The sequence below is a fragment of the Legionella navarrensis genome (assembly GCF_052527415.1).
The window spans coordinates 1-57,671 of record NZ_JBNVZR010000017.1 but is presented as its reverse complement, the minus strand read 5'-3'; the positions used below and the strand labels follow the sequence as shown (position 1 = coordinate 57,671).

Sequence of the window (57,671 nt, the reverse complement as noted above, 5' to 3'; positions counted from 1 at the left end):
GTGCAGGCTGCTCACGAAAAAGAATCACTGCTGTATGATTATCTTGGCCGACTTGCTGCCGACAAGGAGGCCTATGAGCAACAGCGGCTGTTATACGTAGCGGTCACACGCGCCAAACGAAGCCTGTATCTGGTGGACTGCCATGAAAAAGCATTAAAAGGTACTTTTCGCGCGCTGTTACAGCAGCTGAGTTTTGACGGACAGGCCGGCACTGATGAGCGGGAAGAAATCCTCAGCACCCGGCTGCCCCTCATGGAACGCCTGCCCATACGTTTTTACATGCGGGAATCACAACATCAAACGCCTCCCGGTGAGCGGATTCCTCCAGAGCGGGTGTTGCCAGCGAACGATAACAGCCGGCAAAGCGGGATCGTGGCGCATGAGTTATTGCAGTGGATATGCGACAGGCATCCGGCATCCATCAACGATCTTCCCTGGAACATGGTTGCCAGTCGTTTTCGCAGCATGGGATTTACGGCGCAGGAACAAGAACAGGCCATGACGCTGCTGAACGAGCAGATTCAGGCTCTGTTCAACGATCCCATTGGACAGTGGCTGTGTCAGCATCACGATAAGGAGCAAAACGAATACGCCCTGCTGGTCAGAGAAAACAATCAGGTGCAGACACGGATCATCGATCGCACGTTCTACGATAACGGCCAGCGCTGGATCATTGATTTTAAAACCGGAACAGACCATCAGACCGCCCAGACAGAGCATCGTCAGCAGGTAGAGCAATACGCCAGATTACTGCAATCGCCAAACGAAGCCCCCATTCGCTGCGGTCTGTTTTATCTGAGTAACCAGCATTGGGTACACTGGACGCATGCTTACTCAGAACCGGGCGATTTAAACGGATAGGTTGCTTAAGCCACATCAATTCGCTAAAGTAAAGCGTCATCAACTACATAAGAGTCAGGTCAACCATGAGTACACTGATTATTTGCCTGTTTATCGCCACCCTGCTGCCTTACCTGGCCAGAGTGCCTGTGGCCTTGGCAATGAATAAAGCCCCTGGCGGTTATAACAACGACTGCCCCAGAGAACAACAAGCCTCCCTTAAGGGTTTTGGTGCGAGAGCCATCGCTGCTCATCAAAACAGCTTTGAAGCCTTACTGGTTTTCTCAACCGCCGCCCTTACGGCAATCGCCTCCAATCATGTCACGCCGATGGTCCAGTATCTGGCTATTGTTTTTATCATTTCACGGCTGGTTTACCACGCTCTGTATCTGATGAACATGGCCTCTCTGCGCTCCCTGGTATGGTTTATCGGGCTCGTCTGCAGCCTGACGATTCTGGGCTCCTGTATCTAAGATACACTCTGCTGCTCCTCGTGTACGCGGGGAGCACACAGTCTGACTGATCGCATATTGCTGTAACCTTCAACCTGGCTTTTACATGAATACAACTGAAGCACTCCTGGAATTGACAACCGATCCATTCATGGATCAAACCATTAAACAGATGGGCATGCAGACCCGAATCGAATCCACAGATAACACCTTAAATATTCACCTGCATGCCGGATTTCCCTGTCAGCCCTTAAACAACAGCCTGCTGCCGGCCATAGACGCCAGTCTGCAGACGGCTCATCCGGGCAAGACTGTCAGCACTCATCTGGATTTCTTTATTCGCGCCCACAAAACCCAGTTAAGCGGTAAAGGTCTGCGCGGCGTTAAAAACACTATTGCCATTGCCTCCGGCAAGGGTGGTGTCGGTAAATCCACGGTCACGGTCAACCTGGCCACGGCTCTGGCCCGTGCCGGCGCGAGAGTTGGGATTCTGGATGCAGATATCTACGGCCCCAGCATTCCACTGATGATGGGCGCTCACGAAGCGGTGCAGCTCAAAGACGATCGCTACATTCCGGTCATGGTTCACGGCGTTCAGGCCATGTCGATAGGGTATCTGACCGATCCTGATCAGGCTCTGATCTGGCGTGGCCCCATGCTGGCAAAATCACTGTTACAGATGCTGGACATCACACTATGGGATGATCTGGATTACCTTTTTATCGATCTGCCGCCCGGAACCGGCGATATCCAGCTCAGTCTGGTACAAAAAATTCCTCTGACGGCCGCAGTTGTCGTGACCACACCCCAGAACGTGGCCACACTGGACGCTCAAAAAGCCATCAAAATGTTTGAGAGAACGGGCATAGATGTGCTCGGCGTGGTAGAAAACATGTCGTCTCATATCTGCAGCCAGTGCGGCCATGAAGAGACCCTGTTTGGAACCGGCGGTGGCCAGGCACTGAGCGACGCCTTCAAAGTTCCCCTGCTGGGCCAGCTACCCCTGGACAGCCGTATCCGAAGCCAGTGCGACAGCGGAACACCAACGGCGGTTCTGGCAGAACCGGATCTCGGCGGTCATTTCATGAAAACGGCATTACGACTCGCGATCGCGCTGTCTAAAAAACCGCTGAATTACGCCAATAAATTCCCACCGGTTGTGGTGGAATAAATTACAGCGGCCCGTTTTTTCATGTTAGACTATAAACCATATCAACCTGCAACCCATAGTGAGCCATGTCAGAAAACTACACTGCTGAAGCGATTGAAGTACTTAACGGCCTGGAGCCGGTGCAGCGACGCCCCGGTATGTACACCGATACTACGCGCCCCAACCACCTGGTTCAGGAAGTGGTCGATAACAGTGTTGACGAGGTTATTGCCGGCCATGCCAGCAAAATCATCGTAACGCTGCACGAAGACGGTTCGGTAGAGGTAGAAGACAACGGTCGTGGCATGCCGGTTGATCTGCACCCACAACTGGGATTAAGCGGTGTTGAAGTCATCATGACCAAACTGCATGCCGGCGGTAAATTCTCGGATAAAAACTATAGCTTTTCCGGCGGTCTGCATGGCGTGGGCGTGTCGGTGGTGAATGCCCTGTCTGAACGCGTAGACGTTACCATTAAGCGAAACGGCATCATATATCACATGGCCTTTGCCAACGGCGATAAAATAGAGGAACTGAACGAAACAGGGCTCGTCAAAAAGCGCGATACCGGAACCATCATTCGCTTCTGGCCCAACAACAGATATTTCGACTCACCCAGGGTTTCGGTCAGGCAGTTAACTCACGTACTCCGTGCCAAGGCCGTGCTTTGCCCCGGTCTATCCATGACCTTTATTAACAGACAGACCCAGGAACAGACACACTGGTGTTTTGAAGAGGGTCTGAGCGACTACCTGCGTCAGTCGCTGCCAGCCGATTACCTGCCGGAAGAGCCCTTCTCCGGCGAATTCAGCAGCGAAGAGGCCACGGTGGACTGGGCTCTGGCCTGGACCGCCTCCATGCCTACAGCACTGAACGAGAGTTACGTTAACCTGATTCCAACCGCTCAGGGCGGTACGCACGTCAACGGACTGCGCGCGGGGCTTTTTGACGCGATGTCCGCTTTTTGCGATCTGAGAAATCTTCTGCCCCGGGGCGTTAAGCTCGTCGCTGATGATCTTTGGGAACCCTGCCGCTACGTGCTGTCGGTCAAAATGAAAGAGCCACAGTTTGCCGGTCAGACAAAAGAACGGCTCAGCTCAAGGCAAACCGCCTTGTTTGTCAGCAACGTGATCAAAGATGCGTTTGCCCTGTGGCTCAACCAGCACCGCAGCCAGGGTGAATTAATTGCAGCCTTTGCCATTGAACGCGCCCAGAAACGTCTGCGTCAGGCCAAACAGGTGGCACGTAAACGCGTCAGCCAGGGGCCGGCGCTGCCAGGAAAGCTGGCTGACTGTCTGCAACAGGATCTGAGCCAGGCTGAATTATTCCTGGTCGAGGGGGACTCTGCGGGCGGTTCGGCCAAACAGGCACGTAACAAGGATTATCAGGCTATTCTACCCTTGCGTGGAAAAATTCTTAACACCTGGGAGGTAGATTCCTCACAGGTGCTTGGCTCACAGGAAATACATGATATTTCCGTTGCCATCGGCGTGGATCCAGGCGTAGAAGATTTATCCGGCCTGCGCTACGGTAAAATATGTATCCTGGCGGACGCGGACTCTGACGGCGCACACATTGCGACCCTGATCTGCGCTCTGTTTCTGCGTCACTTCAAGCCATTGGTTGAAGCAGGTCACGTCTTCGTAGCCATGCCGCCTCTGTATCGAATTGACGCTGGCAAGGCCGTGCATTATGCGCTGGACGATGAAGAAAAACAGGACATCATTGCCCAGTTGACTAAATCGAACAAAGGTAAAATCAATGTTCAACGCTTCAAAGGTCTCGGCGAGATGAACCCGCTGCAGCTTCGGGAAACCACGATGGATCCGAATACGCGCCGTCTGATTCAGCTCACCCTGGGCTCCCTGCCGGAAACCATGGCCATGATGGACATGATGCTGGCTAAAAAGCGCGCCACAGACCGAAAATCATGGCTGGAAACCAAGGGAAATCTGGCTGACGTATGATGAAATAGTATGGAGAAACTCAAGTGCAGAATACAGGATGTTTGGGTTCAATTTTACTTGTTCTGACGCTCATGCCTTCAGCGTCCATCGCCTGCCAGGCAAGCCGGGACATGCCTTGTGTGGTCAAGGACAGCAGCAAAATCAAACCAGTCAGCAGTCTCAGAGACACCCGCATGATCGAAAGCGCCTATCAGGGCAATACCCGTGGCGTGAGCAGCCTGCGTGCTTCGGCCAGCTCCGAGCCCGGCGAAGCGGGATGGCAGGTGGTTGCAGACTATATTCAGGCTCGCACCAGCCATACCCCAGAGCAGGTGTTGGTCCTGGATTTACGGCAGGAAAATCACGGTTACCTGAATGGCAAGGCCATTACTCTATGCGATAAACATAACTGGTTAAATCTGGGTCTCAGTCTCAAGGAGATCATGCAGTCAGAACAAAACTGGCTGAATACGCTCTCTTCTCAGGAACAAATTGACAACGTGTTAAGCCCTCATCAGTTCCGGCTTGAAGATTTTAACAGCGGTAAATCCATCCCTGTAAAATCGGTCATAAGCGAAGCGGATCTGCTGCGCCAATGGCGCTTTCATTACCTGCGCCTGCCGGTCAGTGATCACCGGGCGGCTGAAGATTCGATCGTGGATCAATTCGTCACCCTCATCGACAGCCTGCCGGATAACATGTGGCTGCATATTCACTGTCGTGGCGGCAAGGGACGTACAACGGCCTTTCTGGCGATGTATGATATGCTGAAAAATGCCGACAAGGCATCGTTTGAAGACATTATTCAGAGGCAGGCTGCAATTTACCCCTGGTATGATTTGAGTCAGGTAGATCGTGGCGATCCGGAAGTCTCCTTCTGGTACCGCCAGCGATATCAGTTTCTGAGCCGGTTCTACACCTACGCCAGAGACCGTTTAGCCGGCTACCGCGGCCATTGGTCGGAGTGGACGTATGCTCACTAAGGGCGCGCAGGATTGTCTGTTGAATGAGAATGCGGCCCCCGGACCTCGACTGTGCCTATTTGCACTTTCTTTCCGTTGATAATCGTCATCAAAGGCGATTCTCCATACATGCATGGATCCGCGTCTATAACACGGCTGTTATCAGGATCTGAATTTGTCTCGTTTTTATCTCCATCCGCTAAGGCCCTCAAAGACTGGTTATACGAAGGTGAGTCTGTTCTTAAAGCGGGCTGATGATTGTTCTCATGAGTACTCGCGTCGGACGAAGTCTCCAGGCTACTGCCTTGCGGCGCCATGGCAGAACGCGGACCGCGGGAAAACTTTTTTTCGATCTGGTCGATTGCTACCACTGCAAGGCAGGTGCCCATGGTAATCAGGCCGCCAGTTAAGGCACCGACCACTGTTCCCACGCCAGGAACAACAGAGCCAATCACAGCTCCGGCAACTATCCCCAGGCCCCAGGAACTCAGTGTAATACCCATCACGGCTGGTAGTTTCGAACCTGATCCTGTCGGCTTGAAATATCGCCCAAAGCTAAACCCTAGTATCGATGAAAAGACGCCCAAAACAAAACCATAAGCCGCACCAATCCCTGTTCCTATGCCGGGAAGAATCACAGTCCCTATCATGGCCCCCACCACAGTGGTTGCTCCAGTACTCAGAAACATGGAGAGCATCTCAATTTTTTTCCGCCTTTTCAGGTTATCATTATGAAGGGTTTTAACTTCTCTATCGTTTGAATTACGTGGCATAGTTAGCTCCTGATTATCAACGTATTGAACTGCAATAATACAACAGTATTTTTTTCAATGTACTTATCATTGAAAGCTTATGGATTTAAGTCCTGGTGACGCAGAAAGCGGTGGTGCATCACCTCGTTTCATTCTAAAGCGGGTTAAAGTCCGTTTGGTCACTGCCAACCGGAAGTATCCCTCTGATATCGCCAGTGATATCAGTTCCCGGGCAGGCTCTACCACTTTGCCAGAGATCGTCTGTCTGGCATAGCGGCAGCTGATCAGAGTGGAAATACGCTCAATTAATACCCAAACGGCTGTCTTCTGAAGAAGAGTAGTCAACCGGGAAATGATCGGGCAGTTGCGCATCTCTTGAGCTGGTAAGAACCGGGCTATAACTGTAGCTGCTGGCAGGATCATTTCGCACGACCTGGTTTTTGTCGTTTACATCACGCTTCATCGGCTGAAGCTCAACGGCACTGTCACTGTATTGTGACGCCATGACATGAGCCGGAGCTGGAAAAAAACGTTTGCGGATGGCTGCAATCAATGCCGACGCGACCAGGGAGGCAGCGAACGATATCAGACCGCCAACAACAGCCCCGAGGACCATGCCAAAGCCTGGAATAACTGAGCCAATTAATCCCCCGACAAGCACACCCAGACCCCAGGAACCAAGCCAGGTGCCCGCTACAGCCATCTCTCGTGAACTCGATCCTTTCGGTGCAAAATAGCGCCCAAGGGAAACCCCCAGCAGCGACGCACTAAAACCAAAACCAGCGCCAACTCCAGCTCCAATCGCAGTTCCTATACCAGGAAAAACAAAAGTACCCAGCAAAGCGCCAATTCCAGCGCCAATTCCAGTACTCAGCAGCATGGAACTCAGCTCGATTTTACCCCGGTTTCGATTAAAAAAGGCCCGAATCCCTTTCTCGTTTGAATAACGTGGCATGTAAAACTCCATTGATGAACAGATTGGGCTGCAATAATACAGTAGAATGTTTTTTTTTACAATGTTTTGTTTATTGGCAAAAACAGGCCTGAAGCGGATATTAAGGAGTAGGCTGGGCCTTGGCCCAGCAAAGAATATCTCACCAGATCCATTGTTGGGCCAAGGCCCAGCCTACGGCATATCAGGATTGGTGCTCGTGCTCCCTACTGAGGCAATTGCTCCTGCGCCTTCGCTATCGCCTTACGTAACGCCTTTGCCTCATCTGACTGCGCGGGGACCAATGCTAATATCTGCCGCCAATACGTAATTGCCTGCTCATACTGTTTCTGCTCATACGCATCCATGGCCAGCATAGACAGGGCGTCTGGCTGGTCAGGATGTTTTTTTAAAATGGCGTTTAAACGATATCTGATGTCGTCGTTGTACTGCTGCGAATTCAATTGCCACAGGGTTTCAACATAGCCTAAGGCTGCTGCGACATTTTCCGCATCCAGCTGCAGAGATTTAGCATAAGCGTCGCGGGCAGGCTGCCATTGTTTCTGCCCACTGTACAATCGACCCAGTAAATACCAGCCCCGTGCGCTGGCCGGAGAATCATCAAGGCGCGCCCGAAGTCTGTCGATCAGCTCCTGCGGCGATGAAACCGTAGCCAGCATCGCTTTGGCCTCCTGCTGCCTTAACATCGCATGTTCGTGTTCAAGCCAGTCAGTCCAGCCGCCCCACATATAATAAGCAGGCAGAGTAAACACCACTAATGCGAGCAGACTGGCAGGCAATGAACGCCGAAGCCCATGCCGCAACGGATAGACCGCAATGGCCAGAGCCAGCAGAAGCAGCACAACAAAACACAGAATAAGGAGCCAGACCATCATGATGCACGCCGCCTGAAATTAACATGCCAAAAAAGGAGCAGTCCCAGCAATAAAAACAAGGCCGGGCCATACCACAATAAAGCGGTTATGCCCTTAACAGGGGGATTAAACAAAATGAAATCGCCATAACGAGTTGTCAGATAACGGATAATGTCGCTGTCGCTTTCACCGTCCCTGACCATTTGATACACCTGATCACGTAAATCCCTGGCCAGGCTGGCGTTTGAATCGGCCAAATCCTGGTTCTGACAGACCAGACAACGCAGTTCTTTCAGTAAATGCTGAAACTGAGCCTCCTTTTTGGCGTTTTCCAGCGGATAGAAACTGTTGGCCATCAGCGCCTGCGCCAGACCAAAACAAAGAAAAAACAGACAGATACGCTTCATGACTCACCTCGCAGCTGATGAATACGCGGCAGAAAATCACGCTTCCAGCTGGCTTCATCCAGCACCCCTACATGGCGGAAACGAATCACCCCCTGAGCATCCACCAAAAAGGTTTCCGGCGCACCATACACGCCCAGATCAATGGCCACTTTACCCGCTGTATCACTGCCGATACGTCGATAAGGATTGCCCCACTCGCGCAGCCACGCTTTGGCCTCTTCCGGCCTGTCTTTATAATTCAGACCATATAAAGGAACACCCTGCGCCGCCAGCTTCATTAAAAAAACCTGCTCGTCAACGCATGCCGCACACCAGCTGGCCCAGACATTCAACAGCGAGACCTGCCCACGCAGGCTGGCGGGAGTAAAGCTTTGATTGACATCTGCCAGTGAAGGCAGACGAAAATCCGGCAGGCTTTGTCCCAATTGTACCGAAGGCAGTTTTCTGGGATCCAGAGACAGCCCCCGCCAAAAGAAAAAAACCAGCGCACTGAATATCAAAAACGGTAAAAGCCGCCATAATCTGCCTGTTTTCACTCAAGTTCTCCGCGCGTAACGTCGATCAGTCAGGGCCAGAAAGCCACCCAGCAAAATCATAAACCCACCCGCCCAGATCCAGCGCACAAAAGGTTTATAATACAGGCGTACCGCCCAGGCCGACTGCTCCAGCGGCTCGCCGAGCGCGATATATATGTCGCGAAACGGGCTGACATCAATTGCCGAATCCGTCATGGCCATCTGTGCCACTTCGTACAGGCGCTTTTCAGGATAGATTCTATGCTCACTGGATCCGTTCGAAATCAGCATTTCAGCCTGAGTGCCATGATAATTGGGTCCCCGCAAAGGATTTTCACGAATAAACGTAACACGCCAGCCAGCCAGAGTCGTGCTTTCGCCCGGAGCCAGCCTGACGTCATCCTGTATCCCATAAGCCGTTGAAACAGCAACCCCGATAACCGTCACCGCCACACCACAATGAGCAATGATCATTCCCAGAAAGGCCTGCCCAAGCCCTGATAAACCCCGCTGTCTCAGACGTAAATACACCAGCAGCAGGGTACCCGCGATTACCCAGGTCGCCAGGATCATACCGAGCAGGGCCCAGAGCTTCACCTCGTGCGTGAATACCAGCAGGAGAAGCCAGGGTAAAAACAGGCTGACAAGCAGAACAGGCAGCAAGCGCAGAATGGTGGAATGCCCGTCACTGCGCTGCCAGTTTAAATTCACCCCTATTCCCATCAAAATCAGCAGAGGAATCATCAAGGGTACAAAAACCGCGTTAAAATATGGCGCGCCAACCGACAGCTTACCCAGCCCAAGACCATCGATAAGCAGGGGATACACCGTCCCCATCAACACCGTCAGCATCATCACCACAAGAAATACGTTATTCAGTAACAAGGCGTTTTCCCGTGAGAGAAAGGTCGGGCGTGGCGCCAGATCATCCGGCGAATTAAGATGCTGCGCGCGCAGGGCAAACTGCAGCAGCGAACCGCCAATCACCAGCAGAAGAAAGCATAAAATATAAATACCGCGCTGTGGATCGACCGCAAACGCATGCACTGAGGTCAACACACCGGAGCGCACAAGAAACGTACCGACCAGGCTCAGAGAAAAGGCGGTGATCGCGAGCAGCATCGTCCAGGCCATAAATTGCTTACGCTTTTCTGTAACAGCAAGGGAATGCAGTAAGGCCGTGCCCACCAGCCAGGGCATAAAAGACGCGTTCTCAACCGGATCCCAAAACCACCAGCCACCCCAGCCCAGCTCACGATAGGCCCACCAGCTCCCAAGGGTGATACCCGCGGTCAGGCAGCACCAGGCAGCCAGAGTCCAGGGACGGGTCCATTTCGTCCAGGCCGACTCAAGCTGCCCCATCCATAAAGCGGAAATCGCAAAGGCAAAGGCCACTGAAAATCCAACATAGCCCATGTAGAGCATGGGTGGATGAAATAAAAAACCAGGATCCTGCAACAGAGGATTCAAGTCCCGCCCCAACGTATCCAGCTGCTGGAACTGACGTAGAAAAGGATTGGACGTAGAGAGCAGAAACAACAAAAACCCAATGCTCAGCGCCCCCAGAACAATGAGAACGCGAACACGAAAGAGCGGATTAAGATTCCTGCTGAACAGGCTCACCGCCAGCATCCACAGACTCAGAATGGCAACCCAAAGCAACATCGAGCCTTCATGCCCACCCCACACCGCGCATAGCTTATAAAACCAGGGCAGGCTGACGCTGGAGTTGCTGAGTACGTAAATAACACTGAAATCATCAGTGAGAAAGCACAGAGTCAGACACAGCCATGCGATTGCCACGAAGACAAACTGCCCCAACACATAAACCGGTGCCGCGGCAATCCAGGCAGCCTTGTTCTTTTTCAGTCCGATACAAGGTACAACAACCAGCAGACAGGAAAAAAACAACGCCAGTATCAGCGCAAATAAGCCAGCCTCTGCGATCATGCCTTACCCCCATTACTGCTTTCTTTGCCTTTTTTTAAGGCATCACGCACTTCGGGCGGCATGTAACTGGCATCGTGTTTGGCCAGTACTTCTGTGGCATTAAAATGCTGATTGTCCACAACCTCACCCATGGCAACGATGCCCTGCCCCTCTCGAAACAAATCAGGCAGAATGCCGTGATACCGTACGATAACGGTTTTATTAAAATCGCCAAGGGCAAACTCCACCGTCAAGTCCTTGCCTGATCGTTTGACACTGCCCTTGACTACCATGCCACCAAGACGGATCTGACGTTTACCGGACACCTCGCCGGCAGCAATCTGAGTGGGGGTATAAAACAGGCTGATGTTTTGTCTGAGCGCATATAAGACAAGGCTGGTTGCAAGCGTCAGCACCGATGCAATAAATACAAGGAGCAGCAGTTTGCGTTTTCGTACTGGATTCATCTCTGGTCTGTCCCCCGGACTCGCTCATTCGCCTGTACCCATTGCCGTAACTGACGCAGGGTTTTTCTGCGTTGACGCCGTATGCCACACAAATTGAGCAGCAACACCACGCACACCAGGGCATAAGTCGGCCAGATATAGGCCGAATACCCCCCCATACTTAACCAGGCTGAAAACTGATTCATTTCATCATCCCCTTTGCGCCAATTCCTGCACCCAGCGCTGTTTTTTTTCACGCAGCAATAAGGTATTACCAGCCTTATGGAAAACCAGCCAGGCAGAGTAGCAGAGAAAACCACACAGGCTTATTAATAAGGGATAGAGCATGGATGCATCAATTTTTGGTTTTGACAGCAATGACAGGGTAGCCCCTTGATGCAAGGTGTTCCACCAGTAAACCGAATAATGGATGATGGGCAAATCGATAGCCCCCACCAGTGCAAGAATGGCAACCACTCTGTCACCATCAAGACGATGGCGGAAGGCCGCCCCTGTAGCCAGAATAGCTGCGTAGAGCAGCAGCAAAACCAGCTCAGAGGTTAAACGGGCATCCCAGACCCACCAGGTTCCCCACATCGGCTTGCCCCAGATACTGCCGGTTACAAGAGCCAGAAAAGCCATCCAGGCGCCGACTTCGGCCAGCGCCATGATCATCAGACCGGCCAGTTTAATACGCCAGACAATCAACAATACGGAACAAAACGCCATCAGAGCATAAAGGCTCATCGACAGGAATGCCGCAGGAACGTGCACGTAAATAATACGGAACGCATCCCCCTGCTGATAATCAGGCGGAGCGAAGGCAAGACCCCAGACAAAGCCTGTCACCAGGAGCAGCAGAGCGAGCCCCCCCAGCCAGGGCAGAAAAGACTGTGTCCAGCGATAAAACAGACGTGGCGAGGCCATTTGATATAAAAATTTCCACATAGGGAATTATTCAACCAATAAAAAACGGCAATTTTAGCACGCATTACTCAGCAAGGCTAATACGAATGAGTGCGGCGATGGCAAAGGGTAAAAAACAGATCGTCAGCAATGATACGGCGGAAATCAGAGCAAGATGACCTGATACGGGCTCCTGATTGATCGCCGCAACGACAGTGCCGCTGCCAAAAATCATCACGGGTACAGCCAGAGGCAGAAGAATCAAGGCCATGAACACGCCCTTCTGCTGCATGCCTGTGCCAAAGGCCGCGGCCAGAGCGCACAAACCGAGAAGACAGGGTGTGCCGGCTATAAGACTCAGTGCGAGGATACCAACCTGGTACATTGACAGGCCAAATAGCAAGGCCAGTAAAGGGCAAAACAACAGCAGCGGAATAATGGTCAACAGCCATTGAACAAGCAGCCTGGCTGCCAGCAAAACGGCCAGACTGTTGCCAGATACCAGCCATTGCTCAATCACCCCCGTGTCGTAATCCTGTTGAAACAGTCGTTCAGATGCCAGCAGCATCGACAGCAACGTGGCAATCCAGACCAATCCCGGCGCTATCTGCAGCAGAAGACGGGCATCCGGCGGCATGGTCAGCGGAAAAAAAACCATGATCATGATAAAGAACAGTGAAGAATTAATGATCATGCCCGGCTGACGAAACTGAATAAGTGCGTCACGACGCATCTGGCGGAGAAAATAATGCGAGGCTCTCATGACAGACTGAACTCCTCGTGCCTGGACAGGGCTTCTGGCAAAGCCTGGTGTGAAGTCATGACAATCAAGCCCTGGCGATCAAGATGGCTGCAGAGACAGCTCGTCAGAATCTGTATGGAAGCCTCATCCAATGCTACCAGAGGCTCATCAAGCAACCAGATTTGCGCGTCGGTCATGGCGAGGCGCAGCAGGGCCGCGCGGCGCAGCTGCCCGGCAGACAGGCTGGCACAGGGCTGATCCGCTACCTCGAGTAGAGAAAACTGCTGTAATAACAGCTCCAGCCTGTCCTGTTGCCCCTGCCAGTGCTGATCGTAACGCCCATTTTCACGGATACTCAAATGAGGGCTTAAACCCGGACGATGCCCGACAAAACATAACCGGCCCTGCCAGCTGCGCAGATCATCGTGCACAGATTGTCCGTTCCATGTGATGACTCCCCCCGATGGGGTCAACAGTCCGGCCAGCAGTTTGAGCAAGGTTGTTTTGCCCGAGCCGTTTTTGCCACGCAGATGCAGCAGGCAGCCGGCAGACAGAGAAAACTGCAGGCCATGCAGAAGAGGCCGATCATAATAGTCGAAGCTGAGAGAATGAGCCTGAAGCATGGCCGTTTACGTTGAAAAAAACGACAGACTATAATGTATTTGGAGATATGGCAAGCAGGTGAAATCCACCAAACTTATCTTTTCTCGCCTGGATCGCGTTGTGTCCATTGACAAAAATTATCTTATTGGGCATGATTAGCATCTTTTTGTTATACCTGAAACAAGTTGGAGATTTTTAAGTGGCAAATATTAAATCAGCAATCAAGCGAGCCCGTCAAAACGTAAAACTGCGTCAAAGAAACGCCAGTGCGCGTTCCATGTACCGCACTTACATTAAAAACGTTCTCAAGGCTGTTGAAGCTGGCAATGCTGAAGCCGCACGTGACGCATACGCCAAAGCGCAACCCGTCATTGATAAAGCGGCTGGTAAAGGTCTTATTCACAAAAACAAAGCTGCACGAATTAAAAGCCGTCTGGTCGCACGTCTCAAGGCCATGTCTGCTTAACCCTGCGTTTCCGTCGCTCTAAGTCCGCAAACACCCGAACCGGAACACTGGTTCGGGATGCTTCGGGCTTTATCTTATTAAACATATCATAGCGAGCGGGTGGGCAAGCTGCTATTGCTCCTTTTAGCCTTACGTTTTTCTTAACTCGCCAGGCCGTGTCGTCACGTATTATAAAATCTGATATTCCTGCTGTTTTTATTTCCCCTATCCCTACGTCCCGCGGACGAGCCGCGGGACGTAGGCTTTGAGGAGTTGACTCCTGACGACACAGCTTAGTGTGTCTGGAAAAACGTAAGGCTAATTGGACGCCCCCTGCGGTATCAACCCACCGTTTTACCCGTTTCTCGCTCCTGCTGATTCAATTGCTCAACAGCCTGTCGGGCTGGATCATAATTCGGGTAGGTTTTAACCAGCCGGTTTAAAATCAGGCGCGATAGAGTTTCATCGCCACGATTCCATTCGTTTATTGCCTCCATATACATCATGTCGGGTTGCTGGCCGGTACGAACGGCTACAGCCTGAGCAGGTATGGGTTCAATGAAACTGACTTTGGGCTGCTGCTGAGCATCCAGCCATTGCAGCATTTTTCCTGCTTCCGGATTACCATTGGCATCGGCTTTCACCAGCAGCTCGCGGCCCTGTTGCAGCTGACGCTGTCCCAGATGCCCTTCGATGTAAATCACCGCCAGCTGATACTGAGCGTAGGCGTTATTTCGGGAAGCCAGCTCTTTGTAAATATCAACCGCATGCTGATAATCCTTAGTTGTGCCATGTCCGTATTGGTACATGCGCGCCAGTGCCAGTTTGGCCTTATCGTTACCATGATCAGCCGATTGCTGGTAAAAACTCAGCGCATCAGGGAAGTTCAGCGGTATGATAACGCCCGTTTCTGAAAACAGACCCAGTTGATACAAGGCACCGCTTTCACCGAGGCTCGCTGCTTTCTTATACCAGTACAGGGCCTGCTGATCATCACGCTTGCCGTCCTGACCTTTGAAGTATAAACCAGCCAGCTGCGTCATTGACCTGGCATGCCCCTGCTGAGCAGACTTCTCAAACAGTATCATGGCCTTTTTATTATCGACAGGCACACCTTTGCCGTTCTCATAGATTAAGCCCAGGTTATACTGGGCAATGGCATCGCCTGTCTCCGCAGCACGCTGATAATTCTGCATGGCGCTGGCATAATCATTATCAACTGTTTCCTGAACAAAGCCCAGAGCAACGGATGCCTGAGGAAACTGTGCCTGCGCCGCTTTATACCATTTTTTGGTTTCAGCATAATCTGGCTCAGCTCCAACGCGACCCATTTGATACATCTGAGCGAGGAGGTATTGAGCAACTGGCTGACCTTGCTCTGCAGCAAGGGTATACCATTGGGCTGCCTGCTCATTATTAGCCACCCCACCCAGGCCGCGTTCCAGCAAAAATGCCAGCTTCAGTTGCGCGTCTCTGTTACCCTTCTGTGCCAGATATTGATAAATATCGCTGGCCTGCTTCATTTTTTCGGGATTATTGGCTTCCAGTAAGTAGTAATCAGCCAGCAGAAGACCGGCCTTGCTGTTTCCGGCCTGACGGGCTTTCTCCAATTCATCAAGGAAGGCCTGGCCGTTTTCATGATTCAAAACAGCCAGATTCAGGTTGGCGTAGGAAAAGCCGGCATTAGCAGCCTGCTGCAGCAAATCACGCCCCTTGTCGCTGTCCTTGGTCAAACCAATGCCTTCGCTGAAATACGTTCCCAGCACAAACTGACTGACGGGATTCTTTCCGGCCTGTTGATACCAGTAAATCGCCTCAACCTGATCAGCAGGTACCGAAATTCCCCGCTCGTACATCATCGCCAGCAAAAGTGCCGCCATCGGATCGCCGGCACGGGCTTCCTGCCTTGCCACATCAAAGGCATGGCTCTGTTTCACAGGATCACTGTCCATGGCATCGTAAAACGCCAGTGGCAGTACTGCTTCGGCAACGCCCTGATTGGCCGCGCTCTGATAGAGACGCTTGATTAATTTATTGCGATTCTCCTGAGCAACCACACTCAAACCGGCTGTTTTCTCTTTCACAAACAGATCTGCCAGTCGGTATTCTGCATCAGCAAAATGATTGGCAGACGCCAGATAGTACATGGACATGGCCTGTTGATGATCAGGAGCAATGACAACCGCTCCGGCCTGATCGGTCAGGCCGTTTTCGTAAATATTAGCCAGAACATACTGAGCGTAGGGATTGCCCTTAAAGGCGGCGTCCGTCATCCAGTCTATCCCTTTCTGGTAATCAACCGGTGTCGTCTGCCCTTCAAGATAAATCAGACCCAGATTATATTCAGCCTGCACGTCCTGCTGCTCGGCAGCCAGTTGGAAATAGGTAATGGCCTGCTCGGGGCTCTTGACCACGCCAATACCATACTGGTACAGCTGTCCAAGGTTGAACTGTGCCTCGGGATTACCCAGAATTGCCTGACCGTACAAACGGCTGAGTACGGCCTGATAATTGGCGGCGCGCTCCCAGCCTTCCGATTTTTCAGCAAAATAATCAAAGGGCTCTACTTTATATTCGCTGACATAGGTTGTCTCAGTGTCAACCATGGGTTTGCCTGTATCATGATTCAGCACCCGTGAGTCGTTGCGTTGCAGAGCCTCAATGTCGCTATCCATAGGGTAACGGGGATAATGCCATTTGGCCGGCTGAATTCCGGCAAGATTGGGCGCGAGGACATTAAAGTAATCGTTAATAGGCACTTCAGCAGGTTTTACTGTCACAAACTGGGGTTTGTACAGAGCCTTGCGGGTAATGACATCCATCTGCGGTGACTGATTGTATGTGTTTTGCTGCAGGGCAGAGGGATTATGCCAATCCGTATAAATACCGCCAAGACGATAGGCCCCCTGCGAAATATTATTGCTGGTGTCGTTACTGAGCCAGTTGGCAACCTGAACACTGACATCGGCTGATGGCGTTTTCGCAGACGAAGATTTGGCTGCCGCATCGGCCCACTTAGTGGCCAGTTCACTGTTCGCCTCAACGCCTTTACCTTCTTTGTAGAGTCTGGAAAGAGCCAGTTGCGCATCAGACGAGCCCTGTCTGGCCGCCTCTGTCAGTAATGAGACGCCGGTCTGACTGTTATAGAAGGGTCCCTTGTCATCAAGGTACAGGCTGGCAAGACTGCGTTGAGCGTCCGGATTTTTGGAGTCAGCTGCCCGGCTCAGCCAGTCTTTTGCTGTCTGAAAATCGCCTTCTTTGGCTGCCATATTCCCAAGAGACAGCATCGCGGGTATGTAATTTTTACTGGCAGCTCCTTCGAGCAGGGCTTTTGCCTTGACAGAATCCTGCGCTACAACGCCGCCGGTTGCGTACATTTGTCCGAGCTCATATTGAGCCTTGATGTTGCCTTTGTCTGCTGATTTGCTCAGCCAGATCACGCCCATTTTTTTGTTGCGGCTGTCACGGCTTTCAAGAAACTGCATGCCCAGCGCATACTGAGCTATGTCATTACCATTTTTTGCGGCATCAATGAAATACCGTCTTGCCGTGTCGGTATTTTTTTTGGCGCCATAACCAAACTGATAGGCTGCCGCGCAATACATCTGGGCGGCTATATCATTTTTCTCGGCGGCCTTTTTATACCATTGCAGAGCCAGTTCAGGATTTTTTGCCTCATCAAGGTAGTAGTTAGCCAGTAACTGCTGTGCCGGCAAAAATCCTTTGTTTGCTGACTCGGTAAAATAACGCAGCGCCATGGTGTTATTTTTTAATTCACCATAACCATACAGGCGCATCATCCCGAGGTAATAATTCGCCACGGGATCATTATCAACCCGAGGGGCAAGATTTTCCGCGGCCAGCGTATAGTTTCCCTGACGATAGGCATCAATCCCGTCCGCAGCAAGCGCCACCTGAGTACCGGCAGTCGCAACCAGACAAAACCATGGCAACAGTGATTTCATGGCAAGTTCCTTTTTATAGTTTAAGCAAAATGGCTCGGTCCTGACCGATTACGCCCCAGGGATAATGCCATAACGCACCACGTCCCCGATGGCACCATTTTTGGTATTGCTGTTGACCAACCAGTAATTACCCCGATTGTTCAATCCGTATTTCACTTTTGTGTATTCGCATACTCGCAGACTTTCTGCGCAATCCACTATTTTACCGTAACGTGAATTGGCTTCTGGTACCGTACAGATAAATTTCACCTGTTTTTCAGACGTAGACAAAACACCCCATTGTTCCGGATTAATCTGGTGATTCATATACATGCTGCGTGAATTATCCGATTCGCGCATTTGAAACAGCGTCACTTTCTGGCCAGTCTTGTTGAAGAGAAAATAGAGCGACTGAGAACGCCCTTGATCTTCAGGTAACAGACGCAGGGTATGCATATCGTATTGGTACCCTACATCGAGGCAGCCAATTGGATTTTTGTTATTGTTTTCCTGCTCGGCAGCATAAATCAGATTACAGGAAGTGCTGCACAGAAGTAACATCAACGCCAGATTACGGCTGTTTTTTGTTATTGTTTTCATTGTGTGCTCCTCACTGGCTCTTATTGGAAAGTGGACGTACAACAACCCTTGTGCCAACGTAATTGTTTCGTTCGCTGGCGGTCACGACGAAATCCTGGTTCAGCCAGATGGCATCCCGGGTAAACATCCGAACGCAGCCATGACTGGCACGATATCCGGGGATATCATCCGAACCGTGCAGGGCAAAGCCCTTGTGGAAATACATGCAGTACGGCATTTTGGCTCCCCCGCGACCGATGGGGAACACATTTGAACGACATTTGTCACCTTCTTTACTGAAAACATGGAAAATTCCGGTCATGGTGCGGCAGGAATTGTTACTGTCTGAGCACTTGTCGCGACCTGACGAGATTGGGCCCCATTTGACCAGGTGGCCAGACAGATCATAAGCACCCCAGGCGAGTTTGTCCTGATCCACGACGATCTGCGATTCCCCATCAGGTTTGATGCTTAAGGGAAACGGAGAAAAATCAAGCAGCGTCTTGTTGGTCATATCCCGCGGCACAACGATTTCCTTGCCGGGATACAACGTATTGTAGGTGCGGTTGATTCGCTGCACGATGTCACGCTGCTGCTCATCGGGAAACAGCGTTTCCCAGGACTGACCCTTCTCAATTTTTATACACTCATATTGAGGATAAGCGCAAAGTCCCAGCCCATAATACTGCGTAGCATGTGCGCTAACGGAAAGTATTAATAAAGCACTTAAACGTAGTAATGTCTTCATGCGCAATCCCCTGAAAGTGTTTCCATGTAATTTAATGCAAGAACTATGCTTAAATCACTGTTTTAATTATTTATTCTACCAGGTAAAGCATCCCGTCAATACTGTTTCGGTTAAATTATTAAAAAGTTTAGGGAAAAAATAATTTTTTTTGTAAAAAAACAGGGTATCTGTATAAATTGTATCTACTGACGGAGGCCAGCGTTCAAAAACTTGACCCTGTTTACCTGCTGCTATAGAATCGGCCTTCGATAAAAATCAGTGAAAAATGGAACCCTGCGTCTCCAACAGGCAGGAAATGGAAATGATTTATCGACGCAATATCCAAACAATAACCAACAATGGAAACCAAAAATAATGAATAAGGTTATCAAAATGGCGGTATTACCCGCCGCACTGTTTCTTCAGTCAGGATTAACACAGGCCGCCGTACCCGGCGCTTATCTGGGTCTTGGTGCAGGCTGGGGCACCCTGCAGGAGCAACAGGACTACAATAAAAAAGAAGACAGTCAGTTTGCAGGTCGCGCCTTTGCCGGATTCAATTTCAATCGTTATTTTGGTCTGGAAGTGAACTACGCCCGCTTTGGCACCACCCGATTTCTGTTAAACTTCAACCCCAACTTGGGGATTGACACCTCACTGAATGCCCTGAGCATGGTTGGAAAAATCTATCTTCCTCTGTCAGACAACAGCCCGTTCAATATCTATGCTATGGCTGGCGCGGCGCAAATGCATGCCCGGTACAGTTATTTACATGACAACCAGTCGTTCTATCGGGAATCAGCCAGTGGCCTGGTCGCTACCGGTGGTGCCGGCATAAGTTATGATATTAACCGTCACCTGAGCACCAGCTTCGAGTTTTCTGCCTATGATGAGCGAGAAGCCAGCTCCGATCACTTAGGTATCCCGGGAAGCGCTCTGGCTACTCTTGGCCTGACTTATAGATTTTAGTCCCTGTGGGTGGGCACGTCGCTACGCTCCTTTGCCCGCCCTATTCCGGATGAAAATGCTGGAATATTCGCAGCGCCAGATCGGCGCTGATTCCGTTTACCTTGCTTAACTCCTCAATTGTTGCCCTGGCTATATCCTGTATGCCGCCAAAGCGCTGCAACAATGCCTGCCGGCGTCTGGGGCCTACGCCTTCGATATCCTCCAGTTTTGAACCCAGAGACGATTTTTGCCGTCGGCTGCGATGCGCTGTAATGGCAAATCGATGCGATTCGTCGCGAATATGCTGCAGTAAATGCAGTGCCGGTGAATCGTCTGGCAGGGTTATTTCCCGTCCCTGTGCGGCAAGAATCAGCGTCTCCCAGCCCGCTTTTCTGGAGGGGCCCTTGGCAACGCCCAGAATATTAAGCTGCTCAATACCCAAAGACTGCAGCACACGGCGCGCCACCCCAACCTGGCCCAGTCCGCCGTCAATAATCAACAGATCAGGAAGATTGTTCTCCTGCAAAAGCCGCTTAAAGCGTCGTGTCAAAGCCTGCTCCATGGCAGCGTAATCGTCTCCGGGTGTGATACCTTCGATATTGAAGCGGCGATAATCACTTTTTTTTGGGCCGTCTTTATCGAAAACCACGCAGGAAGCCACCGTTGACGTCCCCTGGGTATGGCTGATGTCAAAACACTCCATACGCCGGATGGGCTCATCAAGCGACAGCAACTCATCGAGGGCCTGATATCGTTTAGCCAGCGTTGCCGAGGCTGATTCGTGTTCAGCAATAGCCAGGCGTAAATTATTGCGGGCAAAAGCCATCCAGCGCTCCTTAACCCCACGGGTCCGCGTCTGAATGCGACATGTTTTTCCACGCAGCTCCGTCAGCAGCGCCGCCACGACATCCAGATCAGGGATGCTTTCCTCGAGAATCAATAAGGCAGGTATGCGCTCGGCGGTATCGAGATAATAATACGCGACAAAGGCCTCAAACACCTGCTGCCGAATGTCGTCGGCATTATCCTCTGCCAGACTGGCTATGGGAACGTCTGGAAAGAAGGTCTGGCTGGCCAGGACCTGACCGTCGCGCACGGACACACACTGCAGACAGGCAAAGCCTGCCCGTGCTTCGAAACTGATCACATCGGCATCCCCACGCATATGCACGACACCCTGCTGCTCCTGAACCAGGCGCAGGCTTTTAATCTGGTCGCGCAGCACGGCCGCTTCTTCATAGGCCAGACGACTGACGGCCTCTTCCATGCGCTTGACCAGCTCGTCAATCACCACCTGACATTTACCCTGCAGAAAGCGCAGGGCATCGCGCACGGAGCGTTGATAATCCTGCTCTGAAATATAATTTACGCAAGGCGCCGTGCAGCGTTTTATCTGGTATTGCAGGCAGGGTCTGGAGCGCGCATTAAAATAGCTGTCGCGACAGTTTCGCAGCCTGAATACCTTCTGAATGATATTCAGAGTTTCCCGCACAGCCTGTGTACTGGGGTAGGGACCAAAACAGGTTCCTGTTTTCGGCTTTTTTTTACTGCGCATGATTTCCATGCGCGGAAAGCTATGATTCGTTGTCACAAAAATATACGGATAGGATTTATCATCACGCAGCAGGACGTTGTATTTAGGGCGCAGGGACTTAATCAGGGTGCTTTCGAGCAGTAATGCTTCCGTTTCGGTACGGGTTACACTGACATCGATGGATACGATCTGGCTGACCAGCGAGCGGGTCTTGGCGCCATCCTGTTGTTTATTAAAATAACTGCTGACCCGTTTTTTCAGATTGGATGCCTTGCCCACGTATAAAACGTTATTGTCCGCATCCAACATACGATACACGCCGGGTTCCGACGTGAGATTAGCCAGAAAGAGAGAAAGATCGGTGGCCATGATGTATTCCTGCGCTTAGCGCTTTGTTCGGGATGACGCGGGGGTCATCCCTCACCTTGAACGGCATCAGCCGGTTTTTCAATTACGCGATGCTTCATGGCCAGCCAGGTCAGTTCCACATCGTTTTTGATGTTCAGTTTTTCAAACATGCGATATCGGTAGCCGTTAACTGTTTTGGTGCTCAGAAACAGGCGCTCCGCAATGTCAGAGACTTCCATGCCCGTGGTAATCATAAACATGACCTGCATTTCACGTTCTGACAAGGCATCAAAGGGAGAGTCCTTAACCGACTCGAGGCTGTTGATAGCCATTTTCTGCGCCACTTCAGCACTCAGATAACGCTCCCCTTTAGCCACCTTGCGAATCGCTGCGGCCATTTCCTCAACGCCAGACTCTTTGGTTAAATAACCCATGGCACCCAATTGCAGAACGCGCGAAGGCAGGGGCTCGGCACAGACGGCGGTTACAGCAATAATTTTTATCAGTGGATTCGATTTTTTTAGGCGGCGCGTAACTTCCCAGCCGTCAATACCGGGCATTTTCATATCCAGCAAAATAACGTCCGGCTTATGTGTCTTGACCAGGATCAGAGCTTCTTCACCACTTTCTGCCTCAGCAACAACCTGCATATCGGATAAATCATCCAAAAGTCGGCGAATACCCATTCTAACCAAGGCATGATCGTCAACTATCAGTACTTTAATCAAATGCTGCTCCTTGATGATTAGGAACTGTAAAACAATAAGTTGAACACAAAGGGATATTGATATTAGCAAGACTGGGCTGTCATTACAATCAGAGCCCGTCTAGCACGCCAACATGTGTACGCTTGGGTTATGCAGATCGGCCGGAAAGAACGGAGGAAACTCACCCAGCTCACGGGCGCGGCTTAGATAATCTGTCGTACTATGCGTCACAAAATCATACAGCTCCTGATAGCTGTGAATAACAAAATAGACGCGTTGCAACATGTCGATTCGATAGGGCGTACGAAAAGCGACCACGGGCTCAAAGAGCACGCGCATGGGAATGTCACTTTCAACGCTGTAGGCTGTTTCGCTGATTGATGACAAAATACCGCCACCGTAAGCGCGCAGCCCCTGCCGGGTCTGGATCAGGCCAAACTCGACCGTAAACCAGAATAAGCGCTGCATCAGCGGCCAGTCTGATTCTGGGAGAGTCAGCACCTTGCACGCAAAGCGATGAACAAAATCAGCATACACCAAATCGGTCAGCATGGGGCAGTGTCCAAACAGCTCGTGAAAAATGTCAGGTTCCTGCACGTAATTCAATTCTTCCTGGCAGCGGATAAAGGTGGCGGCCGGAAATTTTTTATTGGCCAGCAGTTCAAAAAACGCGCGCGCTGAAATCAAGGCCGCAACAGGCTCCACACGCCAGCCAGTCATACCTTGAAGCTTTCGGCTGATGTCAGGCAATTGAGGAATGCTGTCGGCCGACAGCGCCAGTTTGTCGAGACCACTCATAAATTCATCGCAGGCGCGATTGGGCAGAATTGCCATCTGCCGTTCGTATAACTGTTTCCAGACGCCGTGTTCCTCTGGTGAATAATTAACCACACCCTGAGCATCAGGCTGGTGGGAAACATAACGACTGACAAACTCCATAAAGACTCCTTAACGCCATGACTTTACTTTAACTGTGCGGTGTTGGGGGGGCTTTTGTCAAGGATTCACTGCGTTCCCAATGACGGGGTTCAGAGCCGACTCATTTTTTCAGCTGGATCGCGCTAATCGGCACAAAGGTTTCCACCGTCTCCCCTACCCGCCTTTGCTCACCCTTCCATGCGTGGCCGTACACAACTTCGTAGCTTAGAGGATACTTGCCTTCGGCCGTGCGCAACACCTGATACCCTTTTTCAAATGCCTGCCAGACTCCCCTCCCAGTCAGGCCGGGATTGCGGGCTGGATTAATATGGCGAACACCCTGCGCCTTCAGATTGTGTATCAGCGCGGACAAATCCGGATAATGCACAGTCAGGCGTTCCATATCCATGACCGGATCGAGAAAGCGCTCGCTGAGCAGGCAATCACCCACATCATGCATATCAGCGAACGAATTGGTATGAGTGTACCCGTCAGCTCCGGCAAAGGCCTGCCGCAGTTCCAGAAACGTATCAGGTCCGAGTGTGGAAAACATCAGGCAGCCCTGAGCCTTCATCACGCGGTTTAATTCCTGAATAACGCGTGACAAGGGCTCTGACCAGTGAATCACTTGATTGGCAAACACCAGGTCAAACACCGCATCCGAAAATGGCAGCTGATTCATATCGGCATTCACCAGTGGCCACTTACGCCACAGGCGCTGCTTTTTGCCCGTCTGCTTCAACATGGCATACGCCAGATCAAGGCTGACCAGACAGGCATCTGGGTATTTTGCTTTCAGTCTGCGCGACAGGACACCGGTTCCACAGCCTAAGTCCAGTACGTAACGTGGATTGATTTTCAGATAATCAAGCCGTTCAAACAGGCGCTCACCGATTTCGTTTTGTACTTTAGCGGCCTGTTCGTATTCGAAGGCATGGCGATTAAAGGCGTTGCAAATTTCTTTTTCCGGATTCATTATGCGGGCATCAACTCAAGGACAGGTCCAACAATATGCGTCAAACCATGGCTAATATGGCACAATGGCTGCGATTACCCGCAGTCTGTGCGCTTTGCAGGCACTATCATAACCACGCCACGGCCGTATGTAAACGCTGCCATGAACTTCTTATACCAATCAGGAACGCCTGTGGCCACTGCGCCCTGCCTCTGGCCGACAGCCAGGCCGGTATCTGTGGGCAGTGCATCAGGCAAAAACCTTATTTCGATCGCGTGCTGACATCCTGGTATTACGAGGAACCCCTGCGCTCTCTGCTGCACGAATTCAAATACCAGAACGGCTTATATTTACGCACGTTTTTCACGGATTTGATGATGCAGTCCTGTCCTGAAAATTATCAACCGGATTGTCTGATACCTGTACCCATGCACCCAAAACGCCTGCGGCAACGCGGCTTTAATCAGGCTCTGGAATTAAGCAAACTACTTGGCAAACGCCTGGCGATACCCGTCATTTCGAATCTGTGCCAGAAAATCCGTAATACAGAACCGCAGGCAGGTCTGGATGCCAGACAACGACACCGTAATCTGAATCAGGCCTTTGAGGTAAAACCCAATCGATATCAGCATGTCAGCCTGATTGATGATCTGGTCACCACTGGCAGCACGGCCAACGAGCTGGCACGAAGTCTCAAAGCGTCTGGGATTACTCAGGTTGACATATGGTGTCTGGCAAGAACGGCCGCCTAATAAGTTGCTTTTTGCACAGTTAAGTGATATATTGAACACCTTAGCTGATGCTATATAAATGCCTGACCTGTATAATGGCTATCAGCAGAAACATCATTTGGACATTATCATGCCACAGCCGATAAAATATTTTTCCGGAAGATACCCCGAGATTGCCTCGAGACTGGGCTTCGAACATGAACTTAACGAACAGTCCTCGCGGGAAGAGTACCTGAACGATTTTGAAAAAGACGCTGGTCGCACCTGCTGGTTCAGCGATCGCTACCCAGCCGAAGAGCTGAAGTCCAGATTCAGAGACACCTCCATCCTGGAGAATAACCCTCACCCGATATATTCCTTTCGTCAGGGAAATCCTGATGGCCGTGTATTCGGCGAAAAGCTGATTAAATGCAGTTCAAATTTTATTGAGAACGAAGCCCTCCTTGATGACAGTAAAAATAAACGCCTCTTCAATAGTCTCAGCGTAGCCTATCTTGATGACAGTGACGTTCTTTGCGGTTTTACTCTGGCTTATGTCAGAGATGACCATAATCAGGCGATTCCTGCTGAGCGTCGTCCATACCTATACACAGCCGCAATTATTCGTGGAACCAATCTGGCGCCGAATAACCGCATGGTAACCTTTTTCTCTTACCCCGGTTTTATAAGAAAAGAGCCGGATCCTCGGTCAAGAAAGCTCCCCGATATCGTGATAGATATGGTTTCCCATCTTGACGATATCGATAAAGCAGAGGTCCCTGACATCATTAAACGTGAACTCAACTCCCGGTTTTTATCTCAGTTTATTGATGCTCTGCTTCCGGGTGGAGACGTGTCTCCTGAGCAGCTTACGAAGCTGGAAGCGCGCTTTCCAGAAAGCCGCAACATGGACAACCGGGACAGAAAAAACGCTTGCATTGCGGCACTGGCGGAGTTTGCAGGAGAAGACTCGCAAGACCTGCTGACACAGCTTGACAGCGAGGCCCGTACAGATGTCAATTTTTACCGGGATCCTCACTTTCAAACACGACTCGAAGCACTTTACCTGAGCGTACGCAGAGATGTTGAGTCGCTTGGGGACAGCAGCAAACTGGCCTCGCTCGACCTGCTCCGGCTGCACAGTCTACTCCAGGATTTAGAAGAACATGGCTCTGTTGTGGATGACCATCGTTTGCAGACTCCGGTTCGGGATGCTGTTGCCAGGGTTGAGGCTGCCCTGGAAAGTAATCTAACGATTGATCATGCCCACGCATTGATATCTGATGTCACAAGGTCTTTGAATCGACTGTTTACTGATTTTCACAATAATGCAGAGCAACAGATCCTGCAGGAATATTATACAAAAAAAGAATTGTGTAAAGTCAACCACCCGATTACCATTTTGGCAGAACCGAAAAAACCGAAAAAACTGGAAACGTCATTTGGACGTCGTAATGCGTACCCCATCCTGATGGGCTCCGTAGCGTTTCTGGCGGTTTTCGGTATTGCATTAACCCTCTCTGGCTTTTTCGCCCCGGTAGGATTGACGACACTGCTACTCACCGCAGCGGTGTTCTCTCTGAGCGTTCTGGCCATGGCTGGACTCAAAATGATCTACAACGAATGGAAATATGTCAAAGCCGACACACAGTACAATAGCGACGTGAAAGCGTACCGCAATGCCATGACCATTAATCAGGAAAATGAGTCTGAACAGCAAAAACTTACTGAGAAGGAATCCTTGGAGCTGCGTGAAAATAAGTTGATTTTAACAAGTCTTGATCCGATAAACCAATCGTTTCCGGAAAAAAGCGCCCAGGCCATTTTGATAGATAGTGACGACGACAGCGATGATGAAAGAAACATAGCCAGCATCAGACGTCGTGTGGACGCCAGTCTGACCCGAGGTCAAAATCTGACTACCGGTGCCATGTCTTTATTGGACGTGCGCCAGCCAGACCAGCCAAAACCTGGGGATGAAGAAAATCGGGTTCAAAGCGACAATGGAATACTGGTTATCTAGCGTGTTGATAATTGCCCCTGGAACTGATACTGAGAGAGAACATATGTCTAATCACTTTTTTACTCAATCCACAATATTGGAAAAGACCCAGTCGGCTCTTCAATTAAATAACGAAGCCAGAGAGTGTTATGATAAGGCCAGAGACGGGATACTGGCTCTCGAAGAACAATTAGGCCTGGTTCAAAAAAAACGAGAGTCGCTTATCAGCACCTCACCAGGCCATCCTCGTATCAAACGCTACGAAGCTCTGATTGAGGAAACCAACAAAACCCTGAGCAGCCAGCGCGATCGCCTCAGGCAACTGGAAGTAACCATTGGGCAGGTGGATACCCTGATTCTGGTCAGTAAACTGTAAAGGATACAAAAGGTCTGGTGAACTGTTTACATTCCCTGAATTAATTATCATCATTGATATTCAAAAATCACGGGATAGAAACACACCATGGCCGGACTGACCATCAAACCCAGAATTGCTATGAGGCTCTATCAGGCCCTGCAAAAAGAACATAACGAAACCGGCCGCACAGTCTGGCATTCAGGAACCAGTGTCAGGCTGGGAAAGAAATGGTTTTTCCGGCTTCACTACGATGTAATAGGCCGCAGGCGCGAGAGCGATCAGGCTGAACCGCGCTTCGAGTGGATCAAAAAACTACGTAATTTTGAGCAGGACAGCAACCTCAACATCTACCCTGTTGAAGGCACTTTGACACCAAAAGGCTTGAAAAAACGGGGTTATATTGGAAAACGAGGTCTGAAAAAAACACGGTTGATAAAACACCGGCTGCACAATGGCCCTCAACACCCCCTGACCAACGCCGATATGGAATATAACATGGCCCAGTTAAGCGGCCACATACGCATGAAGCGACCGGTTATCATCAGAAACGGCAGCCTGCTGGTGATGAAACAGTTTCCTGGGAAGGAGTTGTATAACCTGCTTTATGAAACGCCCGTTGCCCTCACAACTCACCAGCAGATTACGCTGACCCGCAATCTCCTGTCAGCCTATCGCCAACAGGTATACAACGCTGGCCTGGTGCATCGAGATATTAAGCCCGAAAACATCATAGTCGATTTAAACAGCGATGGCCAGGTTGAGGTCAACATCATTGATTTCGGACTCAGCACCGAGGCTGGCGCATACGACCGCATGGCCGGAACATATGGGTATCTCCCACCGGAGCTGTTCAAGGGCTTAAAAAAGCAGCATGTTTCACAGGATATATTCTCTCTGGCCTGCGTTATTGCGGAAATATGGGGCGTGAACCGAGACTCCATAATCAAAATCGACAACATTTATCAGACGCAGGCCGCCAGACAGGATCCCGGCGACTGGCGCGCGTTATTGCGCTTTTTGCATGGCAGGGGCGTGGTGCCCTGTCAAAGTGCCAGCGAGCAGATTTTCCAAACGCTCTACAGCATGCTCGACCCTAATCCCGAAACCCGGTTAAAACTCCATGAGGCAGAGGCAGCATTTTTGGATATTGAGCGGATTTTGAATTCGCAGCAGGAAAGAGCAGATTTTCAACAGGCGGAATCGTCTGTGGCAACACGCAGGATGCCCCGCCCGCCCAGTGGCTGTCTACCTGCGTCATACGACGATAATCATCGCTTTTTTTCTACTGCAACGCAAAAAAAATCCATGGAGGAAAATGAGCACCTGCCCAGGCTCGACCTCTCTCCATCCTGAAGCCGTTTGGGTTGAGAAGGGAATAGATAAAATCCAGTAAATTAATTATCATCACAGATATTTAAATATTAGCGGATAGAATAATCCATGACCAGACTGAACCTCAAACCACGAATTGCTCGACGATTGTATGAAGCACTGGAAAAGGAGCACAATGAAAATGGGCGCACAGTCTGGCCTGCGGGAAGCCATATAATCCTGGGTAAAAAGTGGGATTTTACACTTCACTACGATGTCATAGCTCGCCGAAGCGAAAGCAAGTGGCCAGAGCCACGCTTTGAGTGGATCAAAAAACTGCGCCCGTTTGAAGATGGCAAAGATCGCCATATTTACCCTGTGGAAGGCACCCTGTCACCGATTGGCCTCAAACAGCGTGGGCACCTTGGCAAAATAAAGCAGAAAAAAATGCGACTGATCAAGCACCAGCTGCATAACAGCCGATCCCACCCGGTTACAAACGCAGATACCGAATACAACATCGCTCACCAGAGTGGCAAGATACGCATGAAACGGCCGGTTTTTTTCGATAACAGCAGCCTGCTGGTAATGAAACAGTTTCCCGGCAGGGATCTGTACCATCTGCTGTATACAAGCAAACGTGTCCTCAGCATCACCCAGCAGATTACGCTGACCCGCAATCTCCTGGCTGCCTATCGTCACTGGGTGTACAATGCCGGTCTGGTACATCGAGATATCAAGCCTGAAAACATAACAGCCAGAATATTGCGCAACGGCCTGATTGACGTCAACATTATTGATTTTGGACTGGGTATTAAGCGTGGCGGGGACGACACCATGGCGGGTACGCCCGGTTACCTGGCACCCGAACAGTACAATGGGTTTACCAGACAAGAGGTTTCCCAGGATTTATTCGCCCTCGCCTGCGTTATCGCAGAAATATGGTATATCGATGAAGACGCTGTGACGGAGATGTATAAAAAACAGTCAGGAACCGGAGGCGAGCCTCCCCAGCCAGGCGACTGGCGCCTATCACTGTGCTCCTTATTCAGCTTCGGCACCAGGCCTTGTGAGCCGGCTCGAAAGCTGATACACGAGACGCTGCACAGAATGCTTGATCCTGATCCCCGAACCCGGTTAACGCTCGCAGACGCGGAGGCTGCGTTTTTAAATATCGAACTGGTTCTGGCTTCGCATCAGAAAAAAAGAGAGTTTCACCGGGCTGGATCATCTGCCAGGTCATCCAGGATGCTCTGCCCACCCAGTGGACTTCGACCGCCCTCAGGAGACAGGAGCCATCATTTTTTTTCTGCCGCAACGCGGTCGAAATCCATGGAGGAAAACAGGCTTCTCCGCTCAGGCTCAATGCCTGTCAATCCTGTTGATGCGCCATGCCCGCGTGCTTAAAAGGGCATGGCTGCTTTCAAGGCGCAGGACTGGCTGACGGTTTTGTCATACCCTCTATTTCTTTTTTCAGGCCTGTCATATAGGCTCTGGTCATATTGGTGAGAGGCAGTGTCTGCCAGGCTGGGTTGGCTCTCTCGAGAAGATCAAATGCCCGCTCAAAATCCTGTAACTCAAGCCCGCCTATATCGAGCAATCTCAGCCTGTCAATATCATTAACCTCGACTGCATCCATAAACTCATCCCGATTGCTTCTGGCAGGGGAAAACATACTTGAACAGGAGCTGCTGCCGCTTATAAAATCTTTCATGTTATTTTCTCTGAAGATGGGTGGTTGGGAATTTCAAGGCATTATACAGGCTGATTAGTTCTTATCAATGCCGATCTTTATTCTGACCCATGGTTCAACGCCTAACCTGAATTTCTTCGCCGAGCTTCGTAATTGAAGGGTATTGGCTAACTTCCCTGCGCATAACGCAAAAAATCATTCAGCAGCAACTGCACCAGGATCATATAAAACAGAATAACAGCAAGACGGTACAACAAAACCTCAAACGCTATCGACATGGCTTTTCCGCGGATTTTTTCAATTACGGCATACACGATTGAAGCACCGTCAAGCCCGGGAACCGGCAATAGATTGATCAGGGCAACAGCCAGGCTCAGATTGGCGATATAAGACAGAAATACCGCCACCCCCTGTGCAAACGAACTGATAGACAAACCAATAAACCCTACTGGACCCAGCAGCAAGGCAAAGGGTATCGTGCCGGTGAATAATTGCTTGAGAACGATCATAAAAAAAACAAAGGCATCGCCTGTCTTTCTGCTGGCTTCTGCCAGAGCATTCAAAAAAGACAGTCCTTTTACTGCATATATATGCTGCAGCGCTTGATCAGGAACCAGTCCCAGATACGACATCAGGGTTCGTCCCCTGGCGGAAAACCGCTCACTCAAATCCACTGTCACAAAACGCAGCGAATGATCCGGCGAACGTAACTCCAACACAACCTGTTTTTTTCCAAAATTTCGAATCAGCTCCATTCCAGCCTGTTGCCACGAATCTGTTTTCTGCCCTTCCAGCGACACCAGTTCATCGCCCGCCCTTACGCCAGCCTGAGCCATCAAGGTGCCTGGCCTGACCTCCGAAATCACGGGTGTCATCTGCTGGTAACCCATCCAGAAAAACAAAACAAGCGCCAGCCAGGCCACCAGCACATTGGCAACAATACCAGAAATGAGAATCAGACAACGTACACTCATGCTCTTTTTGTCGAAACAAAAGGGATAATCGCTGGGATCCACAGGATGAATCCTCGTATTAAGAAGCTGAACATAGCCGCCCAGAGGCCACAAAGCCCACACCCACTCACAGCCACTGCGGTCACGTCTGCTCAGCAGCGGTCTGCCAAAACCAATGGATATCCGCTCGATTCGCACCCCGCAGATCCGTGCCGCGATCGCGTGCCCGGCTTCGTGCAGACCAACCACCAGCAACAGGGTTAATACAAATGCCATCAAAGGCAGAAAAATAGTCATAATCAACGTGTGTTATCAACAACGAGCTGCAGCGAGGGGCGATTTACGCGGCCCGTTGACAGCTCATACCCCTTACGGTAGACCTCAAATACACGATACACCTGTGAAGTTTCACTGTCCACCAGTTCCACATCCTCACCCTGGCCATCAACCAGTGTAACAGTCAAATGAATTTCGCGAAAATGTTCAATTTGATAACGCTCCTTGAATAATCGCAACACGCTCAAAAAATTCTCGGCCACCTCTTCGGTGTCGTGCATGCCTTGAAAAATAATATCCATCTGCTGCCCCTTTTCAGAACAATCAGTTTTAATATCGGCAACAGCCATCAAGACTTGAGGTTTATTTCATAATTTGTCAATCAATCTACAAATAAATGATATTTTAGGTTACAATTTCACAACCTTTTTCTTTATTAAACTGGATAGCATGGTGTTTGTTGCCTGTGGGCTAAATCATAAAACAGCTCCCCTCAGCGTGCGTGAAACAATCGCACTGCCTGTTGCCATGCAAAATGAATTGCTCCAGGACCTGGTCAGCCTGCCTGCCGTGAACGAAGCAGCCATCCTGTCCACCTGTAACCGTACGGAAATTTACTGCGATACTGACGATCCCAATGCGCTGATTCCATGGCTGACGCGCAGCAATCAGCTGGATACAGAAGAATTGTCACCCTATTTTTACCTGCATCATGGTCATAACGGTGTTCGCCACACGCTTCGTGTGGCCAGCGGCCTCGACTCCATGATGCTGGGTGAACCGCAGATTCTTGGTCAGATGAAGCAGGCCTATCAGCAGGCCTGCCTTGCCGGCACCGTAAAAAGCAACCTGCGCTCGGTGTTTGAATACATATTCAGCGCCAGCAAACGCATACGGACCCGCAGCGGAATTGGCGCCAGCCCGGTGTCTATTGCCTATGCCAGTGTCCAGCTGATTGGTCAGCTGTTCCGTAATAACTATGCTCCCCTGAATGTTCTGCTGATTGGCTCAGGTGAAACCACTTCGCTGGTTGCCAGATACCTTCACAAGCAGGGCGTTCGCCAGTTCCGCATTGCCAGCCGCACGCGTGAAAACGCCGAAAAACTGGCTCTGGAATTTCAGGGAGAAGCCCTGACGATTGGCGATATTCCGCAGGTTCTGCCTGAAGCAGATGTCGTTATCACCGCCACGGCCTGTCCACTGCCCTTTATCAATAAGAGCCTCGTTGAGCATGCACTCTGCAAGCGTAATAACGCGACCATGTTTTTCCTCGATCTCGCCGTACCGCGTGACATCGAACCTGACGTGGGTAGCATCGACTCCGTTCACCTGTACAACATCGATGATCTGCAAACCATGATTGATAAAGGCATGAGTGAGCGTCGAAGCGCCGCGCAGCAGGCAGAAGAACTGATTGACTGCGAACTGGAAAACTACATCCGCTGGCACCGCTCGCTGCGCGCGAACCGCGTGATTTGTGACTACCGCTCGCACATGGAGTCTCTTGCGCAGCAGGAACTGCAGCGCGCGCAGTCACGGCTGTCAGCCGGTCTGCCTCAAAACGAAGTGCTGAGTGAATTCTGCACCCGCCTCGTCAATAAACTCATGCACAACCCTACCGCCGGCCTGAAACAGGCAGCCTGGGATGGTAAGGAAGAGCTGCTTGATCTCTCCCACTATTTATATAATACAGCCAGTGACTCCATAATCGTATGAAACCTTCGCTAGAATCCAAATTACAACACATGCTCGAACGCTTTCAGGAAGTAGGCCGTCTGCTGTCTGAAGCATCCGTTATTTCTGACCAGAACCAGTTTCGCAGTCTGTCGAAAGAATACGCCCAGCTTGAACCGGTAGCATCCTGTTACAGCCGTTACATAGATGCCCAGGAAAACCTCAAATCAGTGCAGGAACTGCTGGACAGCGGTGATCAGGAAATGGTCGATATGGCAGCCGAAGAAATCGAGCCGGCCAAAGCCGCAGTCGATGCGCTGGATGAGGAACTGCAGTTTCATCTTATCCCCAAAGATCCAGACGATTCACGCAATATTTATCTGGAAGTACGTGCCGGAACCGGTGGTGACGAAGCCGCTATATTTGCCGGCGATTTGTTCAGGATGTACCATCGCTATGCGGAAACACAGGGCTGGCAGGTAGAGGTAGTAAGCGCCAGTCACGGTGAACATGGTGGATATAAAGAGATTATTGCCCGGGTAAGTGGTAATGCCGTTTATTCACATCTCAAATTTGAATCCGGTGCCCATCGTGTACAGCGTGTACCCGATACCGAATCCCAGGGCCGTGTGCATACCTCAGCCTGCACTGTGGCCATCATGCCTGAAGTGGATGAAATCGATGAAATTGACATCAGCCCGGACGAGTTACGCATCGACACCTACCGCTCGTCTGGTGCCGGTGGTCAGCACGTCAACAAAACCGACTCCGCCATTCGTATTACTCACCTGCCCACCGGCGTGGTCGTGGAATGTCAGGACGAGCGCTCGCAGCACAAGAACCGGGCCAAGGCCATGTCTCTGCTGAAAACACGCCTGCTGGACGCAGAACAGAGCAAACAGCGGCAGCAGCAGGCGCAAACGCGAAAATCGCTGGTAGGCTCAGGCGATCGCTCCGAACGAATCCGCACTTACAATTATCCGCAGGGACGCCTGACCGATCACCGTATTAACCTGACGCTGTATCAGTTGAATGAAATTGTCGCCGGAGATCTGAGCCCCGTGATTGATGCCTTAAAGCGCGAATACCATGCCGAATTGCTTGCCGAGCTTGGACGCCATGATTGACGTAAAACGTGCGCTGAGCCTGGCAACAACGCAGCTGGAAGCCTTTATAGATACGGCACGTATAGACGCCGAGATCCTCCTCGCTCATACCCTGTCAAAAACACGCGCCTGGCTGTATGCACACCCGGAAGAAGAGTTGAGCAAGCAGCAGCTGCTGATTTTTCAGCAAAACGTAGCCCGTCGCTCGTTTGGAACCCCGGTCGCGCACATTACCGGTACGCGTGAATTCTGGTCTCTCCCGCTTAAAATTAACCATGAAACCCTCATTCCAAGACCTGAAACAGAATTGCTGGTCGAGCTGATGCTGTCGCGTCTGAGTCATCAGGATAATGCCCGTGTACTTGATCTGGGAACCGGCAGTGGCGCCATTGCGCTGGCTTTGGCCAAAGAGCGCCAGGACTGGCAAATCAGCGCCTGTGACTGCAGCGAGGGAGCCTTAAAAATAGCGGAGGAGAACGCGAGAACACTCGGTCTGCACAACATTCGCTTCCATTACTCAGACTGGTTTGAGCAGATTAAATCACCTCTTACCTTCCATGCGATTGTATCGAATCCCCCTTATATTGCAGCCAACGATCCGCACCTGAATCAGGGGGATTTACGATTCGAACCACGCTCGGCTCTGGTCAGTGGAGTGGATGGACTTAGCGCACTGGAACACATTATTAAACATAGTATTGCGAGACTGGAGCCAGACGGGCTATTATTGATCGAACACGGCTACGACCAGAAGCAGGCTGTCACATCCATGCTCAATGACTATGGTTATAGACTGGTACAGTGCTGGAAAGATTTTCAGGGACATGATCGCGTCAGTGGTGGAATAAAAGGTCTGTAAAGACGTGAAGCGCGAATCGTTTTTTATAGAAAGGACTGCAGGTATGCGCCTTTTAAGGCGTGTGCAATTAGATGACTAAACCAACAAGAGAACACGCAACGTGAAAAATGACACCGTTAGCAACATGGGTATTCTCCCTTACCAGGAAGCACCGGGTGAGGAATACATGAATGAGAAACAGTTAAACCATATCGAAAGCATATTGCTTGCATGGCGACAATCCCTTATGGAAGAAGTTGACCGAACCGTGACGCATATGAAAGACGAGGCGGCTAATTTTCCTGACCCCTCTGACAGGGCAAGCCAGGAAGAAGAGTTCAGTCTGGAGTTGCGCACCCGTGATCGCGAACGCAAATTAATCAAGAAAATCGAAGACGCGCTGGAACATTTGCGTGACGAAGATTTTGGTTACTGCGAAGCCTGCGGTATAGAAATTGGCCTGCGCCGCCTGGAAGCACGTCCGACCGCCACACTGTGCATCGACTGCAAGACGCTGTCTGAAATTAAAGAAAGACAAAATCAAGGCGGCTAAGCGCCGAATGATTTAACAAGGCACATACAGTCGGTTGGGCCTTGGCCCAACAATCAGCCTCAATGCCTGTTCCATGTTGGGCCAAGGCCCAACCTACAGCCGCTTGAGGCGAATGCCTTGTTTTAAATCACTCGGTAACCGTCTATGAAGGAATTCACCTGCGTCAGCAGGACACATTGAGGTGTCTGTCATCAAATTTACATCGTTTTTTCTTGTCGGCGGTGCCGGCTTTATCGGCTCCCATTTTATCGACGCACTGCTCAGAGACAAACAGGTACAACGCGTCACCGTGTTTGATAATTTTTCCAACGGTCAGGCCTGGCATTATCAGCATCACGCTCACGATGCGCGCCTGCACATTGTGCCTGGTGATGCCAAATCCATTGAACAGTTAACAGACGCGATGCAGGGCCATGAGCTGGTCATGCATTTTGCCTCTAACGCCGACATTGCTCAGGCAATTAAAAATCCATCCATTGATTTCAACGAGGGCATTGTTTTAACCTGGCATGTGCTGGAGGCCGCCCGCCTGACCGGAGTCAAACGGATTATCTACACCTCTGGCAGCGGTGTTTACGGTGACATGGGCGAGCATGCCAGCCGGGAAGATCAGGGCAATCTGCATCCGGTTTCACCTTATGGTGCCAGCAAGCTGGCCGGCGAAGCCTTTATTTCCAGTTATTGTCACATGTTTGACATGAGTGCCTGCGTTTTTCGCTTTGCCAACGTGGTAGGCCCAAGACAGACGCACGGGGTAGCCTATGATTTTATCAGGCGGCTGTCTGTGCAGAACGAAAATCTGCGCATACTGGGAGATGGCAGGCAGCGGAAATCCTATATTGATATCGAAGATATCGTGAGCGCTGTAATGCTGGTCAACGAGCGTATGAATGGCGTATTTGACGTCTACAACGTCGCGTCGGATGACTGCATAAGCGTTAAGGAAATCGCGGACATTGTTATCGAAAGTATGGGAATCACACATGCTGTACCCTATGAATACACCGGGGGCAGCAAAGGCTGGCCCGGTGACGTCCCGGTTGTGAGACTGAACACGGACAAACTCCGCGCCCTTGGCTGGCATTGTCAGCATCGCTCGGCCGATGCCATCCGCCGGGCTGCAGAGGCGATGATCAGACAGCATCAGCCTTCAGCCTGTACGAGCGTAACATGATAGGTATCATTGGCGCCGGTCCGTCCGGTCTCGCGGTCAGTCTTTTTCTGACTGAAGCGCATGAGGTTCTCGAACAAACCGATCAGGTGGGTGGCCATGCGTCTTCATTTTTCGAGCAGGGTTTTACCTTCGATTACGGCCCACATATCTTATTCTCCCGTGACAAGGAGATTCTCGACTTTATCGTGACCAGCCTGGGCGACAATGTGAATCGTTGCCGACGCAATAATAAAATCGCGTTCAAGGACAGGCTGGTCAAATACCCTTTTGAAAATGATCTGCATTCCCTGCCCCTGGATGATAATTACGCCTGCATTCATAATTTCATTTTCAACCCCTATAAAACGCAGTACGCCAGCCCGGCCAATATGCGCGAGTGGTTTCTGAAAACCTTTGGCGAAGGACTTTGCTCACGGTATCTGTTTCCTTACAACGAAAAGGTATGGAACATTCCCATTGAGCAGTTGTCCATGGATCTGGCCGAACGCATCCCCAATCCAGCCCCTGAGGATATTTTGAAATCGTCTCTGGGTTATAACACAGAAGGGTATCGGCACCAGTTATATTATTACTACCCGAAAACAGGCGGCTATCAGGCCATTTGTCAGGCCTGGGAAAAAGCCGTTCCCCTGACCCGGACTTTTCGTGTCAACAAAATTGAGAAAACCGCAGATCAGCGTTTGCGCGTCCGCGATGACCTTGGACAAAGCCGGGACTACCATCATATTATCAGCACGATGCCCGTGCACGAGCTGATACACTGCCTCGACTGGGAAGTACCGCAGGCCATTCATGCCGCGGTGGAACAATTGATTGTTAATCCGATGATGATCATTTCCTTCGGTATTCGCGGTGTTGACCGTAATCAATACACAGCAGTTTATTTTCCTGAAGCGGAATTCTGGGTAAATCGCATCAGCTATCCCTGCACGTTTTCCAGCCAGAACGGGCCAGAAGGCTGTTGGAGCATCCAGGCCGAGATCACCTGCGCCAGAGGCTCGGAGCTATGGTATCGCAGCGACGAAGAGATTTTGCAGCATACGCGACAGGGACTGCAGCAACGACAGCTGTTACCGTCCGATGAGGATATTCTCTTCGAGCGAATCGATCGCCAGGAAAAGTCGTATGTGGTCTACAAGCATGGTTACGAGGAGCACGCTCAAGAGGTACGCCAATGGTTCCAGTCACAGGGTATTTCACTGCTGGGCCGGTTTTCACGCTTTGAGTATATTAATATCGATATGGCCGTTGAGCGAGCGCTGCAGCTGGCTACGGAACTGAATGGCGACCCGCCACAGAAATCATTGTATCTGGCCAGGGCGCTGCAGAGGCTGGCATAACAGGGAGTCATTATGACGTCGTTGGGAGCACGGGTAACCGTGGGCATGATTAGCATGAACGAAGAAAAGGCGGTGGCTGAGGTAATCAAGGCCATTCGGGATGCCCTTCCAGATGCGGAGATCCTTATCGTGGATTCCAGCGAGGATAATACGCCAGCCATTGCCGAGGCACTGGGTGCCCGGGTGATTCGCCAATACCCTCCCCGCGGTTACGGCGCCGCCATGATGGCGCTGCTGCGGGAAAGCAGGCGCGAGGTGGTAGTGACGCTTGACTGCGACAACACCTACCCGGCGTATGAAATACCAGAGCTGGCCCGGTTAATTCTTGAGGAGGGTTACGATCTGGTGGACGCGTCCAGACTTGAGCAAAAACCCGTGGCAATGCCCTGGCTGAATTATCTGGCCAATCGCTTTTTTGCGGGCATGGCATCGCTGTTGTTTTGCAGAACATTCCGTGATCTGCACAGTGGGATGCGCGCATATCGCAAAACCATGCTCGATGCCCTGAATTTCACCGCCCGTGGCTCTGCTCTGCCGGTTGAATTATTATTAAAACCGCTCAGACATGGTTACAGGCTGCGCGTGGTTTATATTGATTATCATGAGCGTATTGGGCAGAGTAAAATGCGCCCGTTTCATTCAGCCTGGTGGACCTTGAAGCGCATCGTGAGAGTTCGTCTGGGTTTGATTCACTAAGAAACAATGCTCCCTTCGCCCTGGTTAAGGGAGAAGGGAGCGGTACGGTGAGACAATGAAACATCGGAACTACGATCTGGCACGGAATAGGCTCCCTTCTCCCTGGTTAAGGGAGAAGGGTTGGGGATGAGGGTAGCTTCATCAGATACACCAGAGCTTCGAAGCGAGCGTTATTTTTTTTATATGAACTTAATAATATGGCTCCCGGTTATCACTTAGCCTCACCCTCATCCCCAGCCCTTCTCCCTAAACACAGGGAGAAGGGAGCGGTACGGTGTGAAAATGAAACATCAGGACTACGGTCTGGCACAAAACAGACTCCCGACGCCCCAGTTAAGGGAGAAGGGAGCGGTACGGTGAGACAATGAAACATCGGGACTACGGTCTGGTGCAAGGGGAGATGAGATGTTCTCTACGATAACACAAAAAAACAATCAGCCTTTCTGGCGCAATCCTCTGCTTTTGATACTCCTGACTTACCTGTTTATTCAATGCCTGTTCATTGCCTTCACCAGCTATTCCATCGACGATTTCTGGCTGACCAGGCATACTCTGCAATATAAAGACTCTCTGCCCTATCGCGATTTTTACCCCTACAAAACCGTTCTGGGCTATTACGTTTTCCTTATTCCGCTGCTGCTGATACACGGCCCCATTGCGCCACTGTTCTGGACCAAAATCTGGATCATCCTCATCAACAACAGCCTCATCGCTCTTGCATACGTTCAGTTAAAAAAATTCTACACAGAGCAGGCCGTTCTCTTTGGGCTGCTCTGCCTGCTGTTCAGCCCTACCTTCTTTCTGTTCTCCTCAGAAATACGGGTCGATATCCTTTCCTGGTGGCTCTGCCTGTTCAGTGCCCTGTTTATTTTTGATAAAAAAATGATCCGGGCTGGCGTTACCATCGCCATTGCTTTTCTCGTCTGCCAGAAAGCGGTCTGGTATATTCTGGCAAGTGATGCCGCCTTGCTGCTGTGCTTTATCTTTCAGGATCGAAGTAAAAACATGGCCAGGCACATCCTCCACTTTAATCTTTCCGCACTTACCATTCTGTTGGCGTACATCCTGTTCTGGTCGGCTCTGTCAGACTATCCTACCGTTCTCGACAGCCTGTTTTACGAACCCTGGTTTCTCAGCAACATAGACTGGTATCAGCCGCAGATTGGCAAATATCACGCCTTTCTTGTGATTAACAATCTCGGGATCATAGCCTTATGTCTGATAGCCCTGACAGGCCTCGCAGCCCTGCCAGCAGACAACAGGCTGTTTACCCTGACCTATGTTCTGGTTATTTTATTTTTTACGCTGCGCATTAAACAACCCTTTGCCTACACGCCGATGGCAACTTTTCCTGCGCTGCTGATTCTCTTTTCCAGCTTTTTTACAAGCCTCGAGATGCACCCTGTCAAAACAGTGTGGAGGTCTTATCTCGGCTTTTTTTTGATGTTCTCCGTGTTAATCTGGTCAGCATTCCGAATGATGACGGTGTTGCCAGGTTTAAACGGAAGCTATCAACGATCCATGCTGCCGGTGATAACAGCCCTGCTGGACAAGGGGGACAGTTACGTCGCTGGCGTTCCCCTGCTGCCAACGGTGAATCAAAGCGTGCCGGGACTTGAGCATCTCGTCGGACCCGCCGTCGATTATATGTATCAGCCTGATGACAAGCTGCACGCGATTTTATCCCTGCGATCGCTGTATTTCACGCCAGCCACCGTGCCGCAGTTGATTGAGTCCATCAAAAACACACCCATCAAATTCTACGTCGACAACAATCGCCTGCATTACATACCACTCGCCCTGCATCAATTCCTCGATTCGCAATACCAGCACTTCTGGAGCAGTATTTATCTATACACTCCACGCGTTGATGCCGGGCAGCAGGCCGTTAAGGTCAAATTCGCCGGGTCGTATCGTGTGCAGTCTCAAGAAGAAATAAGGCTGGATGGTCGATTGATCAAGCCAGAGACCCTGATCCAGCTTAAGCCTGGGACCTATCAGTCCGATGCCAGTGCACCCTATCGGCTCGCCCTGCAGCAAGAGCAGGTGAGCGGGTTGTTGCATGAAGAGTTTCGAGAGGATCGCTGGTGGCTCACACTGTCGCCATGGTAGGGATGAGCCTGTTTCCCGGATTACGCTGGCGCTAATCCGGGCTACGTGTTGTCATTCTGCCAACCCTATCGGAAGATATTCAACATTGGCAAAATCGGTTTAATCAAGGCAAAAAACTGCAGGACGTAAATAATCAAAACAATCAAAACCACTATATTCAACAGGCTTTTTATCGCGCCTGGCATGGGAATAAAAGCATTAATCAACCACATTAACACCCCGAATATCACAATAATCGCAATCAGATTCAGTAAACCGGGCATGATATATATCCTTATCGACTGGTGTTGTATGTTCAATTATAGTACATTTTTAGCCTTATTTCTTCACCTGCAGTAAGTCCCGTATTTCGATCAGCGTTTTTTCTTCCATGGTCAATGGCGCCGGCTGTTCTTCCTGCTTCTTTTGCAACAGATTAATGAATTTGACGGCCACAAAAATGGCGAAGGCAATCAGCGTGAAATCGATGACGGTCTGTAGGAACATTCCCCATCTGACAACAGCTTTTCCAATGGTAATGGATTTATCGGCTATGTCGATACCGCCCAGCATCAGACCTATTAGAGGCATGATGATGCCATCGACCAGCGAAGATACGATTTTGCTGAAAGCGGCACCTATGACAACCGCTACAGCCAAATCAACAACGTTACCCCGCAGGGCAAACTGCTTGAACTCGTTTAAAAAACTCATCTTCAACTCCTTTTGTTTGGGAACTTCTATTCAGCATCCATTACGCGTCTTTAACCATCTGCCGTACAGCCTCAATACGGGCATCCAGATCATCCGGTACGGCGCCACCGCCCTGTGCCATATCATCGCGACCACCGCCCTTTCCGCATAACAGCTTCACCAGTGCCGCGGCCGATGGTGCGCGGCCGATGATTGATTTGCTGACCCCGGCAATCACGTTCATCTTCTGTTGTTCAACGGTAAACAACACAATAACCGCATTTTCCATCGAACTTTTCAGCTGGTCCAGAGTCAAACGCAACGCCTGGTTATCGGTGCCATCCAATCGCTTAATCAACAGATTCACATCGCCAATACGCTCGGCTTCGGCGATGAGATCATTACCTGATTTTGCGGCCATTTTGGCCTGCAGACGCTGTAATTCCTTTTCCTGTTGTTTTGCTTCATGCAATATCTGTGACAGTTTTTCACTGATCAGATCCGGGTTTGTTTTTAACTGCCTGCTCACGTCATCCAGCAGAGCCAATTGCTGATTCAACCAGTCGAGGGCCGCAGAGCCGGTGCATAATTCAATACGTCTGACGCCACTCGCGATACCGTATTCCGCAACGATTTTAAACAAGCCGATGTCACCCGTTCTGGTCGCATGCGTACCACCGCACAATTCCATGGAAAAATCACCCATCGACAGAACACGCACCTCATCGCCATATTTTTCGCCAAACAGAGCTACCGCCCCGCTCTTGCGCGCTTCGTCCATCGATTTGATCTCAGTCACAACAGGCTCGTTCAGACGAATCTGCTCATTTACCAGCGACTCAATACGCTGCCACTGCTCGTGGTTCAGTGCTTCGTGGTGAGAAAAATCAAAGCGTGCCCTGTCCGCGTTCACCAGCGATCCCTTCTGCTGTACATGTGCTCCCAGTACCTGCTTCAAGGCGGCGTGCAGCAAGTGCGTGGCCGTGTGGTTAAGACGGATGGCGGCACGACGCGCTGTGTCAATGCGCGCGTTTACATCCAGGCCAAGACTCAACCTGCCTTTTACTACCCTGCCATGATGCACAATTGCCTGGCCAACGCGTTGCGTGTCCGTGACCTCGAACAGGCTCTCTTTACCCACCAGTTGCCCGGTATCACCAACCTGGCCACCGCTTTCTGCGTAGAATGGCGTATTCAGGAGCACCACAGCGCCTGTCATTCCGACCTCAAGCGTATCCACTTTCCTGCCATCTGCCAGCAAGGCGACTACGCTGCTCTGGCTTTCATCCGCATGATAGCCTTCAAACTGAGAGGTTTCCGTCAGGGAACTTGTTGTTGAGTAGTCAACTGAAAACTGGCTGGCTGATTGCGACAACTCACGCTGGTGCTGCATGCTTTGCTTAAAGCCATCCAGATCTACGCTCAAACCATGTTCACGCGCGATGTCCTGAGTTAAATCCAGTGGAAAACCATAGGTGTCATAGAGTTTAAAGGCCACTTCTCCGGCAATCTCGTTGCCCTGCATGGATTTCATTTGTTCCTGCAACAGTTTCAGGCCTTGCTCCAGTGTCCGGGCAAACTGGTTTTCTTCCTGCTCCAGCACGCGCTCAATTGCCTGACGGCGATCGTTCAGCTCGGGGTAGGCGTCGCCCATAATAGCTGCCAGTGGCTCGACCAGCCGATTAAAAAACGGCGTGGGCAAACCCAGCTTATTCCCGTGACGCACGGCACGACGGACAATACGGCGCAATACGTAACCACGTCCCTCGTTACCCGGAACCACACCATCGGCAATTAAAAACGAACAGGCGCGAATGTGATCGGCTATCACTTTTAACGAAGGATGGGTCGGGTCAATGTTTTTTTCAGGCGCCAGAGCCAGAATGGCGCGGATAATGTACTGAAAGCTGTCGATTTCATAATTGTTATGAACGCCCTGAACCACTGCGGCAATCCGCTCCAGCCCCATTCCTGTGTCTACAGAGGGTTTGGGCAGAGGATGCAGGGTTCCGGCCTTGTCGCGGTTAAACTGCATGAAAACCAGATTCCAGATTTCGATATAACGATCACCATCGGCATCTGGACTGCCTGGCGGGCCGCCGGGAATATCGGCACCGTGATCGTAAAAAATCTCTGTACAGGGACCACAGGGACCGGTATCGCCCATGGACCAGAAGTTATCGGCTTCACCGCAGCGCGAAAAACGCTCGGGCGATACGCCGACTTCCTTCAGCCAGATGTCCGCGGCTTCATCATCATCGAGATAAACCGTAACCCATAGTTTATCCGTCGGTAATTTTAAAACCTGAGTCAAAAATTCCCAGGCAAAAAAAATGGCGTCACGCTTGAAGTAATCACCAAAACTGAAATTGCCCAGCATTTCAAAAAACGTGTGATGACGTGCTGTATAACCTACGTTCTCCAGATCATTGTGTTTACCTCCGGCACGCACACAGCGCTGTGAGCTCACCGCACGGGCATAAGGCCGATGCTCAACACCTAAAAAGGTTTCCTTAAACTGCACCATGCCGGCGTTGGTGAACAGCAAGGTAGGATCGTTGCCCGGAATCAGGGAACTGGACTCGACCAAATGGTGATTTTTCTGCATGAAATAATCGAAAAACGCCTGTCTGATTTCTGAACTTTTCATAGGTTTAATGCTTCATTGTCTGGTTAATATCGTTGAGCCTGCCAGGGCAAGGCCTCATCCACGGAATTCTGGCTCGATCCTGGTTTTGATCGAAGCCAGCAGCCTCGTAATCGTCTCGGCATAAAAGCCACGATACATGAGGAACTGTTGTTGTTTTTGTCGCTCGATATAATCGGAACCAACGCAGTGTCTGTACTTCTTTTGCCAGACGGCCAGGGCATGCTCTTCCCATTGCCCATCCTGCTGTGCCAGAGCGGCGTCAATCAGGTCCTGATCAATCTGCCGGGCCTGCAGTTCCTGACGGATTCGCACGGGCCCGTAGCCCTGACGGATTCTGGCAGAACAAAACATGTCAACAAAGCGCTCATCGCTTTGGTAGCCCAGTCGCTGGCACTCTCTGACGGCCTCGTCGCAGTCTGCCTTGTCAAAGCCTTTGCGCAGCAGCTTGCCGCTTAATTCACGCATACCGTGCTCGCGTCTGACCAGCAGACGCAGGGCACAGTCTAATGCTTTAGTCATCCAGTGACTCAGCCAGGTCTGCCGGCTCTGCCACTAATGGCATTTTTTTATCCAGCAGCTCAGCGCGGATCTGTTTTTCCAGCACAGCAGAAACGTCTGGATGCTCTTTCAGGTACTGGCGGACATTGTCCTTGCCCTGACCAATTTTTTCCTGCTTGTAGCTGTACCAGGCACCCGATTTTTCAATCAGGCCAAGCTGTGTACCCAGATTGATGATTTCGCTTTCACGTGAAATACCTTCGTTGTACAGAATATCAAAATCCGTGGTGCGGAAAGGAGGTGCTACTTTATTTTTAACGACTTTAACCCGGGTTTCGCTACCCATCACTTCGTCGCCTTTCTTGATGGAGCCGACGCGACGAATATCCAGACGGACAGACGCGTAAAACTTCAGGGCGTTACCGCCGGTTGTGGTTTCCGGGTTGCCAAACATCACGCCGATTTTCATGCGGATCTGGTTGATGAAGATAACGAGGGTGTTGGTACGCTTGATATTCGCGGTCAGTTTACGCAGCGCCTGAGACATGAGCCGAGCCTGCAGACCAACGTGATGATCGCCCATTTCGCCTTCAATTTCAGCCTTGGGTGTCAGTGCAGCTACAGAGTCAATAACCACGACGTCTACGGCAGCAGAGCGAACCAGCATGTCGGTAATTTCCAGAGCCTGTTCGCCGGTATCGGGCTGTGATACGAGGAGATCATCTACATTAACGCCCAGTTTGGCCGCGTAGCTGGGGTCAAGCGCATGTTCAGCGTCAACGAAGGCTGCTGTTCCACCGGCTTTCTGACATTCCGCAATAACCTGCAGGGTCAGGGTTGTCTTACCTGATGATTCAGGGCCGTAAATTTCAACGATTCGCCCTTTTGGCAAACCACCAATACCCAGCGCAATATCAAGCCCCAGAGAACCGGTTGAGATACCTTCAATGTCACGCGAAACCGAACTGTCGCCCAGGCGCATGACAGAACCTTTGCCAAACTGACGCTCAATTTGAACCAGGGCTGCGCTCAGTGCTTTCTGCTTATTGTCTTCCATTGTCTTATCCATCTCGTATTTAGTATGCGAAGGCCGAATTATCCCACAGAAGCGTTCGAGCAGCAAACGGGAATCATGCCATTATTCAAGATAAAAAAAACCCGCCATCAGGCGGGTCAGAATGCGTAGCAGAAACTTACTCGGCTGGTTTGTCAGCAGCAGGAGCGGCTTCGGCAGGAGCAGGAGCGGCTTCCGCAGCAGGGGCCGCTTCAGATGAAGGAGCAGCAGGAGCCGCTTCGCTGGCAGCCGGTGTTGTTGTCGCGTCAGAAGAGTCGTTCAATTCCTTGTTGACGTCTTTGTTAGCGTTATCGAGCTGCGTGTTGCTTTCTTCTGTCTGGGCAGCAGCCTGACCTTCCACTTTCTTCTCGGCATTATCACCGCAGGCAGACAGCACCAGAGCCATAACTGCTGTGACTACTAAAAGGGCCAATCGTTTCATTATTATCTCCGTAGTTTATCATCATGATGGTTGCACCAAGTGTTAGTCTAACAAAATTTAACGGTAAGTGAAGGACTTATCAGATATTTCTTTATAATTTGTTTTATTGTAACTCCCCGTGCGCCGGGATAAGTTAGACTTGTCTTGGCGCACGGGGCGTAACCGGCACTCCGCTCATGGCTTTATTATGACCATATATCGCTTATATTTCACTGAATTTGTCTTCCCCGCGAAGGCGGGGCTCTATCCTTGTGATTACTTCTGTTCCACTGTGAGCATGGATTCCCGCCTTCGCGGGGAAGACTGTTGTTCTTTGAGCGGGAGCCTGTTACGCCCGGGAAAGTGTTAAAAACTATTAGTTCAAATATAACACAATTCGTTCCCGACTTAATACTCCCTTAATTAAGTTCAGATAGAATCAACCGTGTTAATAATCTTAAACCGGAGTAAAACTGATGTTATTATTCGTTCGTACGCTCACTGGTAAAGCATTGGCCGTTGAAGCAGACAACAGCACGACGATTGGCGAACTCAAGAAAAGAATTGAGGCTGGCAATCGTGAATTTCACGCATCAGAATGTCGAATGGTCTTTGCTGGAAAACTCATGAGAGACCACCTGACAGTTGGCCATTACAATCTAGCGAAGGAAGGCTCCCCTCATATCATTAAAACAATACCACAGAGCTTTGACCCTGTTATTACGGATCCTGATCGATTTGAAAGCGACACTACCTTGTTATGGACAGTCAACTATTTTGAAGAAGATGACACCAATTATCCAACCAAAACCTATGGCTTCGTCGGCTCTGAATCTCTGGAAGACGCTCTGCAATCACTTCAGGTCAGATTGAGAGACAAAGGAAATAAACGTAAGGCATATCTTGCCTTGACCTGTGTGCCCAATACTTATGTGGAACAGTATCTTACTGTTAGTGAAGCGGATAGAAAATATCAACCGGCCAGTGGCTCTATGAAGCAATATAGCGGGAACGAATTGTCCTTTGAAGCATTCGAATCTGGTATCAACATTCATACGTTAATAGCCGCAATCCCCATGTCAGACAGCGCTGATTTAACGGTTATACAGAACCCGGTACCAAGCGTCCGTTTTTCTAAAAAATATCAGGAAAAACATCAGGAATTACTCAGATCTATCCATCCTGCAGCTCGTGCAATGGTTGGAACACTGACTGCCCAATCAGGCACAAGTTCAAGTTCAGGCTCAGGCTCTGCCCCAGGCAGGGAGATATCCTGCCCAGCATTTGATGCCGCGATTCAATCTGCTATCGATGACGAATTGCCGTTAGAGCTTGATCAGGCTATCCCTGAACTGCAGGCGCTTTTGAAAAAACTGGCTCAAATTACAAGGCTGCCGGTTGAAGTTCCAGGAACTCTGTCATTTGAAAACATGGTTCTGACTTATTTAAACACACGGGACAGACTGGTCAGCACCAGCGTAACCGATGGGAAATTAATAGCCCATGTACAGAATTTGATCGAAGCCCATTTGAACGAAATGACCCATGGAAATACTGCGGAAGCCGCCGCGCTCAATGTTTCTCCAAGTGAGCCTTCACAAAACTCCCATGCAGCGTCTTCCGTGCCGGTTACACCCCAGGAGCAACCTCACTATATCATGGTTGATCATGGTGGTGTTCTGGATGGTACGCCACGTCTTGAAAAGAGAGAGCTGGCCGCCTATCCTGCCGCAGTACGTGAACAATTACGAATCCAGCCGGACGATCTGGTTTACCGTAACCGAGAGGCGGGAATTAAGGCCATGCCCAAGGGCAGGCAGTTCATTATGGATCTCAATGAGCTGATAAATGAACATGGATATCGCTTTGCCTTTCATTCAGCAAATGTAGAAAAGGATCAGTTCGACGAATATGCTAAACTCCGCGAGCTTTGTGAGGACAACCAACTACCTTGCCCCCCTCTGCACGCAATGGCTGTTCTTAATGATAGTGAATACCCTTTTACTCCCAGTACCGATCCGGAGATAAAACAGGTTGGCGACGTTCGCGTTGCTACCTATGGAGCCGATTCACAATCAGGTAAAGCGTCGGTGCGCAGAGCGCTTGAAGCCGCGCTAAGCATTGGCCCGGACGCTGCGTCAAGAAGTCAGCATGTTGTTCTCGATGATGGCGTGCCTATCATTAACGCCAGTCGGAATGAAGGCTATCGTGGCATTGTGGTTTCCAACTCAACTCCCGGCGAGACACTGGCGGACGCTGTTCATCAAGTCCTGCTGGATGCCAGGGCTGCCAGACATGTTCAGTCTTCTGTTCCACGCGCTTCGCATGTCAGTGAACCCAGCCCTGCATCTGTGAGCGCAGAACCAGCCCGTACGGCAGCGCCTGAGGAAACTGTAACTGATTTTCTCTTTGCCAAAGCGGTTGAAATAGGATTTTCTTCCACTCAGGAAATGATGGATATAATGGGACCTGAGGCAATTACAGCATTCACAGAGGAGTACTTTAAGGCTCATGCCCACTCGAGCATCCAACCAGCTGAGCCCCGCCCGGTTGCTGCTTCCTCCCAACCCGTTAACCCCGGTTCAGCCCATCAAGGCTTCTTCGTACAGGCTCGTGCCAGTTCTCCGAGAGACACCAGCTATGCCAGCCTGACAGACAGGCAAAAAGCTTTTCTGGGAGATACAACAAAGGCGATAAGAGAGGCAGCGGGAGGATTGCGTTTAATAGACTACTGGACTAATCTGGATGCTTTCCAGGATAATGAAACGAAAGAAGCCTATCTGAAAGCATATGAAGAGGCCAGCCAAAACGGTTCATTCTCTCATGGCTCCCTTCGTTAAAAACCTCACCAGACGGCGCCTACGCTCTGTAGCGCCGTTTTATTATCCATCAGTTATTCATTCAGTTATTTATTGCTACCCAGGCAACCCGACAAGATACCCATAAAAATTGTTCAATAGCCCGCGTATTTGCTAGAATCGGCGCATTATTTCTAACGGTTACTTTTCATGTCTGCTGCCCACACCCCCATGATGCAACAATACCTGCGAATCAAATCCGAACATCCGGATATGCTCCTGCTGTATCGCATGGGTGATTTTTATGAGCTGTTTTTTGATGATGCCCGGCGTGCAGCCAGATTACTCGATCTTACCCTGACCCATCGTGGCCAATCAGCCGGCAAGCCTATTCCGATGGCCGGCGTGCCTTATCACGCGGTTGAAAATTATCTGGCCCGCCTGCTGAAGCGAGGCGAGTCGGTGGCCATTTGCGAACAAATCGGCGATCCGGCCACCAGCAAAGGCCCTGTCGAGCGCAAGGTCACACGCATCATCACCCCCGGAACCGTCACCGATGAAGCCCTGCTGGATGCACGTCAGGACAGCCTGCTGCTGGCCATTCATCCGCACAAAGAGCAATACGGTCTGGCCTGGGTTGATTTAAGTGGCGGACGCTTTCATTTATTGACGGTTGCTGATGAGAATCAGCTGCTATCCACCATCAACCGCCTGAAGCCGGCAGAAATACTGCTGCAAAAAAAACTGACCATTAGCGGCGACTGGCAGGAGCGGGTCAAACTGCGCCCGGCCTGGGAATTTGACCCGCAGCGTGCACGTCAGCTGCTCTGCGATCAGTTTGCTGTGCACAGCCTGCATGGCCTGGGCGAAGAAGAACATGCCATGGCCTTTCCCGCCGCAGGCTGTCTGCTGTTTTACCTGCAGAATACCCAACAGCAGAGTCTGCCGCATCTGAAACACATGACGCTGGAAAAAGACGAGGATTTCCTGCAGCTGGATGCCTCAACGCAAAAGCATCTGGAATTATTTGAAAACTATCAGGGGCGGCGCGATAACAGTCTGCTGGATGTACTCGACAACACGGCCAACCCGATGGGCAGCCGTCTGCTGAAGCGCTGGCTGGGTCGCCCTTTGCGTCAGCGCAGCCTGTTGCGGGAGCGCCAGCAGGCCATCGAAGAACTGATACGCAACAGTCAGGACAACGCAATCCACACTCTGCTGCGTCAGGCCTGCGATCTCGAACGCATCCTGACCCGCATCGCCCTGCGCTCAGCGAGACCCCGTGATTTAAAAAACCTGCAACACAGTCTCGCCCTGCTTCCGGCCTTGTCTGATGTCTTGAAAAATAATCAAAGTACGTTGATAAAACAACAGGCCGGTCGTATGACACCCCAACCGGATTTGCACAGACTGCTGGAACAGGCCCTGGTTGAAAATCCACCCATGCTCATCCGCGATGGAGGCGTCATTGCCGATGGGTTCGATGAAGAACTGGATGAGCTGCGCGATTTAAGCACCCACGCCAACGATAAGCTGCTGGATCTGGAAGCGCGTGAGAAAGAACGCACAGGCCTGTCAACACTGAAAATCAGCTACAACCGGGTGCAGGGCTATTTCATTGAGCTGTCGCGTGCTCAGGCTGACAAGGCACCGGCCGACTATCAGCGCAAACAAACCCTGAAAAACGTGGAGCGCTACATCACACCCGATTTAAAGCAGTTTGAAGAAAAAGTGCTGTCGGCTCAGGTCAAGGCACTGGCCCGGGAAAAATGGCTGTATGAGTGTCTGCTCACCGAGTTGTTAGAACATTTACCCGTATTAAGCGCCCTGAGCGACGCCCTGGCGCAGCTGGACGTGCTGGCCAGTTTTGCTGAGCGCGCCCGCAGCCTGAACTGGTGCTGTCCAACGCTGGTCGAGGACGACACCATCGAAATAGAGGATGGCCGCCACCCCGTAATTGAGCAGATCCTGCAGGAACGCTTCATTGCCAACAGCCTGAGTCTGCAGCCCGGACAGAATATTCTGCTGATAACCGGCCCGAATATGGGAGGAAAATCCACCTACATGCGTCAAAATGCGTTGATTGTGCTTCTGGCTCATTTAGGCAGTTACGTTCCAGCCCGCTCGGCACGCATTGGCCCGGTAGATAAAATATTTACCCGCATAGGTGCCAGCGATGATCTGGCATCGGGCCGCTCCACCTTCATGGTTGAAATGACGGAAACCGCCAGCATCTTACGTCAGGCGACCCGCCACAGTCTGGTGCTCATCGACGAAATCGGCCGCGGAACCAGCACCTACGACGGTATGGCACTGGCCTATGCCACGGCTGTTTACCTTGCTGAGCGTATTAAAGCCTATACCCTGTTTTCAACCCATTATTTCGAATTGACTGCTCTGCCACAGCGTTATCCCGCTATTCGCAACCGGCATCTGCAGGCGACGATTGCCACCGGCAAAATCGTATTTCTGTATCGTGTTGAAGAAGGACAGGCCAGCCGCAGCTATGGTCTGGAAGTGGCTGAGCTGGCCGGTATCCCCGCCGATGTGCTGCACCTGGCAAAACAGCATTTGCAGCAGCATGAGCAGCAGAGCCTGATACCCGACATCACCCCTGCTCTGCCGGCACCTGCTGCCATCCCCGCCAGGTCGCCCATTATCAGCCGGCTTGCCGCGGTGGACGCCGACACCCTGAGCGCCCGCGAAGCACTTGATTTGATTTATCATTTGAAAGACATGCTCGCTGGAGAGCCGGCCTGATGACCATGCGCCGGCTCTTTCTGCTGTTGTGTCTGCCCCTGCTGCTGGGGGCAAAAATCACCGACAGCACACAGATCACAGGCATCAAGGGTAAAATGCTTGCCAACGTGCAGGCACGCCTGCAGGAGCTGGCGCAGAATCGTCCACTGACCAGCGAGACAGACGAGGAGCTGAACCAGTTCATCGCCAAGGCCATGTATCCTTATGGCTATTTCCGGCCATCCATTCAAATCATCCGCCGCGGTCAGGCACTCAGTGTACGCATTAATCCCGGGCCGCGGATGCTGGTCACACAGCTGAAGCTGAGCGTTATCGGCGATGGGCAGGACGATGCCATCATCCGTCAGGCCCTGCGTCAGTTTCCCCTGAAACAGGGCGACCCGCTGATCAGCCGCCGCTATGAGGATGCCAAGCAAAGTCTGATGGATGCCGCCGAACATCAAGGCTATCTGCATGCCGGCTTCGACAAGGCTGAAATTCTGATCGATCAGGCGGCCTACACCTCGTCCATTACCCTGCAGCTGAATACCGGGCCACGTTATTATTTTGGTCAGGTACGCTTTGATCCAACCTATATTTCTCCCGATGTGTTGCGTCGCTATATTCCCTTTGAATACGGTCAGCCCTATTCCAGCGAGAAAATTCTTGAGTTTAATAACGCACTAAGCAGCAGCGGTTATTTTAAATCAGTTATTATTGAGCCCGAAGACAAAAACGGCAGCAGCGTTCCCCTGAATGTTCGCCTGCAACAGGCATCACGCGTTAATTACACCCTGGGCATTGGATACGGCACCGACACCGGACCCCGCGGACGGCTGGGCGTTCAGGTGGTACCGGTCAATCGCGCCGGGCATAAATTCAATCTTGTCGCATTGGGTTCTATGACTGAAAACAGTCTGCAGGGGCAATATATCATTCCCGGCAAAAACCCATTGATAGACCAGGTTGAAATTCTTGGCGGTGTATCTAACCTGCATTACAACAGTGGTAACAGTAACTCGGTGTCTCTGTCCGTGGCGCAGCGGCATAACCTGCCCCACTTTCAGCGGGTTTTGTCCTTGAACAGCCTTTATGAACGATTCAACTACAGCTACGAGCCACGACAGGATAATTTTTCCCTGTTTCCCAAAGCCTCATTAACCTGGCTGAGCAAATCAGAACAACTGTTTTCGCCCAATGGCTACAAGGTCAATATCAATGGCCTTGTCGCTAACAAAGCGCTGCTGTCGCAGACAAACTTTGCCCAGGCCTCTATTGATGCCAGAGCGGCTGTTACCTTCGAGCCCATCCGTACCCGTCTGTATCTGCATGGCATCCAGGGCGCAACCCAGGTTAACAACGTTAACCAGCTGCCTCTGTCGCTGGCCCTGTTACTAGGTGGTGCAGACAACATGAAAGGCTACAGTTATAATTCCATCGGGCCAGGAAAAATTCTCACCTATGGTGGCTTTGAAGTGCAAAAGGAAACGCGTGACAACTGGTATCTGGTTGGTTTTTTTGACGCGGGCGATGTCTATATGCCCAGCGTGAAATCGCTGCAGCGCGATGTTGGCGTGGGTCTGATGTGGGTATCTCCGGTAGGCCCGATCAAAATTGGTGTGGCCCAGCCGGTGAACAACCACTTCCAGCGCCTCAACAACAGCTCACCGCGACTGGTTATTAATATGGGGCCGGATCTCTGATATGCGTATACTGCGTTTAGCCATCAAACAAGCCATCTATGGACTGCTCATCCTGTTTGTCCTGCTGGTTGGCTTCGCAGGTTTCCTGGCTACGACCACCCCGGGTCTTTATCTGTCACTGAAACTGGCCGCTCTGTTTTTACCCGGAAAGCTGAGCATAAGCGGCTTGAACGGACGCCTGGCCGATCAGTTCACGATTGAGCGGCTGGATTACACCGACAAAGGCACAACGCTGAGCATGAATCAGCTCGATTTGCGCTGGCATTTGCGCGATTTGATTCATAAACAAGTGACCATCGACCAGCTGACGATCGCCAGACTGCGCCTTGCTGACAAAGAAATTCAGGCAGTGACTGTCCGGGGGCAGGCGACTCAGGACAGGCTGCAGATAGATCATCTGAACGCCGTTTATGCCGGCCAGCAAATCACCCTCCAGACTGTGGCACAGCGATCGGCTGGTCTCCCAGTGAATGCCACGCTGAACATCAAAAGCCCGTCACAGACCGGTGAGTTCAAATTAACCGGCGACTGGACGCGTTACCATCTCAACGGACAACTGGCTTCGTTTCGCCTCAAAGGCAGCCTGAGCGGTGGCACCCTCTTCCAGGCTGAATTGAATACTGACGATGCGGCTTTTCCTTTCAAAACCATAGTTGTGGATGGCCAGGCCAGTGGTCACGATGCCGCCAGCTTCACGCTTTATTCGCGCATCAAAACTCGTTATAACGAAAGCCCACTCACCGCCAGCGTGAATTACAGCCAGCAGCAGTTTCACGCCAGCGCCAGTCTGGGAACCAATCAGCTGCAGATCGATGGCCAGCTGCCCGCTAAAATCGATCTGTCGGCACGCCTGAACAATCTGTCTTTGCTGCATCCCGCTCTCGCTGCCCTGAAAACCAGCGTCCTTGCCAAAGGCAGGCTCCATGATTTACAGACCGGTCAGCTGAACATCACCGTCAGCGGCGGTCAGTACGAACTACCCAATGCGATGAAGATTCTTTTTGAAGGTGGGCAGCTTAAGGCAAATCTGAGCCCCAAAGGCCTCGACGTCCTTTCTCAACTGAGTATAAGCAAAGACCAAACGGCTCAACTGTCGGTTAACCTGCCCTCCTTCCAGCTGGCAACCATCAATCCTGCCAGACAGGCAATTCGCGGCCAGATTCGCTTTGATTTCAACTCGCTGGCCTTGATTAAAGAACTGGAGCCCTCTATAAACGAGGTGCAGGGCAGACTGCAGGCCATCATCAAACTCAGTGGAACGCTTAAGAAAACGAACATAGAAGGCGACATCAAACTGCTGCAGGCAGCTCTCTCGCTGCCCAAAATGGGCATTAACCTGAATCCAATTCAATTCAATCTGCACAGCAAGGCAAATCAATGGACCCTGAAAAGCAGCCTCGTTTCCAACGGCCATCCGCTGAATATCAACGGTTCAGGCGATTTTTTCCCGGTGGTCAAAGGCCTGCTATCCATTCAGGGTGATATGATTCCCGTCATGAACACCGTGGAATACGCCATCAACGTCAGCCCAAAACTGACCTTCGAATTTGCTCCATCATCCTTGAAAATGCGCGGCCAGCTGCTGGTACCCAAAGCCTTGATCAAACCCCGCGTCTTTACGGAAACGGCCAGCCTGAGCGACGACGTGGTGTTTGTCAGCAAAGCCAGTCCCCCGCCTAATCCATATAACATCGACACCGATGTTCAAGTGCTCATGGGTGATGATGTTGCGCTGAGCGTCAAAGGCCTGGAGGGAATGCTGGCCGGTGGCGTACGTGTCCAGCAGGCGCCTCTTGGGCCACTGACCGCCGCTGGTGAATTGAGCATTCGTGAGGGAAAATACCGCGCTTACGGTCAGGATCTTAAAATTGAACAGGGGCAACTGCTGTTCACTGGCGGCCTGATTGAAAATCCCGGCATTCGCGTGCGCGCCACCCGACAGTTTAAAAGCACCTCCAACAGCCTGGCCGAACGCAGCCAGCTGTTCAATTTTAATTCCAACAACGCCCAATCGCTTGATTTTGGCGGCAAAGTGACCGTCGGCATCGAAGTCAATGGCCGCCTCAGCAAGCCAATAGTGCGGCTCTTTTCCGTGCCATCCAGCCTGTCACAGGCCGACATCCTGTCCATGCTGCTGCTCGGCAAGCCCGCCAGCCAGGCCAGCCAGGCCGGCGGACAGCTCCTGCTGACGGCGGTGTCTGCGCTGAACCTCGATTCCGGCAGTGGCGGCACGCAATTGCTGGGGCAGCTGAAACAAAAGCTGGGCATTGACTTCAATCTGGCCAATAATACCCAATACAACCAGAAAACAAACCAAAGCACCGACCGCACCACCGTGGTTATCGGCAAATCCTTGTCTAAACGCATGTACGTCAGCTATAACGTAGGCTTATCGCAAAACGACAGCAACGTATTCACCCTGAGCTATCTGCTCAACAAATTTTTCAGCATACAGGTCAACGCCAGCACCACAGCCAGCGGTATTGATTTGTTATACACGCATCAAAAGGAGTAAACATGACATCATACAATCTGCCCCTGAGACTCAAACGCCTGCGCCAGACAGCTGCTGCCCGCGCCATGGTTCAGGAAACCCGCCTGCATCCCCAGCAATTCATCGCGCCCTTGTTCATCAGTGAATGCCATAGCGAAAAAAATGCCATTAAGAGCATGCCTGGCCAATACCAGCTGCCCCTTAATGCTCTGGATCAGGAAATTAAGGAGTTAAGTGAGCTCGGCATACCAGCCGTGCTGCTGTTTGGCCTGCCCGCCGAAAAAGACGCCATCGGCAGCGCATCCCTGCGTGACGACGGCATCATCCAGCAGGCCATCCGCCGCATTCGCCAATGCAACCCCGACATGCTCATCATCACCGACCTGTGTTTTTGCGAATACACCGATCACGGCCACTGTGGTGTACTCTGCGGCGAACAAATCGACAACGACAAAACCCTGGCATTACTCGGCCAGCAGGCCGTCAGCCACGCCCGCGCCGGTGCTGACTGGATAGCTCCCAGCAGCATGACCGACGGCATGGTAACGGCCATCCGTCAGGCCCTCGATGATGCCGGATTCCACAACACCGCCATCCTCAGCTACGCAGTTAAATACAGCTCCTGCCTCTACGGCCCCTTCCGCGAAGCCGCCCAGGGAGCGCCTCAGTTCGGCGACAGAAAAAGCTACCAGATGAACCCCGCCAACAGCCACGAAGCCCTGCGCGAAGCAGCCCTGGACATTCAGGAAGGCGCCGACCTCATCATGGTTAAACCCGCCATGAACTACCTCGACATCATCTACCGCCTCAAACAGACCCACCCCGAAGTCCCCCTCTGCGCCTACCAGGTAAGCGGCGAATACGCCATGATAAAATACGCCGCCACCCAGGGCCTGATCAACGAAGAACAGGCCATGCTGGAAAGCCTCACCGCCATCAAACGCGCCGGAGCCGACCTGATTATCTCGTATTTCGCGAAAGATGCAGCCAGATACCTGCAATCCCGCTAAAAAAAGCCCGGATGAGGCCCCACCTCAATCCGGGAACAATTTCCTCCACAAACCCCTTGTCTTCTCAGCCAGGAAACGATACTATTGCCCACAAGTTCGGGGCGTAGCGCAGCCTGGTAGCGTACTAGCATGGGGTGCTAGTGGTCGAAGGTTCAAATCCTTCCGTCCCGACCAATTAATTCCCCTTGAAATCATATAGTTAGCACTTCTAATTAGAATTCCTATTTTCGCAGTCAAGATCCTGATGGGCACTTCAATGGGCACTTAAAAAAATG

52 protein-coding genes and 1 tRNA gene (1 of these 53 running past the window's edge) are annotated in these 57,671 nt (G+C 51.1%); 26 read left to right on the top strand and 27 right to left on the bottom strand.

Annotated elements, in window-relative coordinates:
- The 5 genes from ACQUTA_RS10585 to ACQUTA_RS10565 form a co-directional block, all read left to right on the top strand.
- On the top strand, positions 1-861 hold the 3' portion of the coding sequence (locus ACQUTA_RS10585) for a UvrD-helicase domain-containing protein (RefSeq protein WP_444988220.1). Its footprint begins 2,397 nt before the window's first position; only the last 861 of its 3,258 coding nucleotides appear in the window; its start codon lies beyond the left edge, outside the window; the stop codon is at positions 859-861.
- 65 nt (positions 862-926) lie between these two features.
- The gene (locus tag ACQUTA_RS10580) at positions 927-1,313 is read left to right on the top strand and encodes an MAPEG family protein (RefSeq protein WP_444988219.1); all 387 of its coding nucleotides are present in this window, start codon (positions 927-929) and stop codon (positions 1,311-1,313) included.
- 85 nt (positions 1,314-1,398) lie between these two features.
- Complete coding sequence (gene apbC, locus ACQUTA_RS10575; RefSeq protein WP_444988218.1) at positions 1,399-2,463, top strand: iron-sulfur cluster carrier protein ApbC; 1,065 nt, start codon at positions 1,399-1,401, stop codon at positions 2,461-2,463.
- A gap of 65 nt (positions 2,464-2,528) precedes the next feature.
- Positions 2,529-4,409, top strand: a complete 1,881-nt coding sequence (gene parE / locus ACQUTA_RS10570) for a DNA topoisomerase IV subunit B (RefSeq protein WP_444988217.1) — start codon at positions 2,529-2,531, stop codon at positions 4,407-4,409.
- Positions 4,410-4,450: 41 nt separating this feature from the next.
- Positions 4,451-5,371 (top strand): phosphatase domain-containing protein, encoded by a 921-nt coding sequence (locus tag ACQUTA_RS10565; protein WP_444988216.1) that lies wholly within the window; start codon positions 4,451-4,453, stop codon positions 5,369-5,371.
- On the opposite strand, the gene ACQUTA_RS10560 is transcribed toward ACQUTA_RS10565, so the two are convergent.
- The 11 genes from ACQUTA_RS10560 to ccmA all read right to left on the bottom strand — a co-directional run bounded on the left by ACQUTA_RS10560 (position 5,368) and on the right by ccmA (position 13,476).
- Complete coding sequence (locus ACQUTA_RS10560; RefSeq protein ID WP_444988215.1) at positions 5,368-6,123, bottom strand: hypothetical protein; 756 nt, start codon at positions 6,121-6,123, stop codon at positions 5,368-5,370. The genes ACQUTA_RS10565 and ACQUTA_RS10560 overlap by 4 nt on opposite strands.
- 280 nt (positions 6,124-6,403) lie before the next feature.
- A complete protein-coding gene (locus ACQUTA_RS10555) occupies positions 6,404-7,057 on the bottom strand; it encodes a hypothetical protein (protein ID WP_444988214.1) in 654 nt (217 codons plus the stop codon).
- A 203-nt stretch (positions 7,058-7,260) separates the two neighbouring features.
- Positions 7,261-7,929, bottom strand: a complete 669-nt coding sequence (locus ACQUTA_RS10550) for a tetratricopeptide repeat protein (RefSeq protein ID WP_444988213.1) — start codon at positions 7,927-7,929, stop codon at positions 7,261-7,263.
- Positions 7,926-8,315, bottom strand: a complete 390-nt coding sequence (locus ACQUTA_RS10545; protein ID WP_444988212.1) for a cytochrome c-type biogenesis protein — start codon at positions 8,313-8,315, stop codon at positions 7,926-7,928. Before ACQUTA_RS10545 ends, ACQUTA_RS10550 begins: the two co-directional genes overlap by 4 nt.
- Positions 8,312-8,851, bottom strand: coding sequence for a DsbE family thiol:disulfide interchange protein (locus ACQUTA_RS10540; RefSeq protein ID WP_444988211.1), 540 nt, complete (start codon positions 8,849-8,851; stop codon positions 8,312-8,314). Before ACQUTA_RS10540 ends, ACQUTA_RS10545 begins: the two co-directional genes overlap by 4 nt.
- Positions 8,852-10,780 carry a heme lyase CcmF/NrfE family subunit gene (locus ACQUTA_RS10535; RefSeq protein ID WP_444988210.1) on the bottom strand — a complete coding sequence of 643 codons (1,929 nt, stop codon included), beginning with the start codon at positions 10,778-10,780 and terminating at the stop codon, positions 8,852-8,854.
- On the bottom strand, positions 10,777-11,226 hold the full coding sequence (ccmE, locus tag ACQUTA_RS10530; protein WP_444988209.1) for a cytochrome c maturation protein CcmE: 450 nt from the start codon (positions 11,224-11,226) through the stop codon (positions 10,777-10,779). Before ccmE ends, ACQUTA_RS10535 begins: the two co-directional genes overlap by 4 nt.
- A complete protein-coding gene (ccmD, locus tag ACQUTA_RS10525; RefSeq protein ID WP_444988208.1) occupies positions 11,223-11,411 on the bottom strand; it encodes a heme exporter protein CcmD in 189 nt (62 codons plus the stop codon). Before ccmD ends, ccmE begins: the two co-directional genes overlap by 4 nt.
- A 4-nt stretch (positions 11,412-11,415) precedes the next feature.
- Positions 11,416-12,153: a heme ABC transporter permease CcmC gene (ccmC, locus tag ACQUTA_RS10520; RefSeq protein WP_444988207.1), complete on the bottom strand. Its 738-nt coding sequence runs from the start codon at positions 12,151-12,153 to the stop codon at positions 11,416-11,418.
- Positions 12,154-12,196: 43 nt separating this feature from the next.
- Complete coding sequence (gene ccmB / locus ACQUTA_RS10515) at positions 12,197-12,874, bottom strand: heme exporter protein CcmB (RefSeq protein ID WP_444988205.1); 678 nt, start codon at positions 12,872-12,874, stop codon at positions 12,197-12,199.
- On the bottom strand, positions 12,871-13,476 hold the full coding sequence (gene ccmA, locus ACQUTA_RS10510; protein ID WP_444988204.1) for a heme ABC exporter ATP-binding protein CcmA: 606 nt from the start codon (positions 13,474-13,476) through the stop codon (positions 12,871-12,873). Before ccmA ends, ccmB begins: the two co-directional genes overlap by 4 nt.
- 179 nt (positions 13,477-13,655) lie before the next feature.
- On the opposite strand from ccmA, the gene rpsT reads away from it, so the two are divergent.
- On the top strand, positions 13,656-13,922 hold the full coding sequence (rpsT, locus tag ACQUTA_RS10505; RefSeq protein WP_444988203.1) for a 30S ribosomal protein S20: 267 nt from the start codon (positions 13,656-13,658) through the stop codon (positions 13,920-13,922).
- Positions 13,923-14,242: 320 nt separating this feature from the next.
- On the opposite strand, the gene ACQUTA_RS10500 is transcribed toward rpsT, so the two are convergent.
- From ACQUTA_RS10500 to ACQUTA_RS10490, 3 genes are read right to left on the bottom strand one after another with little or no spacing between them, the layout of a single operon-like run.
- Positions 14,243-17,866, bottom strand: coding sequence for a tetratricopeptide repeat protein (locus ACQUTA_RS10500; RefSeq protein WP_444988202.1), 3,624 nt, complete (start codon positions 17,864-17,866; stop codon positions 14,243-14,245).
- 48 nt (positions 17,867-17,914) lie between these two features.
- Positions 17,915-18,445 (bottom strand): endopeptidase IV, encoded by a 531-nt coding sequence (locus ACQUTA_RS10495; RefSeq protein ID WP_444988201.1) that lies wholly within the window; start codon positions 18,443-18,445, stop codon positions 17,915-17,917.
- A 10-nt stretch (positions 18,446-18,455) separates the two neighbouring features.
- Positions 18,456-19,172 (bottom strand): L,D-transpeptidase, encoded by a 717-nt coding sequence (locus ACQUTA_RS10490; RefSeq protein WP_444988200.1) that lies wholly within the window; start codon positions 19,170-19,172, stop codon positions 18,456-18,458.
- A 354-nt stretch (positions 19,173-19,526) separates the two neighbouring features.
- On the opposite strand from ACQUTA_RS10490, the gene ACQUTA_RS10485 reads away from it, so the two are divergent.
- Positions 19,527-20,120 carry an outer membrane beta-barrel protein gene (locus ACQUTA_RS10485; protein ID WP_444988199.1) on the top strand — a complete coding sequence of 198 codons (594 nt, stop codon included), beginning with the start codon at positions 19,527-19,529 and terminating at the stop codon, positions 20,118-20,120.
- A gap of 40 nt (positions 20,121-20,160) precedes the next feature.
- Here ACQUTA_RS10485 and uvrC read toward each other — a convergent pair whose 3' ends face one another.
- The 4 genes from uvrC to bioC all read right to left on the bottom strand — a co-directional run bounded on the left by uvrC (position 20,161) and on the right by bioC (position 24,582).
- The gene (gene uvrC, locus ACQUTA_RS10480) at positions 20,161-22,002 is read right to left on the bottom strand and encodes an excinuclease ABC subunit UvrC (RefSeq protein ID WP_444988198.1); all 1,842 of its coding nucleotides are present in this window, start codon (positions 22,000-22,002) and stop codon (positions 20,161-20,163) included.
- A 44-nt stretch (positions 22,003-22,046) separates the two neighbouring features.
- Positions 22,047-22,709 carry a two-component system response regulator LetA gene (gene letA, locus ACQUTA_RS10475; protein WP_444988197.1) on the bottom strand — a complete coding sequence of 221 codons (663 nt, stop codon included), beginning with the start codon at positions 22,707-22,709 and terminating at the stop codon, positions 22,047-22,049.
- Positions 22,710-22,808: 99 nt separating this feature from the next.
- A complete protein-coding gene (phhA, locus tag ACQUTA_RS10470; RefSeq protein ID WP_444988196.1) occupies positions 22,809-23,627 on the bottom strand; it encodes a phenylalanine 4-monooxygenase in 819 nt (272 codons plus the stop codon).
- 100 nt (positions 23,628-23,727) lie between these two features.
- Entirely contained in the window at positions 23,728-24,582 is an 855-nt protein-coding gene (gene bioC, locus ACQUTA_RS10465) for a malonyl-ACP O-methyltransferase BioC (RefSeq protein ID WP_444988195.1), read from the bottom strand.
- Positions 24,583-24,617: 35 nt separating this feature from the next.
- Here bioC and ACQUTA_RS10460 point away from each other — a divergent pair, with 35 nt between their 5' ends.
- From ACQUTA_RS10460 to ACQUTA_RS10440, 5 genes are all read left to right on the top strand, one after another.
- Entirely contained in the window at positions 24,618-25,313 is a 696-nt protein-coding gene (locus ACQUTA_RS10460; protein WP_444988194.1) for a ComF family protein, read from the top strand.
- A 109-nt stretch (positions 25,314-25,422) separates the two neighbouring features.
- A complete protein-coding gene (locus ACQUTA_RS10455) occupies positions 25,423-27,294 on the top strand; it encodes a hypothetical protein (protein ID WP_444988193.1) in 1,872 nt (623 codons plus the stop codon).
- 43 nt (positions 27,295-27,337) lie between these two features.
- Complete coding sequence (locus ACQUTA_RS10450) at positions 27,338-27,649, top strand: hypothetical protein (protein ID WP_444988191.1); 312 nt, start codon at positions 27,338-27,340, stop codon at positions 27,647-27,649.
- An 87-nt stretch (positions 27,650-27,736) separates the two neighbouring features.
- Positions 27,737-28,984, top strand: coding sequence for a protein kinase domain-containing protein (locus ACQUTA_RS10445; RefSeq protein ID WP_444988190.1), 1,248 nt, complete (start codon positions 27,737-27,739; stop codon positions 28,982-28,984).
- 87 nt (positions 28,985-29,071) lie between these two features.
- Complete coding sequence (locus ACQUTA_RS10440; protein ID WP_444988189.1) at positions 29,072-30,349, top strand: protein kinase domain-containing protein; 1,278 nt, start codon at positions 29,072-29,074, stop codon at positions 30,347-30,349.
- Between the two features lie 16 nt (positions 30,350-30,365).
- On the opposite strand, the gene ACQUTA_RS10435 is transcribed toward ACQUTA_RS10440, so the two are convergent.
- The 3 genes from ACQUTA_RS10435 to ACQUTA_RS10425 form a co-directional block, all read right to left on the bottom strand.
- A complete protein-coding gene (locus ACQUTA_RS10435; protein ID WP_444988188.1) occupies positions 30,366-30,656 on the bottom strand; it encodes a hypothetical protein in 291 nt (96 codons plus the stop codon).
- Between the two features lie 146 nt (positions 30,657-30,802).
- Positions 30,803-31,885, bottom strand: a complete 1,083-nt coding sequence (locus ACQUTA_RS10430; RefSeq protein WP_444988187.1) for a M50 family metallopeptidase — start codon at positions 31,883-31,885, stop codon at positions 30,803-30,805.
- Between the two features lie 2 nt (positions 31,886-31,887).
- Positions 31,888-32,166, bottom strand: coding sequence for a hypothetical protein (locus tag ACQUTA_RS10425; protein WP_444988186.1), 279 nt, complete (start codon positions 32,164-32,166; stop codon positions 31,888-31,890).
- 148 nt (positions 32,167-32,314) lie between these two features.
- On the opposite strand from ACQUTA_RS10425, the gene hemA reads away from it, so the two are divergent.
- From hemA to ACQUTA_RS10385, 8 genes are all read left to right on the top strand, one after another.
- Positions 32,315-33,580, top strand: coding sequence for a glutamyl-tRNA reductase (gene hemA, locus ACQUTA_RS10420; protein WP_444988185.1), 1,266 nt, complete (start codon positions 32,315-32,317; stop codon positions 33,578-33,580).
- Complete coding sequence (gene prfA, locus ACQUTA_RS10415; protein ID WP_444988184.1) at positions 33,577-34,665, top strand: peptide chain release factor 1; 1,089 nt, start codon at positions 33,577-33,579, stop codon at positions 34,663-34,665. The genes hemA and prfA overlap by 4 nt, the downstream gene beginning before the upstream one ends.
- The gene (prmC, locus tag ACQUTA_RS10410; protein ID WP_444988183.1) at positions 34,658-35,503 is read left to right on the top strand and encodes a peptide chain release factor N(5)-glutamine methyltransferase; all 846 of its coding nucleotides are present in this window, start codon (positions 34,658-34,660) and stop codon (positions 35,501-35,503) included. Before prfA ends, prmC begins: the two co-directional genes overlap by 8 nt.
- A gap of 124 nt (positions 35,504-35,627) precedes the next feature.
- Entirely contained in the window at positions 35,628-36,035 is a 408-nt protein-coding gene (gene dksA / locus ACQUTA_RS10405) for an RNA polymerase-binding protein DksA (protein ID WP_444988223.1), read from the top strand.
- 181 nt (positions 36,036-36,216) lie between these two features.
- Complete coding sequence (locus ACQUTA_RS10400; RefSeq protein ID WP_444988182.1) at positions 36,217-37,209, top strand: NAD-dependent epimerase/dehydratase family protein; 993 nt, start codon at positions 36,217-36,219, stop codon at positions 37,207-37,209.
- On the top strand, positions 37,206-38,549 hold the full coding sequence (locus ACQUTA_RS10395) for a protoporphyrinogen/coproporphyrinogen oxidase (RefSeq protein ID WP_444988181.1): 1,344 nt from the start codon (positions 37,206-37,208) through the stop codon (positions 38,547-38,549). Before ACQUTA_RS10400 ends, ACQUTA_RS10395 begins: the two co-directional genes overlap by 4 nt.
- A gap of 12 nt (positions 38,550-38,561) precedes the next feature.
- Complete coding sequence (locus ACQUTA_RS10390) at positions 38,562-39,245, top strand: glycosyltransferase (protein ID WP_444988180.1); 684 nt, start codon at positions 38,562-38,564, stop codon at positions 39,243-39,245.
- A 405-nt stretch (positions 39,246-39,650) separates the two neighbouring features.
- Positions 39,651-41,357 carry a hypothetical protein gene (locus ACQUTA_RS10385; protein WP_444988179.1) on the top strand — a complete coding sequence of 569 codons (1,707 nt, stop codon included), beginning with the start codon at positions 39,651-39,653 and terminating at the stop codon, positions 41,355-41,357.
- 65 nt (positions 41,358-41,422) lie between these two features.
- Here ACQUTA_RS10385 and ACQUTA_RS10380 read toward each other — a convergent pair whose 3' ends face one another.
- From ACQUTA_RS10380 to ACQUTA_RS10355, 6 genes are all read right to left on the bottom strand, one after another.
- A complete protein-coding gene (locus tag ACQUTA_RS10380) occupies positions 41,423-41,620 on the bottom strand; it encodes a Thivi_2564 family membrane protein (protein WP_444988178.1) in 198 nt (65 codons plus the stop codon).
- A 55-nt stretch (positions 41,621-41,675) separates the two neighbouring features.
- On the bottom strand, positions 41,676-42,050 hold the full coding sequence (gene mscL / locus ACQUTA_RS10375; protein ID WP_444988177.1) for a large-conductance mechanosensitive channel protein MscL: 375 nt from the start codon (positions 42,048-42,050) through the stop codon (positions 41,676-41,678).
- A 40-nt stretch (positions 42,051-42,090) separates the two neighbouring features.
- Positions 42,091-44,679, bottom strand: coding sequence for an alanine--tRNA ligase (gene alaS, locus ACQUTA_RS10370; protein ID WP_444988176.1), 2,589 nt, complete (start codon positions 44,677-44,679; stop codon positions 42,091-42,093).
- Between the two features lie 54 nt (positions 44,680-44,733).
- Positions 44,734-45,198 carry a recombination regulator RecX gene (recX, locus tag ACQUTA_RS10365; protein ID WP_444988175.1) on the bottom strand — a complete coding sequence of 155 codons (465 nt, stop codon included), beginning with the start codon at positions 45,196-45,198 and terminating at the stop codon, positions 44,734-44,736.
- On the bottom strand, positions 45,191-46,234 hold the full coding sequence (gene recA / locus ACQUTA_RS10360) for a recombinase RecA (RefSeq protein WP_444988174.1): 1,044 nt from the start codon (positions 46,232-46,234) through the stop codon (positions 45,191-45,193). The genes recX and recA overlap by 8 nt, the downstream gene beginning before the upstream one ends.
- Before the next feature lie 136 nt (positions 46,235-46,370).
- Positions 46,371-46,673 carry a hypothetical protein gene (locus ACQUTA_RS10355; protein ID WP_444988173.1) on the bottom strand — a complete coding sequence of 101 codons (303 nt, stop codon included), beginning with the start codon at positions 46,671-46,673 and terminating at the stop codon, positions 46,371-46,373.
- Between the two features lie 455 nt (positions 46,674-47,128).
- Here ACQUTA_RS10355 and ACQUTA_RS10350 point away from each other — a divergent pair, with 455 nt between their 5' ends.
- The 6 genes from ACQUTA_RS10350 (at position 47,129) to ACQUTA_RS10325 (ending at position 57,570) form a co-directional block, all read left to right on the top strand.
- A complete protein-coding gene (locus ACQUTA_RS10350) occupies positions 47,129-49,492 on the top strand; it encodes a ubiquitin-like protein (RefSeq protein WP_444988171.1) in 2,364 nt (787 codons plus the stop codon).
- Positions 49,493-49,660: 168 nt separating this feature from the next.
- Complete coding sequence (gene mutS / locus ACQUTA_RS10345) at positions 49,661-52,210, top strand: DNA mismatch repair protein MutS (protein ID WP_444988170.1); 2,550 nt, start codon at positions 49,661-49,663, stop codon at positions 52,208-52,210.
- Positions 52,210-53,892 (top strand): autotransporter assembly complex protein TamA, encoded by a 1,683-nt coding sequence (locus ACQUTA_RS10340; RefSeq protein WP_444988169.1) that lies wholly within the window; start codon positions 52,210-52,212, stop codon positions 53,890-53,892. The genes mutS and ACQUTA_RS10340 overlap by 1 nt, the downstream gene beginning before the upstream one ends.
- Before the next feature lies 1 nt (position 53,893).
- The gene (locus ACQUTA_RS10335; RefSeq protein WP_444988168.1) at positions 53,894-56,407 is read left to right on the top strand and encodes a translocation/assembly module TamB domain-containing protein; all 2,514 of its coding nucleotides are present in this window, start codon (positions 53,894-53,896) and stop codon (positions 56,405-56,407) included.
- 2 nt (positions 56,408-56,409) lie between these two features.
- A complete protein-coding gene (hemB, locus tag ACQUTA_RS10330; RefSeq protein ID WP_444988167.1) occupies positions 56,410-57,396 on the top strand; it encodes a porphobilinogen synthase in 987 nt (328 codons plus the stop codon).
- A 97-nt stretch (positions 57,397-57,493) separates the two neighbouring features.
- A tRNA-Pro gene (locus ACQUTA_RS10325) sits at positions 57,494-57,570 on the top strand.
- Positions 57,571-57,671: the final 101 nt, after the last annotated feature.

Bases quoted from the DNA above. Each gene is read 5' to 3' on its own strand.
- ACQUTA_RS10440 (WP_444988189.1), top strand. From the start codon at position 29,072: ATGACCAGACTGAACCTCAAACCACGAATTGCTCGACGATTGTATGAA.
- alaS (WP_444988176.1), bottom strand. From the start codon at position 44,679: ATGAAAAGTTCAGAAATCAGACAGGCGTTTTTCGATTATTTCATGCAG.
- ACQUTA_RS10340 (WP_444988169.1), top strand. From the start codon at position 52,210: ATGACCATGCGCCGGCTCTTTCTGCTGTTGTGTCTGCCCCTGCTGCTG.
- ACQUTA_RS10450 (WP_444988191.1), top strand. From the start codon at position 27,338: ATGTCTAATCACTTTTTTACTCAATCCACAATATTGGAAAAGACCCAG.
- ccmD (WP_444988208.1), bottom strand. From the start codon at position 11,411: ATGAATCAGTTTTCAGCCTGGTTAAGTATGGGGGGGTATTCGGCCTAT.
- ACQUTA_RS10380 (WP_444988178.1), bottom strand. From the start codon at position 41,620: ATGCCCGGTTTACTGAATCTGATTGCGATTATTGTGATATTCGGGGTG.
- ccmE (WP_444988209.1), bottom strand. From the start codon at position 11,226: ATGAATCCAGTACGAAAACGCAAACTGCTGCTCCTTGTATTTATTGCA.
- ACQUTA_RS10560 (WP_444988215.1), bottom strand. From the start codon at position 6,123: ATGCCACGTAATTCAAACGATAGAGAAGTTAAAACCCTTCATAATGAT.
- ACQUTA_RS10490 (WP_444988200.1), bottom strand. From the start codon at position 19,172: ATGAAGACATTACTACGTTTAAGTGCTTTATTAATACTTTCCGTTAGC.
- ACQUTA_RS10550 (WP_444988213.1), bottom strand. From the start codon at position 7,929: ATGATGGTCTGGCTCCTTATTCTGTGTTTTGTTGTGCTGCTTCTGCTG.
- ACQUTA_RS10355 (WP_444988173.1), bottom strand. From the start codon at position 46,673: ATGAAACGATTGGCCCTTTTAGTAGTCACAGCAGTTATGGCTCTGGTG.
- ccmA (WP_444988204.1), bottom strand. From the start codon at position 13,476: ATGCTTCAGGCTCATTCTCTCAGCTTCGACTATTATGATCGGCCTCTT.
- recX (WP_444988175.1), bottom strand. From the start codon at position 45,198: ATGACTAAAGCATTAGACTGTGCCCTGCGTCTGCTGGTCAGACGCGAG.
- phhA (WP_444988196.1), bottom strand. From the start codon at position 23,627: ATGGAGTTTGTCAGTCGTTATGTTTCCCACCAGCCTGATGCTCAGGGT.
- ACQUTA_RS10500 (WP_444988202.1), bottom strand. From the start codon at position 17,866: ATGAAATCACTGTTGCCATGGTTTTGTCTGGTTGCGACTGCCGGTACT.
- hemB (WP_444988167.1), top strand. From the start codon at position 56,410: ATGACATCATACAATCTGCCCCTGAGACTCAAACGCCTGCGCCAGACA.
- ACQUTA_RS10535 (WP_444988210.1), bottom strand. From the start codon at position 10,780: ATGATCGCAGAGGCTGGCTTATTTGCGCTGATACTGGCGTTGTTTTTT.
- parE (WP_444988217.1), top strand. From the start codon at position 2,529: ATGTCAGAAAACTACACTGCTGAAGCGATTGAAGTACTTAACGGCCTG.
- recA (WP_444988174.1), bottom strand. From the start codon at position 46,234: ATGGAAGACAATAAGCAGAAAGCACTGAGCGCAGCCCTGGTTCAAATT.
- ACQUTA_RS10385 (WP_444988179.1), top strand. From the start codon at position 39,651: ATGTTCTCTACGATAACACAAAAAAACAATCAGCCTTTCTGGCGCAAT.
- ccmB (WP_444988205.1), bottom strand. From the start codon at position 12,874: ATGAGAGCCTCGCATTATTTTCTCCGCCAGATGCGTCGTGACGCACTT.
- ccmC (WP_444988207.1), bottom strand. From the start codon at position 12,153: ATGTGGAAATTTTTATATCAAATGGCCTCGCCACGTCTGTTTTATCGC.
- ACQUTA_RS10430 (WP_444988187.1), bottom strand. From the start codon at position 31,885: ATGACTATTTTTCTGCCTTTGATGGCATTTGTATTAACCCTGTTGCTG.
- ACQUTA_RS10395 (WP_444988181.1), top strand. From the start codon at position 37,206: ATGATAGGTATCATTGGCGCCGGTCCGTCCGGTCTCGCGGTCAGTCTT.
- mutS (WP_444988170.1), top strand. From the start codon at position 49,661: ATGTCTGCTGCCCACACCCCCATGATGCAACAATACCTGCGAATCAAA.
- ACQUTA_RS10485 (WP_444988199.1), top strand. From the start codon at position 19,527: ATGAATAAGGTTATCAAAATGGCGGTATTACCCGCCGCACTGTTTCTT.
- ACQUTA_RS10460 (WP_444988194.1), top strand. From the start codon at position 24,618: ATGCGTCAAACCATGGCTAATATGGCACAATGGCTGCGATTACCCGCA.
- ACQUTA_RS10455 (WP_444988193.1), top strand. From the start codon at position 25,423: ATGCCACAGCCGATAAAATATTTTTCCGGAAGATACCCCGAGATTGCC.
- ACQUTA_RS10545 (WP_444988212.1), bottom strand. From the start codon at position 8,315: ATGAAGCGTATCTGTCTGTTTTTTCTTTGTTTTGGTCTGGCGCAGGCG.
- ACQUTA_RS10555 (WP_444988214.1), bottom strand. From the start codon at position 7,057: ATGCCACGTTATTCAAACGAGAAAGGGATTCGGGCCTTTTTTAATCGA.
- hemA (WP_444988185.1), top strand. From the start codon at position 32,315: ATGGTGTTTGTTGCCTGTGGGCTAAATCATAAAACAGCTCCCCTCAGC.
- bioC (WP_444988195.1), bottom strand. From the start codon at position 24,582: ATGAATCCGGAAAAAGAAATTTGCAACGCCTTTAATCGCCATGCCTTC.
- uvrC (WP_444988198.1), bottom strand. From the start codon at position 22,002: ATGGCCACCGATCTTTCTCTCTTTCTGGCTAATCTCACGTCGGAACCC.
- ACQUTA_RS10580 (WP_444988219.1), top strand. From the start codon at position 927: ATGAGTACACTGATTATTTGCCTGTTTATCGCCACCCTGCTGCCTTAC.
- ACQUTA_RS10435 (WP_444988188.1), bottom strand. From the start codon at position 30,656: ATGAAAGATTTTATAAGCGGCAGCAGCTCCTGTTCAAGTATGTTTTCC.
- dksA (WP_444988223.1), top strand. From the start codon at position 35,628: ATGGGTATTCTCCCTTACCAGGAAGCACCGGGTGAGGAATACATGAAT.
- ACQUTA_RS10390 (WP_444988180.1), top strand. From the start codon at position 38,562: ATGACGTCGTTGGGAGCACGGGTAACCGTGGGCATGATTAGCATGAAC.
- ACQUTA_RS10425 (WP_444988186.1), bottom strand. From the start codon at position 32,166: ATGGATATTATTTTTCAAGGCATGCACGACACCGAAGAGGTGGCCGAG.
- ACQUTA_RS10495 (WP_444988201.1), bottom strand. From the start codon at position 18,445: ATGAAAACAATAACAAAAAACAGCCGTAATCTGGCGTTGATGTTACTT.
- ACQUTA_RS10350 (WP_444988171.1), top strand. From the start codon at position 47,129: ATGTTATTATTCGTTCGTACGCTCACTGGTAAAGCATTGGCCGTTGAA.
- prmC (WP_444988183.1), top strand. From the start codon at position 34,658: ATGATTGACGTAAAACGTGCGCTGAGCCTGGCAACAACGCAGCTGGAA.
- apbC (WP_444988218.1), top strand. From the start codon at position 1,399: ATGAATACAACTGAAGCACTCCTGGAATTGACAACCGATCCATTCATG.
- ACQUTA_RS10445 (WP_444988190.1), top strand. From the start codon at position 27,737: ATGGCCGGACTGACCATCAAACCCAGAATTGCTATGAGGCTCTATCAG.
- ACQUTA_RS10335 (WP_444988168.1), top strand. From the start codon at position 53,894: ATGCGTATACTGCGTTTAGCCATCAAACAAGCCATCTATGGACTGCTC.
- mscL (WP_444988177.1), bottom strand. From the start codon at position 42,050: ATGAGTTTTTTAAACGAGTTCAAGCAGTTTGCCCTGCGGGGTAACGTT.
- prfA (WP_444988184.1), top strand. From the start codon at position 33,577: ATGAAACCTTCGCTAGAATCCAAATTACAACACATGCTCGAACGCTTT.